The organism is Nonomuraea sp. NPDC049504, from assembly GCF_040676845.1.
In the GTDB taxonomy this organism is placed as follows: domain Bacteria; phylum Actinomycetota; class Actinomycetes; order Streptosporangiales; family Streptosporangiaceae; genus Nonomuraea; species Nonomuraea salmonea.
The window spans coordinates 1-57,043 of the sequence record NZ_JBFAPT010000038.1; the positions used below are offsets into that span (position 1 = coordinate 1).

Consider the following 57,043-nt stretch of genomic DNA (forward strand, 5'->3'; position numbering starts at 1 on the left):
TTTTGGGGCGTGCTAAAAACCATCTCGTGCCGTTCGTTGTTATCTTTCGTTTAGTGTTGGGGGTTGACGCGGGGGTTGGCCCGGGGGCCCGGGCGCCCGGCGGGACATCCGCCGGGCGCCTCTCGCACGCCCTGGCCTGGTCCCCACCGCAGCAGGCCGGTCGTGCGCTGACCACACAAGGCCAAGCGGTGGTTACCAGTGATGTATGTGGGTGCCCTGACCCTGGACATCCTGCTCGGCGACGTCAGGTCGCTGAAGCAGAAGCGCTCTGTCGTCCGTCCGCTCATCGCCGAGCTGCAGCGCCGTTACCCCAGCATCGCGGTGGCTGAGACCGGTCATCTCGACCTGCACCGCAGAGCGGAGGTCGGCGTTGCGGTGGTTTCCGCTTCCGCGGGTAACTGCAAGGAGCTGCTGGACGCCTGCGAACGCATGGTGGCCTTCCGCCCCGAGATCGAGCTGTTGTCGGCCCGGCAGCGGCTCTACACCGACGAAGATTGAACGACTGCACGGCCAGGTCGTGCGTGAGGGGGAGCGAACATGGTGGATGCCGCACGAGCGCGCAAGCTCGCCGACCGCATCCAGCAGATCGTCGCCGAGATGCTGGAGCGTCGGATCAAGGATCCGCGTCTGGGCTTCGTGACCGTGACCGACACGCGCGTCACCGCCGACCTGCGCGACGCGACGGTGTTCTACACGGTGTTCGGCTCCGACGCCGAGCGGGCCGACAGCGCCGCGGCTCTTGAGAGCGCCAAGGGCATCATCCGCTCCGAGGTGGGCCGCCAGACCGGGGTCCGGTTCGCGCCGACGCTGACGTTCAAGCACGACCCGCTGCCCGACAGCGCGCGTCACCTCGACGACCTGATCAGCGCCGCCCGCGCGCGGGACGCCGAGGTGGCCAAGCAGGCCCAGACCGCCTCCTACGCCGGCGAGGCCGACCCCTACCGCAAGCCCGACGACGAGGACTTCGACACCGACGCCGAGACGGGCGCTGAGGCCGGCTCGCAGAGCCTGAGCGGCAGGGACGACCAGGCGTGACGCCCGACGTGCGCGACAGGGCAGAGCGTCCGCCTCGCGTCGAGCGGCGTCCTTGCGAGGACTGTCCCATCCCCGAGGAGTCGTGGGACCGCGCGCTGCGGCTGATCGGGCAGGCCGACGAGGTCGCGCTGGCCTGCCACGTGACGCCCGACGGCGACGCGCTCGGCTCGATGCTGGCGGTCGCGTTCGTGCTGCGCTCGATGGGCAAGCGGGTGGTCGCCTCGTTCGGCGACCGCCACTTCGCGGTGCCGCGGCTGCTGCGCTTCCTGCCCGGCCAGGAGATGCTGGTGCCGCCGGACGACTACCCGGCCGCGCCCGACCTGATGATCGTTTTCGACTGCTCGACGTTCGAGCGGGTCGGGCTGCTCGGCGCCAACGCCGCCTCGGCGCGCGAGGTGATCGTGGTCGACCACCACCCGTCCAACTCGGGGTTCGGCTCGCTCGACCTCATCGACGCCAAGGCCGCGGCCACCGCGATGCTCGCCGAGCAGCTCGTCTACCGGCTCGGCGGGCGGCTCGACCGCGACATCGCCACCTGCCTGTACGCCGGCCTCGTCACCGACACCGGCTCCTTCCGCTACTCCTCGACCACGCCCGCCGTGCACCAGATGGCGGCCAGGCTGGTCGCCACCGGGCTGCGGGTGGACGAGATCGCCCGCGAGCTGTGGGACCGTTCCCCGTTCGGCTACCTCAAGGTGCTGGGCAACGCGCTGGAGCGGGTGGCGCTGGAGGACGGCATGGTCTGGACGTACGTGACCCGGGTCGACCGGGCCGCGTACGGGCTGCCGTACTCCGAGCTCGAAGGCATCATCGACATCGTCCGCCGCACCGACGAGGCGCAGGTCGCCGTCGTGCTCAAGGAGGACGACTACGGCGACTGGCAGGTGTCCACCCGGTCCAAGGGCACCGTCGACGTCGCGGCGGTGTGCGCGGCGCTCGGCGGCGGCGGCCATCACAACGCGGCCGGGTTCACCTCCTACGACACCGTCGAGGAGACCATGACGAAGTTCCGTCGCGAGCTGCGGAAGGTTACCTGAATGGCCGAGAGCGGTCTGATCATCGTCGACAAGCCGGGTGAGTGGACCTCCCACGACGTGGTGGCCAAGATGCGGCGCATCGCCGGCACCCGCAGGGTGGGGCACGCGGGCACGCTCGACCCGATGGCGACGGGCGTGCTGGTGATCGGTGTGGAGAAGGCGACCAGGCTGCTCGGTCACCTGATGCTGACCGAGAAGGAATACCGCGCCACGATCCGGCTCGGCGTGAGCACCAACACCGACGACGCCGAGGGCGAGGTCACCGCCACCGCGTCGGCCGCCGGGGTGGGCGAGGGCGAGATCCGCAAGGGCGTCGAAGCGCTCACCGGCGCCATCATGCAGGTTCCGCCGCAGGTCAGCGCCATCAAGGTGAACGGCCAGCGGGCCTACAAGAAGGCCCGGGCGGGCGAGGAGGTCGAGCTGGCGGCCAGGCCCGTCACGGTGAGCTCGTTCGAGGTGCTCGACATCCGGGCGGCCGGTGACGTCATCGACGTCGACGCCGGCGTGGTCTGTTCGAGCGGCACCTACATCCGCTCGCTGGCCCGCGACCTCGGCGCCGCGCTCGGCGGGGTCGGCGGGCACCTGACGGCGCTGCGGCGCACCCGCGTGGGGCCGTACGACCTGTCGCTCGCCAAGACCATCGAGCAGCTCACCGAGGAGTGCGTGGTGCTGCCCATCGGCGAGGCGGTCGCCGCGGCCTTCCCGCGTCGCGACGTCACCGCCGAGGAGGCCCGCGTCGTCGCCCACGGCGGGCGGCTGCCGGCCGCCGGGCTCGGCCCCGGCCCGATCGGCGTGTTCGGGCCTGAGGGTGAGCTGCTGGCGCTGGTGGAGGAGCAGGGCCGCACCGCGCGGCCCCTGGCGGTCTTCGCCGGCTGACCCGCGTCAGCCCGGCTTGCGGGCCACGATGATGTCGCGGACGATCGCCTGGTCCACCCAGTGCTCGAAGTCGGGGTAGTCCATCACCTCGAGGCCCGCCCCGGTCAGGATGCGGGCCAGCTCGTCGCTCTTGCCGCCGTAGGTGTTCCAGGCGATGCCCATCGCGCCGCCGGGCCGCAGCAGCTCCGCCCAGACCGGCACCGCCCGGCCCAGCAGCTCCAGCGGGCTGCGCGACAGGCCCGCGCCGCCCTTGCTGCCGTGCTGCACGCCGTAGGGGGCGTCGGTGGCCAGCACGTCGAACGAGCGCGGCCTGAAGAACTCGCGGCTCTTGAGCGTGTCGGCGTTGACCACGGTCAGGCGCTGCACGTCGCCGGCCTTGAACGCCTCCTTCGACAGCCCGAAGGCGACGTTGAGCCGCCGCCCGACGAGAGCACGGTCGCGGCGCACCGGCACGGTCTCGGCGGTGTGCTTGAGCCGCTTGTTGCGCAGCCACGTCTTGATGAAACCGGCGTAGGCCTCGAAGTCCTTGCCGTCGACGTCGAGGCCGTAGGCGTCGTAGCCGTACATGAGGGCCTGGTTGAGCGTGGTGCCGCGGCCGCACATCGGGTCGAACACCGCGAGGCCGTCGCCCAGCCCCCTGTCGCTCGCCAGCGCCGTGACGTTGAGCAGCAGCTTCGTGAAGTGCTCGTTGGTCTTGCCGGCGTATTTCTGGATGGTGAGCAGGTCGCTGCTGAGCCGGTCGCGCGGCCGCATGGCGAGCGGCCTGAGCAGGTCGCCCTCGACGCCGAAGACGGCGTAGACGGACGACAGGTCGGACAGCAGCCGCACGTCGCCGTCGGACAGCGGCTCGGCGGTGTCGAACGTCACGTAGGGGACGCCGCCGATGCGGGTCTCCTCGCTGGCCAGCACCTCGCCCTCAAGGGCGCGCGCGCTGAAGACGGCCAGCTCGTTGCGGGTGAGGCGGACGGAGCTCTCTCCGTAGACCCGGTTGAAGGCAGGCAGGATCAGGAGCGCGTAGCGAGGCATGATGCCCGATGATAGCCGCCTCGATTGGAGGGAATGCCGCGCCGCGTGGCACGCTTGTACGGGTTGTTCCGGGGACGAGTGAATGGGGCCTGGCGTGCAGGGTTCGGAAAGGTCTGTGGTGACCGTCGGCGTGTACGACGGGGTCCACCTCGGGCACCAGCGGGTGGTCGGGCGGGCCGTCGCCGTCGCCCGGGAGCGGGGCCTGCGCAGCGTGGCGGTCACGTTCGAGCCGCATCCCGACGAGGTCGTCCGCCCCGGCTCGCATCCCCACCGGCTGACCAGCGCGCGGCGGCGGGCCGAGCTGCTGGCCGGGCTGGGCGTGGACACCATCGACACCGTGGAGTTCTCCTTCGGGCTGTCGCAGTGGACGCCCGCCGAGTTCGCCCAGAAGGTGCTCGCCGAGCGGCTGCGGGCGGCGGTCGTGGTGGTGGGCGCCGACTTCACCTTCGGCCAGGACGCCGCCGGTGACGTCGAGACCCTGCGCACGCTGGGCGACAAATACGACTTCGAGGTCGAGGCCGTGCCCCGGCTCGACGACATCTCCTCGACCACCGTCCGCGAGCGGCTCACCGCCGGCGACGTGGCGGGCGCGGCGGCCGGGCTGGGCCGCCCCCACCGGGTCGAGGGCGTCGTCGTACGCGGCTACCAGCGCGGCCGCCAGCTCGGCTTCCCCACGGCCAACGTCGAGACCCCGCAGTACACCGCGATCCCGGCCGACGGCGTCTACGCGGGCTGGCTGCAGTGCGTCCCGGTGGCCAACCTGCCCACGCTCTACGAAGGCGAGCGCTGGCCCGCGGCCATCTCGGTCGGCACCAACCCGACGTTCGAGGGCGTGCCGCGCACGGTGGAGGCGTACGCGCTGGACCGCGACGACCTCGAGCTGTACGGCGCGCACGTCGCGGTGGAGTTCGCCGCGCGGCTGCGCGGAAACACCCGCTTCGACTCGATCGAGGCGCTCATCGCCCAGATCCACGCCGACGTGGAGGACACGCGACGCCTGACGAGCTAGCCGGTCTCGGCTCGGACACGACCGCCCCGTGCACTGGACGCGGGGTGGTAACCTTGCATGTCGGCTCTATACCGGCGGCGCTGCGCGCTGCCCATGACGGCCTTCACGCGGCGACTGTAGGCACGCACGGTCGTTCGCACTTCCATCTCATTCGCGCGTGTCCGTAGATCGAAGGAGAGCCGTGTCCCTCGACACCGCTGCCAAGAAGTCCATCATCGACGAGTACGCGACGACCGAGGGCGACACCGGGTCGCCCGAGGTGCAGATCGCGCTGCTCAGCAAGCGCATCAGCGAGCTGACCGAGCACCTCAAGACGCACAAGCACGACCACCACAGCCGTCGTGGTCTGCTGCTGCTCGTGGGTCGCCGGCGCCGCCTGCTGAAGTACCTGCAGAAGGTCGACATCCAGCGCTACCGTTCGCTCATCGAGCGGCTCGGTCTGCGCCGATAACATGACGAGGGAGCGGCCTGCGCGCCGCTCCCTTCTCATATGGGGTAGGACCCATCGCAGGGCGCGTGGCGGCGTGAAAACCGCCCCGCGCCTGGCGTACAACTGAAGATCCGAGACACACAGCCCCCGCGTCCGCTCAGCACCATGCGACCCGCGACGCCTGCGGGCCGGTCCTCGGTAGTGGCTTCCGGTAAGAACGCACTTGACCGGGCGCTTCGATCGAAGACCGGCGCTGCACCTAACGAGGGTGCCGGTGAGAAAAGGGCGCGGGTGACCGACCACAAGGAGGTCCCCCGTGGAGGGTGTCCACACTGCTGAAGCCGTCATAGACAACGGCTCGTTCGGTACGCGTACGATCCGGTTCGAGACCGGTCGGCTCGCGCGCCAGGCGGCGGGTTCCGCCGTCGCCTATCTCGACAACGACACGATGGTGCTCTCGGCGACGACCGCGTCCAAGACGGCGAAGGAGCAGTTCGACTTCTTCCCGCTGACGGTCGACGTCGAAGAGCGCATGTACGCCGCGGGCCGCATCCCCGGCTCGTTCTTCCGCCGCGAGGGCCGTCCCTCCGAGGACGCGATCCTCACCTGCCGGCTGATCGACCGGCCGCTGCGCCCGTCGTTCGTCAAGGGCCTGCGCAACGAGGTCCAGGTCGTCGCCACCGTCATGGCGCTCAACCCCGACCACCTCTACGACGTGGTCGCCATCAACGCCGCGTCGCTGTCCACCCAGCTCGCCGGGCTGCCCTTCTCGGGCCCCATCGGCGGCGTCCGGGTGGCGCTGATCGACGGCCAGTGGGTGGCCTTCCCGACCCACCACGAGCTTGAGCGGGCCACGTTCGACATGGTCGTGGCCGGGCGGGTGCTCGACGACGGCGACGTCGCGATCATGATGGTCGAGGCGGAGTCCACGAAGGACACGCTCAAGCTCGTCGCCGACGGCGCGGTCGCCCCGACCGAGGAGACCGTCGCGCAGGGCCTCGAGGCGGCCAAGCCGTTCATCAAGGTGCTGTGCGAGGCGCAGTCCCGCATCGCGCAGGTCGCCGCCAAGGAGACCGCCGAATACCCGATCTTCCTCGACTACCAGGACGACGTCTACACCGCCGTCGAGGCCGCGATCAAGACCGAGCTTGCCGCCGCGCTGACCATCGCCGGCAAGCAGGAGCGCGAGAACGAGCTGGAGAAGGTCAAGGCGCTGGCCGCCGAGAAGCTCCTGCCCGAGTTCGAGGGCCGCGAGAAGGAGATCTCCGCCGCGTTCCGCTCGGTGATGAAGAAGCTCATGCGCGAGCGCGTCGTCAAGGAGGGCGTGCGCATCGACGGCCGCGGCACGAAGGACATCCGCGCGCTGTCGGCCGAGGTCCACGTGGTGCCCCGGGTGCACGGCTCGGCGCTGTTCGAGCGCGGCGAGACCCAGATCCTCGGCATCACGACGCTCAACATGCTGCGCATGGAGCAGGTCATCGACACGCTCAACCCCGAGCGGACCAAGCGCTACATGCACAACTACAACTTCCCGCCCTACTCCACCGGTGAGACCGGCCGGGTGGGCTCGCCCAAGCGCCGCGAGATCGGTCACGGCGCGCTGGCCGAGCGGGCACTGATCCCGGTGCTGCCCACGCGTGAGGAGTTCCCCTACGCGATCAGGCAGGTGTCGGAGGCGCTCGGCTCCAACGGCTCGACCTCGATGGGCTCGGTCTGCGCCTCCACCATGGCGCTGCTCGACGCCGGTGTGCCGCTCAAGGAGATGGTCGCCGGCATCGCGATGGGCCTGATCGGCGAGGGCGACACCTACGTCACGCTGACCGACATCCTGGGCGCCGAGGACGCCATGGGCGACATGGACTTCAAGGTCGCCGGCACCAAGGACGTCATCACCGCCCTGCAGCTCGACACCAAGCTCGACGGCATCCCCGCGAGCGTCCTCGCCGGCGCGCTCAAGCAGGCCAAGGGCGCCCGCCTGGCGATCCTCGACGTGATGCAGGAGGCGATCGACTCCCCGGCGGAGATGAACCCGACCGCGCCGCGCATCATCACCATCAAGGTCCCGGTCGACAAGATCGGCGAGGTCATCGGCCCGAAGGGCAAGATGATCAACCAGATCCAGGACGACACCGGCGCCGAGATCACCATCGAGGACGACGGCACGATCTACATCGGCGCCACCGACGGGCCGTCCGCCGAGGCCGCCCGTTCGGCGATCAACGCCATCGCCAACCCGCACATGCCCGAGGTGGGCGAGCGCTATCTGGGCACGGTCGTCAAGATCGCCGCCTTCGGCGCGTTCATCTCGCTCATGCCGGGCAAGGACGGCCTGCTCCACGTCTCCCAGATCCGCAAGCTGCACGGCGGCAAGCGCATCGAGAACGTCGAGGACGTCATGGCCGTCGGCGAGAAGATCCAGGTCGAGATCGCCGAAATCGACGGCCGCGGCAAGCTCTCGCTGGTGCCGGTCGAGGTCATCGAGAAGGAGGCCGCCGAGAAGGAGGCCAAGGCCGCCGACGGCGGTGCTCCCGAGCAGTCCGAGGCGCCCGCCGCCCCGGACGCCGACGACAAGTCCGAGCGCCCGCGCCGCACCCGCACCCGCGTGCGCAGCTCCCGCGGCTCCTCCGAGGGAGACGACCGGAACTCGTGACCACGACCACGCTGCACCCCGGCAAGGACGGAGCCGGGGTGGTAAGGCGCACCGTCCTCCCGGGTGGGCTGCGCGTGGTGACCGAGACCATGCCGACCGTGCGGAGCGTCGCGGTCGGCATGTGGGTCGGCATCGGCTCGCGCGACGAGGCTCCCGAGCACATGGGGGCCACCCACTTCCTTGAGCACCTGCTGTTCAAGGGCACTCCGACGCGCGACGCCATGGAGATCTCCGCCTCCATCGAGGGCATCGGCGGTGAGATCAACGCCTTCACCGCCAAGGAGTACACCTGCTACTACGCGCGGGTCCTCGACGAGGACCTGCCGGTCGCGGTCGACGTGCTCGCCGACGTGGTGACCAGCTCGCTGGTGACCGAGGACGACGTCGAGTCCGAGCGTGGCGTGATCCTCGAAGAGATCGCCATGCACGACGACGACCCCTCCGACGTGGTGCACGAGCAGTTCGCCGCCACCCTCTACGGCGACTCGCCGATCGGCCGGCCCATCCTGGGCACGGTCGACTCCATCAACGCGCTCGGGCGCGAGCGCATCGCCGAGTACTACCACCGCTTCTACCTGCCGCGCCGCACCGTCGTGTCGGTGGCGGGCAACGTCAGGCACGAAGAGGTCGTCGAGCTGGTCGCCAGGGCGTACGAGCGGGCGGGGGCGCTGAGCGGCCCCGCCGAGTTCGAGCCGCCGCGCACCAGCGGCCCCGGCGCCGCGACGCGGTCCGGCGTCGCGGTGCTCGACCGGCCCACCGAGCAGGCCAACCTCGTGCTCGGCACGACGGGCCTGTCCCGCACCGACGACCGCAGGTTCGCCCTCGGCGTGCTCAACGCGGCGCTCGGCGGCGGCATGTCGTCGCGGCTCTTCCAGGAGATCAGGGAGAAGCGCGGCCTGGCCTACTCCGCCTACAGCTACACCTCGGCCTACGCCGACACCGGCCAGTTCGGCATCTACGTGGGCTGTCTGCCCTCGAAGATCGACGACGTGCTGAAGATCTGCCGCGACGAGGTGTCCAGGGTGGTGGCCGAAGGGCTCACCGCCGACGAGATCATGCGCGGCAAGGGCCAGATGCGCGGCGGGCTCGTGCTCGGCCTGGAGGACACCGGCTCGCGCATGTCCCGCATCGGCAAGAACGAGCTGGTCTACGACGAGCTCATGTCGGTGGACGAGGTGCTCGCGCGCATCGAGTCCGTCACCCCCGACGAGATCACCGAGATCGCCGCCGACGTGCTCAACCGGCCGCTCACGCTGGCCGTCATCGGCCCGTACGGCGACAAGGACTTCAGCGACGCGATCCGCTGAGACGCGCGCCGCCGCCCCCCGGTCCGGCATCGGCGGGGCGGCGGCACGATAGGCTCGCCCTGTGATCAGGGTAGGTGTGCTGGGCGCCCAGGGACGTGTGGGCGTCGAGGTGTGCAAGGCGGTCGAGGCGGCAGCCGACATGGAGCTGGTGGCCGCGCTCGACAAGGACGACTCCATCGAGGGGCTCGCCGGCGCCGAGGTGGTGGTCGACTTCACCCATCCCGACGTGGTGATGGGCAACCTCGAATGGGCGATCGGCCACGGCGTCCACCCGGTGGTGGGCACCACCGGTTTCGACGAGGGACGGCTCGAGACCGTGCGGGGCTGGCTCGCCGCCAACCCCGGCACCAACTGCCTCATCGCCCCCAACTTCGGCATCGCGGCCGTGCTCATGATGCACTTCGCGCAGCAGGCCGCCCGCTACTTCGAGTCGGCCGAGATCGTCGAGCTGCACCACCCCAACAAGGCCGACGCGCCGTCCGGCACGGCCCGGCGCACTGCTGAGCTGATCTCCGAGGCCCGTGCCAAGGCCGGGCTCGGGTCGATGCCCGACGCCACCAGCACCGCGCTCGACGGCGCCCGCGGGGCCGACGTCGGTGGCGTCCACGTCCACGCCGTGCGCCTGTCGGGGCTCATCGCCCACCAGGAGGTGCTGCTCGGCGGCGACGGCGAGACGCTGACCATCCGCCACGACACGATGAGCCGCGCCGCGTTCACCCCCGGCGTGCTGCTCGGCGTGCGGCGGGTGCGCGAGCTGCCCGGCCTCACGGTGGGCCTGGAGCGCCTGCTCGACCTCTAGCCAGGTGCACACGACGTGCCCACGCCTCGCACACGCGGACGTGGGCACGTCGTGAGGAGAGGGTCCCAGCTCCGCACAGCCGGGCCTACGATCTTCAACCCTAATATGAGCGGCGACCTACGCTCCTGACATGAGATCGTGTCGCCATGGTGCGATGGGCCGAGGCGGATGAGCTGGCCGGATTGGTGCCGATCGAGCTGGCCGCCGACCGGCTGTTCGAGCAGGTGGGCATCGTGTTCCCGCCGGGCACGACGATGATCGAAGAGGTCGCCGACCCGCACGCGGTGCTGGTCGAGGGAGCGCCGCCCGACGGGTTCGCGCTCATCGGCGAGGTCGACGGGTGCGTGCATCTCGACCAGCTCGCCGTACGTCCCGAGCGCATGCGCCAGGGCATCGGCGGGCGGCTCGTCGCGGCGGTGATCGACCACGCGCGCGCCTGCGGGGCGCCCGGCGTGACGCTGACGACGTTCAGGGACGTGCCGTGGAACGGCCCCTGGTACGCCCGCCACGGCTTCTCCGTGCTGCCCGAGAGCGCGTGGGGGCCCGAGCTGCGGGCGCTGGTCGCGCATGAGCGGGAGCTGGGCATCGAACTCGCGCCCCGCGTCGTGATGCGGCACTTGTCGTGATGCGGTGCTTGTTGTCATTCGGCACGCGTCGTGAGGCGCCGTGCCGTCTGGTCAGCCTGAGGTCTTCTGTGGGGGTTCTTCGAAGCGGGAGCGGAGGGGCGGCTCGCCGCTCACCTTCTCCACGATCGAGGCGGCGATCTGGTGCACCTTGACGTTGCGGTCCTGCGAGATCTGCCGTAACAGCTCGAACGCCTGCCGCGGGGTGCACCGGCGCTGCGCCATGACGATGCCGAGCGCCTGGTCGATCACTCCGCGCGTGGTCAGCGCCTCCTTGAGCTGCCCGGCCACCTCCCGCATGCGCGCCACGTCGAGCGCCGCACGGAACAGCACCCCCACGTGCGCCGCCGTCACCCGCATCGCCGTCCACGTCTCGTCGGCGAACCCGCCGGGACGGCTCGCGTAGAGCGTCAGCACGCCGAGCAGCACACCCGCCGACTCCAGCGGTTCGCAGTGCACCCCACGCACCTGCCCGGCCGCCGCCGAGAAGCGCGGCCAGCGCGACTCGGCCCGCAGATCGTCGGACGTCACGGGACCGCCGTCCCTGATCACGTCGAGCACCGGCCCCTGCCCCGTGGCCCGCTGCAGGCCGTCCAGCAGCTCGGCGACACTGTCGGAGCAGGCGACCGTGGGGATCTCGCCGTCGCGGCACAGCACGATGCTCAGCATGGGGGAGTCGGGCATCGCCCGCCCCGCGATGGCGACGCACTCGGCGAGTGCCTGCTCGAACTCCGCGATGTCGGTGGGCACGCCGGCCCGTTCGGCCATGATCCCTCGCACTCGTCGGCGGCGCTCGGTGACCTAGGCTAGCTCACGAGAGGTAGGCGTCCACCTCGGCGAGGTAGGAGTCCTTGAGGTGGCGGGGCAGCCAGGTGATCTCGAACGCGTTGCGCTGCAGCCCGGCCAGCTCCTCACGGGTGAGCTGGAGCGCGTCGTGCAGGGCCAGGAGGTTCTCCGTCACGTACGCGGCGAAGTACGCCGGATCGTCGGAGTTGATCGTCACGCGCACCCCGAGGTCCATCAGCTTGCGGATGCCCTCGGCCTTCATCGAGTCCGTCACGTAGCCGTTGGAGACCGGGCAGCACGTCAACCCCGTGCCCCTGGCCAGCACCTTCTCGACCAGCCGCTGGTCCTCCAGGATGTTGACGCCGTGGTCGATGCGGTCGACGCCGATGTCCTCGATCGCCTGCCTGATGTGCTCGGCGGCGTCGTCCTGGTCGACGTCGCAGTGCATGGTCAGCAGGTAGCCCTCCTGCCTGGCCCGCTCGTAGACGGCCGCGAACTTGCGCGGCGGGTTGCCCTTCTCGTCGGAGTCGAGGCCCACGCCGGCGATCCACTCCTTGTACGGCAGCGACTCCAGCAGCGTCGCCATCGCGTACTCGGCCTGGAAGTCGCGCAGGAAGCACATGATGAGCTGGGCCCGCAGCCCGAGCTGTGCGTACGCGTCGAGCAGCGCCCTGCGCAGCCCCCTGATCACCACGTCGAACGGCACACCGCGCGAGGTGTGCGCCTGCGGGTCGAAGAAGATCTCCGCGTAGCGGACGTTCTGGCTCGCCGCCTTGCGCAGGTAGGCCATGGCCAGGTCGTAGAAGTCGGGCTCGGTGCGCAGCACCCGCATGCCCTCGTAGTAGATCGTCAGGAACGACGGCAGGCTGTCGAAGGTGTAGGCCGCCCGCATCTCCTCGACCGACGCGTACGGCAGCTCCAGGCCGTTACGCCTGGCCAGCTCGAACTTCAGCTCGGGCTCCAGCGTGCCCTCGATGTGCAGGTGCAGCTCGCACTTCGGCAGACCGGCGATGAAATCCTTCACGGTCCCACCCTAGAAGACGCCTCAGAAGACGAGGGCCAGCCCCACCGCGAAGAGGGCGCCGTACGCCATCTGCAGTTTGCCCGTCTGCTGTAGCACCGTGATGAGCGCGGGGCCCACCGCCTTGCCCAACACCGCCCTGACCGGCAGCACCGCCAGCGGCGCGCTCAGCAGCACCAGCGCCGCCCACGGCGTGAACGGCACCATCGTCAGCGCCACGAAGTAGGGGACGACCTGGCAGGCGACGTAGAGCGCACGGGTGCGCTCGGCGCCCAGCCGTACGGCGAGCGTGCGCTTGCCCGACTCGCCGTCGGTGCCGACGTCGCGCAGGTTGTTGACCACCAGCATCGAGCACGACAGCAGGCCCACCGGGATCGACGCGATCAGCGCCGCCCAGCTCAGCTGCTCTGTCTGCACGTACGCCGTGCCGACCACCGGCACGATGCCGAAGAACACGAACACGGCCAGCTCGCCGAGCCCGCGGTAGCCGTACGGGCGCTTGCCACCGGTGTAGAACCAGGCGGCCGCGATCGCCGCCGCGCCCACCAGCAGCACCCACCATGCCTGCGTCACTAGCACCAGCACGAGCCCCAGCACCGCCGCCACGGCGAAACAGCCGAGCGCCGCCGCCAGCACCTGCCTCGGCGGCGCCACCCGCGAGCCGACCAGCCGCATCGGGCCGACGCGCTGGTCGTCGGTGCCGCGGATGCCGTCGCTGTAGTCGTTGGCGTAGTTGACGCCGATCTGCAGGGCCAGCGCCACGAGCAGCGCCAGGACGGCCCGCCACCACACGAAGCCGCCCTCGCCGATCGCCACGCCGGTGCCCACCATGACGGGCACGATGGCGTTGGGGAGCGTGCGGGGACGGGCGCCGGCGATCCACTGGCCGGGGGTTGCCATCTTTGTCCTCAAACCTCTAGCTGATGTCGGTCCTGAGCCTGACCATCCTGATCGGGCGGCCCATGTCGAGGACGCGCTCTGCCATGTCCTCGCCCCAACCGGCCGACTCCAGGAAGCCGAGCACAGCGTAGTTGTCGGCGAACGCCCAGGTGACGATCTGCCGGAAGCCATCTTCGCGCAGGTAGTCGACGGTGGCGTTGAGCAGGCGGCTGCCGTGACCGCGGCGTACGAAGTCGGGATCGACCAGCAGTGTCAGCATCTCGGCCGTCACGCTGGGATCGAGGTCGGGATCCTCGGCCGGCGCATGGGAGGCCAGACCCACCACGCGCTCACCACCACGAGGAGTGACCAGAGCGGCGCTGCCCCCCGCGCCGAGGGCGGGGAAGCCCTCGGTGTCGAGGATGGTCTCCACCGCGACCAGCACCCGGTGCATGGGGCTGGGCGGGGCGACGATCGCCTCGTCCCACTGGCGCAGCCACATCTTCTCCGCCGCCGCGCCGGTCATCTGCTCGAGTGGACCTTCGGGGAGGAAATCCCGATAGCCGTAGCGCCAGGCGCGGATCTGAGTATTCGCAACCTGGAGCACATCCTCGCGCCGGGCCGCCCGGACGCCTACGTCTGCCATCTCGGCCCGCTCCTTCGCCTGCCGTTCATGCCACAAGGCACGAGTTACACCGTATCGGTGTTTGACCCTTGAGGACGACGCGAACCCCGCTTCCTCGCCCGGTAAGCGCGTGTCTTGGTGCGGTTGCCGCAAACCCGCATGGAACACCACGAGCGGGAACGGTTCTTCGACGAGTCGATGAACGCCCACTGACAGGTTCCCTCCGCGCACACCTTGAGCCGGTCCCACGACGCCGTCACGGCCGCCGCGGCGATCCGCGCCAGCCCGCCCGAAACACCGTCCGCCACCGGCGCCAGACCAGGACCCTCCTCCGGAGTCACCACCACCCGCAGGGGGAGCCCCGGCAGGTCGGCCGCCTCGCGCCTGAGCGCCGCCCGCAGGCTCTCACGCAACTCGTGCGCGGTCCGCAGGTCGTCGTCGGTCGCCCGGTCGTGGGGGCCGGCCAGGTCGCGCTCGCGCAGCCACAGGGCCAGCTCCGCCGGGGAGGACAGCTCGTCCGTCTGGGTTTCGACGTCGAAGGTGTTCACGAAGTCGCGTACGAGCTCCGTGGAGAACGGCATGCCGTCACTCTACTGCGCGCGCCTGCCCCCATGATCACCAGGTCTGGCGCGGCGTCCTTGCCACGCGTGACGCCTCAGTCGCAGGATGGGAGAGGAGGTGTCACAACCATGGCCGACCTCACGATCCCGGAAGGCGGCTTCTGGCCGGCTCCGGACATCCCGCAGCCCAACATCTACCCGATGGAGTGGCGGGTCGAGACCGAGAAGCTCGCCGCCATCTACGAGAAGTCCAAGCGCGTCGTCTGGAACCCCGCAGACCTGCCCTGGGACGCCCTCGACCCCGCCGCGTTCACCCGCGAGCAGCGGCTGGGCATCATGTACTGGTTCGCCGTGCTCGCCAACTTCGACGCCTCAGGGCCCGCCGTCTTCGCCCGCGCCACCGTCCAGGCGTTCGAGAAGCACGAGGAGGACCCGGTCAGGAAGTGCTTCTTCTCGATCACCCGCGACGAGATGAACCACGAGGAGTGCTGCCAGCGCACCATCGCCCGCCTGTGGCCCGGCGGTCCCCTCGACTGGACGCCGTCCGACGACCTCGAAGCCGCCGCCCACAACAACATCGGCTGGCTCTACCACAACGGCGGCCGCTACTGGAACGGCTACACCGCCGCCGTCGGCCGATATTCGCTGCCGGTGCTGTTCACCAGCTTCATGATGGGCGAGATGGCCGCCTCGACGCTCTTCCGCGGCATGGCCTCCGGCACCCGGCATCCCGTCTTCGGCGAGATGTTCCAGCGCATCGGGCGCGACGAGTCCCGCCACCTCCAGATCTGCATGACCATCCTGGAGAACGAGTGGCCCGGCCTCACCGACGACACCCGGGATCTGATCACCCGGCAGCTCAGAGCCGGGTTCGTGTTCCTCAGCATGATCCTCTGGGAGCCGCCCGAGGGGTTCTGGGAGCTGCCGCCGTACTTCCTGGCCAACCACCGCGTCCTCATCGACCATGCCAGGCAGGCGGGGCTGGGGGTGCTGTCGTACGAGGAGCAGGCCGAGAACTGGCGCCTGGCCATGGCCCGCGTCCGCGCCATCGTCGAACGCTGGGGCATCGCCTTTCCCGCCATCCCCGAACTCGACCTTGAGGGTGTGCAGGTGGACGTCGTCGATCCTGAGGACATCATCCCCGTCTTCTAGCATCGGCGTCATGTGGCCACGGAAGGACGGACTGCGGGTCCTTGAGCTTGGTACGCCCGGCGAACTTCGTACCCGGTTGACCGACCTCGTGCTCTCCGGTCACAAGACCGCGACCGCCGGGCTCCTGACCCTCGACTACGAGGCTGAGGGGGAGGAGATCGAGCACGTCGGCGAACGCCTCGCCCTCGTCGGCGACTCGGGGGAGCGCGTGGGGGAGATCGAGATCACCCGGGTCGAGGTGGTGCCGTTCGCTGAGGTGAGCTGGGAGTTCGCGAACGCCGAAGGCGAAGGCTACGCGTCTGTGGCTGAGTGGGGGGAGTCGCATGTGGGGTTCTGGCGGGCGTACGGGGTGGAGGTCACCGACTCGACCCCCGTGGTCTGCCTCTGGTTCCGCCTCCTCTGACCAGCCCTCCAGCCCTCACCGCACCCACCCGGAAGCCCCTTAGACCTCACCACCGTCCACACCCAGCCACATCAGTTCCCTCACCACACCCCGCCCTACGGCTCACCGACCTCTTCCCGGGCGTCTCGCGCTGCCGTGCTGGCGTCCCGTGCTGCCGCCTGGCCCTGAGGCTCAGTGCTGCCGCGTGTCCCAACGGATGTCCTCTTCCCAACGGATGCCCGCTCCGGCCTTGCCCCGCGCCGCTCCAACCTTGCCCCCGCCGCTCCGGCCTTGCCCGGGCCCGCCGTCTTGTGCTGCTGCCCCGCCCTTCGGGCCCGCCCTGCCGCCCGACGCTGAGGCCCCGCGCCGTTCCGGCCTTGCCGCGCCGCTTCGGCCTTGCCGCGCCGCTTCGGCCTTGCCGCGCGGCCACGGCCCTGCCCGGGCCCGCCGCCCCCTGTGTGCTGCTGCCCGGCCCTTGGGACCCGCGCTGCCGCCCCACCTCGGCCGTCGCCCAGCCCGGCTCTGCCCCGGCCCGGCTCTGCCCGCGCTGCCGCTCCCAACCCGCTACTCCCAACCCGCCGCTCCCAACCCGCCGCCCCCAACCCGCCGCTCCGGGCCCACCGCCCCCGGCCACCGCCCCGCGCTGCCGTTCAGTGCTTTCGGACGCCCCCGCAGGGCGTCTCCTCTCTCCACCTGCCCCGCACGATGCATGTTGCTGTGCTTTGTGCGGGCCCCATAGTGCGCCTGGCTCAGCCCCTAGGCTGCGTCAGCCCTGCTCAGGTGAGCCGTGCGAGCTTGGCGCCGCAACAGCCCGGCTCGCCGGCGGCATCACCAACCCTTGACGCGGTGCTCCGGTGGTCGCGTCCCTGACCGTCCCTGACCGTCAGTTGCCGGTCGTCGTCGACGGCCATTGCTCCTCCGGGGAGACGTAAGTCCCACGGTGCGGAACGCTGTACACCCACCCCTCGTCGCGCAGCAGCGCAATAGCCCGCCGCACGGTCTCACGAGCGGCCTCGTACGACCGCACCAACGTGACCTCGCTGGGAATCTGCTGCCTGGCGGCCAGATCACCGGCCTTGATCCGCTCCCGAATCTCCCCGGCTATATGCCGATAAAGCGGCTTATCCCGCCCCACAGGCTGAAGTTCACCCGGAACGCTGACAAACGTCCCCTGACCTTGCCGGGTATGGACCAGCCCTTGATTACGTAGCACGCGAATGGCCCTGCGTGCAGTCGTACGCGCGACGTTGAACTCCCGCTGGATCCCCGCCTCGCTGATAACCACATCTCCAGGCGACAGTTCGGCGATGATGCGCGACCTGATGACCTCGCTGATCTGGAGATAAAGATACCTGGCGCCCTCGCGATTCAGCACGGCCCAAGAATATCCAACGGCGAGGCAGCGGGAAGGCCAATCAAGAACCAGAACGTATGGGCCATTTCTCAGGGGTAGTCACGTAGCTGCCCCGATATGGCACAGTGACCACCCAGCCGTGTTCTCGAAGATACGCCACAGCCTGCCGTGCGGTGACCTTCGCCACCCCATATCGCCGCATCAATACCCGCTCCCCGGGAATAGCCCGGTTGGGCGCAATATCCCCGCGCTCGATACGCTCGACAATATCCGCAGCGATCCTACGGTAAATCGGCATATGTACGAACGCCCGAGGCGTACCAGGCCGCCCAACGAACGTCCCTTCCCCACTGACCGTGAACACCAGCCCCCGCGCCCGCAACTCCCGCGCCACCCGCCGAGCGGTGGTCTGGGCGATGAGGTAATCCTTCTGGAGTGCGGCCTCGCTGGGCACAGGCTCGCCGGCCTTGAGCTCGCCGCGCTCGATCCGATCGCGAAGCAGGTCAGCAACCTGCACGTAGAGGGGAACACGACCCCCGCGATCCAGCACGCCGGGGATTCTACAATCGTCCTCAACCGGAACTTCCGCCCACCAAGGACCGAACCGGACACCGCTCGTCGCTAAGACGACGCCCCCTGCCTCGGCCAGTGGTTCGGCTGCCCGCCCCTCTGCCTCAGTCGGCGGTTCGACTGCCTGCGCCTCTGCCTCGGCCGGCGGTTCAGGCCGCGTGAGCCCGCCTCGGTCAGCGGTTCGACTACCCGACACTCTTGCCCTAGTCCGCGATGAGTCTCCCCGCACCCCATGCAAGACGGGCGGTTGCGGCGCGCCTGGTTGACGCCCAACGGCGGCCGTCCAGATGCCGACGTCCGAGGGGGCAGATGCTGCCGAGGTAGCAATCGCACAGTAGCGCGGCCACCGCACAAACCCCTGCGTAAGCAACGATTCACGGTGAGGGAGAATGACGGTGGCCGCGATCACTAGTGTGACTGTTGGATCGCACCGGCGCAGGAAATCCGCGAACCTGAAAGAAAAACATCTGGCGAGCGCCGAACCGCGTGGCAGGTATCGGAAGAATACCGCCGACCGCGCCGATGGGGCATTCGCGGACATTGATATCTGGCAGTCGGTGGACGGAGCGGCACTTATATCCACCAGCCAGGCACATGCGTACATATCAGATTACGCACGGGCAGTGCAGAATGGCGGAAAAATGGTGACGGCCATCGCGATCCTCTGAAGACGCAGTTCGGAGGACATCGAGCGCGATGGCCGCGGACAACAGTCTGCCCTCTGAACGGCCTCCGGTGAAGAGCTTCCTGACCGGTGGCTCCGACTTTCTGTTGCGGACCTTGTGGAGAGGGCCGATGGACGCAGTGTCACCGGACGGGGTCGCCACCCGCCCGGTGACAAGGGTGCAGTGGGTGCCTGGTACGCGCCATGGCCCAGCACTGTGCACCGGAGACCGCTGACTATGACACGCCCACAGCAGCCGTCGCCCACGCACCCCGCGTGTCCGCGCATGATCCCGGGCAACGCGCCTGCCCAGACCTCACTTACGAGGATCGGGCTTCACCCGGGATCACACGCAGGACCATGGACATGGCCCCGTGCGACTTCAAGGGGGCATGGCGCCATGTCCACGGCGAGTATCGGCCGGCTGACGTCCATAACGGCCTACCCGCGCGATTAGATTCTCATGGTCATCCCTTGGAAAACTGCCGTTCGACGCTATACGCGGGATCATGCCGTTTGTGGAAACCTGCCTCCATCGTCCGATGGGAATTTGATTTATAGCGGAATGCGCCTCCAAGCCGCACCCGAGATGATCACGTGGTCGAGAAGCCGCAATCCGACCGTGTCCGCCGCCTCGAGCAGCCTGGCCGTGGCCTCCAGATCTTCCGGACTCGGATCGAGTGACCCGCCCGGATGGTTGTGAGCGAGCCCGAACACCGCGCCGCCCGCCGTCAGCACCTCCCTGATCACCTCGCGTATGGGCATGACCGTGTGATCGCTGCCGCCCTCGGTCAGCACCGCCCGCTTGAGCACCCGCCCACCGGTGTCGCACGCCACCATGACCAGCCGCTCCTGGGTGCGGTCGTGGAGCAGCGGCGCGCAGGCGTGGGCGAGGTCGGACGTGCTGGTGATGCGTTCGCGCTCGGGCCACGCCTCCGCTCGGCGTACGAGATGAAAGGCCGCCGTCACCCGCGCCGCCTTGGCCGGCCCGATCCCGGGCAACGTGATTAACCGGTGCGGATCCGAACGGCTGAGCCCATCGAGATCCCCACAGTGCTCGATCACCTGGCTGGCCAGGTCGAGCGCGCTGGCTCCCCGAAACCCGGAACCGAGCAGCACGGCCAGCAACTCACGATCGGCCAGCGCGGCGGCCCCACTGGCCATGAGCCGTTCGCGCGGCCGATCACCCTTGGACAGGTCTTTGACTCGCATCGACAACCTCCGCCCCCGTTCTATCAACACCCACCGACAATCCCTGACCTGCACAAACACCCCAATCCCGACCATCGGCAGCTTCCCACCCCACCCACCGAAACCCCGTCCTCCAGGCCGTCGTGGACACCCCTGCCTGCGGCGCATCCCACTGATCTGGCCCTCAGGGAACGCAAGATCGAAAGGACTCGGCGTCGCTTGAGAACGCGCAGCAAAGAGTCGTGGCTCGCATAGGCCGGGACGCGCCGAGGGCGCGCGGCCCAAGGGGCTTGGAGCCTGATGGCAGGGTGACCGGGCGCTGGCGTGCGAGGACCTCCGGGGTGCGAGGACTGCGGAGGGTGGGGGCGCGCGGACGTGAGGGGATGTGAGGGGACGCGGGGACCGAGCGCCTGCCGACGGCGGGCGCACACCGCGCGCCGCGCATCACGCGTCGCAGGTCGCACACCGCACACCGCACGTCGCAGGTGGCAGGTGGCAGGTGGCAGGTGGCAGGTGGCAGGTTGCACGTCGCACGTCGCACGTCGCACGTCGCACGTCGCACGTCGCACGTCGCACGTCGCACGTCGCACGTCGCACGGTGCGCGACGCACGTCGCAGTCGCGCGTCGTGCACCGAGCGCCTTCGCGTCGCTGCTGCAGTCGGCGCCGTACAGGTGGTCGGCCCCGGTCGACCTCAATGTCTCGGTCATGGTCTTCACCGTGGACCGCAACAAGTCGGGGTCCCCGGTCCCGATTTGCTGCGCCAGTCGGAGGTCAGGCGGCACACTGTTGTCGCGGCCATCACGTGGTTCCCTTCGATCTTTAATTGCGCCTTCGGAGGATCACGCGATGGCCGTCACCATTTCCCCGGCGCCGTGCCTGTGAGCAGGTCAAACTCCCGCGCTCCTCCGTGGGCGTAACCTTCTCGCGCTGCGCCGGCCCCCTTGCGCCGTACACCGTTGCGGCTGTGCATCCTCGCGTGCTTTCGGCGCTCTGCTCGCCCGCTTCCGTGTGCGGTGGTGCCCGTCCCGCGCCGTGCGTGTCTGGTCGTGCGGGGTTGTGTCCGCCCGCCCGCGCCGAGGTCCAGATGCCCATGCTGAACCACAGGTACTTCCTCGTTACAGGGTCAGCGGCAGGCCCCGCATCGGTCATCCCCGCGAGACTGCGCACCTCGCGTCGCGTAGCTCACGACTGCCTCCGCGGTCCATCTGTCCCGAGTCAGCCGCGACGCCGCTCGAAGTCAGACGTCCGCCAGGAGGGATGGGCCGCGCTTCGGTTCAGAGGGCAGCAGCGAAAGTGGCGTTGCCGGGGAGATAGGTGTCCCGGCTGAGGACACGTAACGAAGAGCTGGGCTCTGCATGAAGGAGCCCGGCTGGTCAGGGCGGCTCGGAGCAGGGACCGGCGTGGCCGCCAAGTTTCTTGAAAGTGCGGTCGGCGGCGGTGTCAACGACGGGCGGAGCATGGCTAGTGCTGTGACCGGAAACGATCACCGGGTTGGGTGAGGGTGTCAGGCCGCTTGGACCAGGGGTCGGCCGCCCCAGCGGATGCCTTTCTCGCTGCGGATGCGGGCGCGTTCTCGGCGTTGTGCGGCCAGCACGTCGGGGTGACGGGCGTGGGCGTTGCGCCAGCGCAGGTAGGCGTGCAGGGCCCGGGTCTGGACGGTGTGGTTGCGGTGGTGGGAGTTGGCCAGGGTGAACTGGCGCAACGGTCCGAAGTGCGCCTCGATCGGGTTGGCCCAGGAGGCGTAGGTCGGTGTGAACAGCAGCCTGACCTTGTGCTTGTTCGCCCAGCTGCGGATGCGCCAGTTCTTGTGCGCCGACAGGTTGTCCAGGATGACGTAGATCGGGGCTCCGTCAGGCCGGGCGGCGCGGATGGACTTCAGAGCGGCCCAGGTGTGGTTGATGCCCTTGCGCCGGTGGTTGACGCCCCAGAGCAGGTCATCGCCGACGGAGTAGCAGCCGTGGAAGTAGGTGACGCCCTGGGTGCGGCGGTAGGTGGCCGGCAGCCGGTCCGGCTCGCCCTGCGGTGCCCAGCCCGTCCCGGCGGTGGGGCGGATGCCGAGCGGCCCGAACTCGTCGAAGGCGAAGGTCCGCTCGGGCCGCTGGGTCAGGGCGTAGTCGATGTCGTCCAGCTTGGCGTCGAAATCCGGGTCGGGTGATTCCTTCCAGGTCTTGGTGCGCTGGAAGGTGATCCCGCGGCGGGCCAGCAGCGTGCGTAACGCCTCGCGGCCGATGGTGATGGTGCGGCCGGGCAGGCGGTGCAGGTAGTCGAGCAGTTTGCGGATGGACCAGCGGGTGAAGGGCTGGCCGAGCTTGTTCGGTCGGGTGGTGGCCGTCGCCGCGACGAAGTCTTCGTCGTCAGGACTCAGCAGGCGGGGACGGCCTCCCGCCCACTGAGGGTCCAGGCAGGCCAGCCCGATCTCATTGAAGCGGTGGATCACATCGCGCACGGTGTCCTCGTCCGCCTGAACCAACCGCGCAATGACCGGCACGGTGTTGCCGCCGGCCGAGGCCAGCAGGATCATCGCCCGCCGATAACGCACCGTACTCATCGTGCCGCGCCGCACAATCCGCTGCAGCTTCTGCCCTTCTAGGGAGTGTCTGACAATTCGGTGTTGCGGAGCCAGAGTATGAGTGAGGCGATCGTGATCCCCGCCAGGTAGCGGCTGGCCAGTTTGTCGAAGCGGGTGGCCACCGCGCGCCATTGCTTGAGCTTGCCGATGCAGCGTTCGACCAGGTTGCGCTGCTTGTAGGTGAGCGCGTCGAAGGCGTAGGGGCGGCCGCCGCGGCTGCCTCTACGTTTGCGGTTGGCGAGCTGATCGCGCCGTTCAGGGATGACCGCCGTGATGCCGCGCCGCCGCAGATCCAGACGGATCTTGCGGGTGGAATACCCCTTGTCACCGATCAGGACGTCCGGGCGGGTGCGCGGCCGGCCGCCGGCAGGGCGAGGCAGCCGGAACTTGGCCAGTACAGCGTCGAACGCGGTGCAGTCGACGATGTTGCCGCCGGTCAGGTGCAGGACCAGCGGCAGCCCGCGGGCTTCGACGAGCAGATGCAGTTTGGTGGTCAGTCCGCCGCGGGATCGTCCGAGCGCCTGCCGGTTTTGCGATTGCTTCGTATCGATCGTCCCGCCGTCGTCCCCCTTTTACGAGCTCCGGCCGCGTGCTGGTGAGCGCGGGCGATGGTGGAGTCGATGCTGACGGTGAACTCGACCTGCCCGATCGCGTCGTCCCTGACCTGCATCTCCTCCAGAAGCCGAGCCCAGGTGCCGTCCTCCTCCCAGCGCTTGAACCGCTCGTAGCAGGTCTGCCAGGGTCCGTACCGCTCGGGAATGTCTCGCCACGGCGCGCCGGTCCGCAGCCGCCACAAGATCCCGTCCACCACCTGCCGATGATTCCGCCAGGGACGTCCCCGGCCATCCACCGCTGGCAGCAACGGCTCGATGCGTGCCCACGCCTTGTCGGTCAGCTCACCACGTCGCACCATGACCGACATTCAACCCTGCACGTAGATCATTTGTCAGACACTCCCTAGGTCCGTGAGCCTGCGAACCTTGACCGGTTGCGTCACCTGGCCTCCTGCCGTTGATCGACGGTGATCGGCACCATCCAACCGGCAGGAGCGTCTCAGGCGCCAACCCGGTGATCGTTTCCGGTCACAGCACTAGCGAGGCGCACGCTCGAGAAAAGGTCCGCAAGGGCCTATGCGTGCGCGTGGAGGTCGTGGCCATGCGAGGTCATTGCCCGGCCAGGGGCCGGTGCGGCGGGGTATTCGGCCCGACCGGAGACGAAGAGTCTCTCGGTGTCGCCTGAGGCAGGACCTTGGAGCCGCTGCGCGCAGTGCGTCCCGGTCTGTTCCCGAAGAGGGTACGGAGGGTTGCGCGGCAGGGTGTTCCAGAAGCCGCTTGGGTGGCGGCATGGGGAGTATCGCGTGGATGAGTACCGAGGTGGGGAGCTCCGGGCGAGAGAGAAGGTGCTCGCCCGGAGCTCACCGTTCTAGACGGGCATGCTGTACATGACCCGGAATCGGTCGCCCGGGATGACGATGTCGCTCGTCTCCACCGGCCGGTCGCCCGCCCAATGCGTACGCTCCACGTGCAGCACGTGCACGCCGGCCGCCAGGTCGAGAACGTCGCTCTCCACCGGCCGCGGGATGCGGGTGTGCACGCTTTCGACGATCTCCGTGATCTTTATGCCGTGCGCGTACATCCGCGTGACGAATCCCCGCCGGTCCTCGTCGCTGTGGGAGGCGAACTCCCGCATCTCGTACGACGTGGCGAGCTGGAGCGGCCGGCCGTCGCCGCGGAAGACATAGCGGGTCCTGCTCAGCGTCGCCGTCTCGGGCAACCGGAGCCGCCGGGCGATGTCGGGGCCGGCTTCGGTGAGCTCGCTGTGCCAGTCCCACGTCACGCGTCTGCCCTGCGATTGCAGGTCGGCCGCGAAGGGGGCCGGATGATCGAGGAAACGCCATCGATGCAGCGCGGTCAGGTCGGGACGTTCTCGGACGTAATGTCCCGAGCCAACGCGGCCGATGATGAGGCCCTCGCCCGCGAGGACGCGCAACGCATGACGGGCGGCGGTCTCGCCGACCTGATATTTGCGGGTCAGCTGCGCCCGCGAAGGAATGGGCGCGCCGGGGGGAAGGGTGCCGTCGGTGATCTGTCGCCGAATGTCTTCGACGACACGCAGGTAGACCGGATCTGAGGTGGCCACTAGTCCATCCCTGGGGGTTCGTGTGAGGCGTTGCCCCATGTTGCCGTATTCGGCAGGTAACCGACCGTCATCGAAGGACGCTGGAGCCCCAACTTTGCGATGGCGGAAAATTATCGGAGAAACCCTGTAACGCCGGTGTAAGGCCGGCCGATTCTCCGATAGAGGTCGTCGATGTGTGTACCCCCGAGCACATATCGGCGACCTCTTCCATGTCGGCCTTGCCTGACCGCCGCCTACCTTAGTGACGTACGGCCAGGTGAGACCACCTTTTCTTGGTTCGAAGCCAAGGTCTTCTTGACCCTCGGCTCAGCCCCGCCGCATCGGCCGTCCGCCATGTCGAGGCCTGTCCCAGTACGTCCGCGCCTCCTTGTCCCCTTCCGTACGCGAGGGGATGCGTATGCCTAAGTGATCACTCCCTTGAGCGGTCATGCCCAAGAGGATTGCTTCGCGTGGTGCTGCACCGGCTCGGGATGCGGGGTCCCGAGTAGCGAGGCACACGCCGGTTTCAGCTGGAGCGCACCCATAAGGGGCTGGCTTCATGTCGATGCGGGCTGGTTCGACCGTTTCGCAAGGGCGGAGCGCACAAGCGATCGGGATCGTGGGTGAGTGCCACGGTGGCGTAGGTGGTCTGGGTGCCAGGTAACCTGCGTTGAGGGAGTGCGGTCGGCCACGGCGATGCGTCGCAACGGTCGGCTGAGTTGTCCGGTGTCGTGCGCTGAGGCGTACAGATGCTGGCGAAAGGGGGCAAAACACGGCTCTGGGCAGGCGAAGCGGGGTGGCGACGTCCAATGGATTTCTGAATCCGGGTAGCGTTCGCACTATGGCATCGCCAACTGGAACCACCGACGCGCCCTTCGGCCGTATGCTGACTGCGATGGTCACGCCGTTCACCCCCGACGGTGAGGTCGATTACGCGGCTGTGCGACGTCTTGCCACCTATCTGGTGGACGAGCAGCGAAACGACGGTTTGATCGTCAACGGGACGACCGGTGAGTCGCCCACCACCTCCGACGAGGAGAAGCAACGCATCGTCAGCGCTGTGCTGGACGCGGTCGGCGACCGCGCGACCGTGGTCGCGGGGGCGGGGACCAACGACACTCGTCACAGCGTCGAGCTCGCCAAGCAGGCGGCCCGCGCCGGCGCCCACGGCCTGCTCGTGGTGACGCCGTATTACAACAAGCCGCCGCAAGAGGGGCTGTACCAGCACTTCACCGCCGTCGCCGACGCGACCGACCTGCCGGTGATGCTGTACGACATTCCGGGACGCAGTGGCGTACCGATCAAACTTGAGACTTTGCTGCGCCTGGCGCAGCACCCGCGCATCGTGGCTGTGAAGGACGCCAAGGGCGACCTGTTCGCCGCCAGCCAGGTGATGATCTCGACCGACCTGAAGTTCTACTCCGGCGACGACCTGCTCAACCTGGCCTGGCTCTCCCTGGGGGCGGCCGGCTTCGTGAGTGTCGTCGGTCATGTGGTCGGGGCCGAGCTGGCCCGCATGATCGAGCTGCACAAGAGCGGCGACGTCGCGCAGGCCCTGGCCCTGCACAACCAGGTGACTCCCGTCGTGGACGGGATCATGCTGCGTGCGGGCGGCGCGATCATGGCAAAGGCGGCACTGAGCTTGGTGGGGATGCCGGCCGGTCCGGTACGGCTGCCGCTCGTGGACGCCACGGAGAAGCAAATCGCCGAGCTGCGTGCTTGCCTGGTGGCCGGCGGGGTGAAGTTGACAGATACCTAGGAACGGGGAGGAACCGGGAGTTTTGAGAACAAGATCTGACCATGGGGGCCGGGCATGAGCCATCCGCATCCTGAGCTTGGCCCCCCGCCGGCGCTGCCTGAGGGCGGCCTGCGCATCGTCGCGCTCGGCGGGTTGGGGGAGATCGGCAGGAACATGGCCGTCTTCGAGTATGAGGGCCGCCTGCTGATCGTCGACTGCGGGGTGTTGTTCCCCGAGCCCGACCAGCCGGGTGTCGACCTCATCCTGCCCGACTTCGAATACATCAGGGACCGGCTCGACGACGTCGAAGCCGTGGTGCTGACGCACGCCCACGAGGACCACATCGGGGCGGTGCCGTACCTGCTGCGCGAGCGGCGCGACATTCCGCTCATCGGGTCCAAGCTCACCCTCGCGCTGATCGAGGCCAAGCTGACGGAGCATCGCATCCAGCCCGTCAAACGCGAGGTCGTCGAAGGTGAGCGGCACGTGTTCGGGCCCTTCGACTGCGAGTTCCTCGCGGTCAACCACTCCATCCCCGACGCTCTGGCCGTCGCCATCAGGACTCCCGCCGGCATCGTCCTGCACACCGGCGACTTCCGCATGGACCAGTTGCCGAGCGACGGTCGCCTCACCGACCTCGGCGGCTTCGCCAGACTCGGCTCCGAGGGCGTCGACCTGCTGATGTCGGACTCCACCAACGCCGAGGTGCCGGGGTTCGTCACCAGCGAACGGGAGATCGCGCCCGTCATCGACGAGGTGATCCGCACCTCCGAGCAGCGCGTCATCGTCGCCAGCTTCGCCTCGCACGTGCACCGCATCCAGCAGGTCATGGACGCCGCCGCCAAGCACGGCCGCAAGGTGGCGCTGGTTGGACGGTCGATGGTGCGCAACATGGGCGTGGCCCGCGACCTCGGCTATCTCAAGGTGCCGCCGGAGCTGATCGTCGACTCCCGCGACATCGAGGAATGGCCGCCCCAGGACGTGGTGCTGATCTGCACCGGCTCCCAGGGCGAGCCGATGGCGGCACTGTCGCGGATGGCCAACCGCGATCACCCCATCCGCATCGCCGCGGGTGACACCGTGCTGCTGGCCTCGTCGCTGGTGCCCGGCAACGAGACCGCGGTCAACAAGGTCATCAACGGCCTGACCAGGTGGGGCGCCCGCGTCGTGCACAAGGGCAACGCCAAGGTACACGTCTCCGGTCACGCGGCCGCGGGCGAGTTGCTGTACGTGCTCAACCTGACGCGTCCCTCCAACTTCATGCCCGTGCACGGCGAGTGGCGTCACCTGCGGGCGCACGCCAAGCTGGCCGAGCTCACCGGCGTGCCCGAGGACCACATCGTGATCGCCGAGGACGGCGTCGTGGTGGACCTGGTCGACGGGCGGGCGCGGATCGCGGGCGCCGTTCACGCCGGATACGTCTACGTCGACGGCTCGTCCGTGGGTGAGATCACCGACACGTCCCTGAAGGATCGCAGGATCCTCGGCGACGAGGGGTTCATCTCCGTGGTCGTCGTGGTCGACTCCAACACCGGCAAGCTCACCGCGGGGCCGGAGATCCACGCGCGTGGGTCGGGCATCGACCCGGTGCAGTTCGACGGGTTCATCCCGCAGATCCAGCGGGCCCTGGAGGAGAAGGCCGCGGACGGCGTGATCGACACGCAGGAGATCCGCCGGGTCGTGCGGCGTACGGTGGGTCGCTGGGTGAGCGACACCTACCGCCGTCGGCCGATGATCATCCCGGTGGTGCTCGAGGTGTGAGCCTCCGGACGGTACGGCAGGTGTCTTCGCCTGCCGTACCCGCCCGGGGGCCGGGCGGCTTGCGCGCCGCCTGGTGGTTGCGCATGTCAGACGTCCCTTCGGCGTACCAGTACGGTGGCGGCGAGAAGCGGGACGGCCGCGTAGCCGATCATGACGGCGGCTGCTCCCAGCGGGGACAGCAATGAGCCGTAGACCGAGGAGGCGTTGCTGTCGCCGATGAGCTGGCGGGGCAACGCGCCGATCATCAGTGACCCGAGGGTCTCGCTCCAGGGCTCGGGGAGGTTGCCGATGATGATCGGCAACACGTAGACGAGACCTGCGACGACGGCGATCGCGGCCGCCGGTGAGCGCAGGAGCGCCCCCAATCCGAGGCCGAGCAGCGCGAACACGGGCACCGTCAAGGTGAGCGCGATCAGGAGCGGTAGCCGGTCGCCGAAGGCGGAGGCGTAAGCGCCGGCGAATCGGTCGCCGATCGCACTCCTGACCGCCGCGTACGTGCCGAAGACCGCCACTGCTCCGATGACCAGGGACAGGACCGTGACGGTCGCCGCCTTGGCTGCCAGCAGGGGCCAGCGGCGGGGCACGATCGCGAAACTCGTTCTGATCAGGCCCGTCGTGTACTCGGACGTCATGGCCAGCACGCCGAGGACGCCCATCGCCAGCTGAGGGACGATCACAAACACCTCTTCCAGGTACGCGATCCTGGCGATGGCCTGCCGCCCGGGTGAGGCGGCGTCGTACGTGCCCGCGACCGTGACGGCGAGCGCGAGGCCCAGGAGGATGGTGCTGAGGGCCAGTCCGACGGTCAGATAGGTCGAGCGGACCGACCGCATTTTCAGGTATTCAGAGGTCAGAACGCTCATTTCGCATCCACTCCGTCGTCAGGGTGAGCAGGGTCTGCTGAGTTATCAGGGAACAGGGAGCGCGTCGGTCGTAAGCGGGGCAGGGCGTCTGCGGGTTCTTACGCACAGGTATGCGCGGGGCGGACATGCGCGGGCGTATGTCGGGTCGTCGCGTGCGGGCGTGCGTTGGGTGATCACGTGCGGGCGTGTGTCGAACGTCACGTGCGGGTGCGCGTCGAGTTGTCGTATGTGGGTGTGCGTTGGGCCGCATGGTCACAGGGCCGGGTATACGCCGGGCATCACAGGGTTAGGCGAGGGCGGGTTGTCAGGGCCGAGGCGAGGACTGGTGGTGACACGAGCGGTCGTTCGGTGGGCCACCGGTCATGCGTCTCTCCATTTGAGAGCGGAGTAGCCGACGGCGAGGGCGATGGTCGGGTATGCGACGAGTAAGGCCAGCGCGGCCCAGGGTGGCAGGAAGCCGTCTCCTAACTGCGAGGACACACGCTGACCGCCGATCTGGGGCGCGAGGTTCGGCAGGAGGACCGAGGCCATGCGGGCGTTCCACGGAGACGGCAGGTAGGTGACCACCCCCGGCACGATGAACAGCAGCGCGACCAGCGACGCGATGGCGCCCGCCGTGGAGCGGATGGCGGCGCCGAGGCCGAGCCCCACCAGTGCCAGGGCGGTCACCGACAGGCCAGAGGCGAGCACAGTGGTCCAGCTCTCGGCGAACGAAACCTCGTTGAATCCGAGATGGCGGCCGTTCGCGATCAGTCGGCTCATGGCGAAGGTGACCAGGAGTACGGCGTTGGCCGTCACCAAGGTCGCCAGCCCCACCACCGCGGCCTTGGCCAGGAGTAAGGCACCGCGCTTGGGGGCCGTGACGAGACTGGTGCGGATCAGGCCGGTGGCGTACTCGGAAGTGATCGCCAGCACGCCCAGCACGGCCAGGCTGATCTGCAGGAGCGGCAGGATGCCCTGCTCTGGAGCGGCGGCGCTCAGCGTGCCGCGGACGCCGGCCAGGTCGCGCACGTAGAGCGTCCAGCCGATGCCCAGGACCACCATGAGGGCTGCCGCGCCAAGCGCGTAGTAGGTCGAGCGAACCGAGCGGAGCTTCAGCCACTCCGAAGCGAGGACCGACTTCATCGGGTAGCTCCGTATTGCACGCTGCCGGCCGTCAGGGCGAGGTAGGCGTCTTCGAGCGAGGGGTGGCGGGCCGTCAGCTCGGCGACCGTGGCCTGGGCGATGAGCCTGCCCCGGCCCACGATGACGATGCGCTCGGCGGTGAGGGCCATCTCGCTCATGAGGTGGCTGGAGAGCAGGATCGTGCGGCCTTCGGCGGCCAGCGCGCGCATGAGGTCGCGGATCCAGCGCACGCCGTCGGGGTCGAGACCGTTGACCGGCTCGTCGAACATCAGCACCCCGGGGTCGCCGAGCAGCGCGGCGGCGATGCCGAGGCGCTGTTTCATGCCCAGAGAGAAACCGCCCACGCGTTTGCGAGCCACGCCCGCGAGGCCGACCTGCTCGAGCACCTCGGAGACGCGCGCGGAGCCGATGTCGTTGGTGAGGGCGAGGCTGAGCAGGTGGTTGTAGGCGCTGCGGCCGCCGTGGACCGCTCCCGCGTCGAGGAGCGCGCCGACCTCGTGCATCGGTCTGCGCAGCGACGTATATCGGCGGCCGTTGACCAGGGCCTGGCCGGAGGTCGGCGCGTCGAGCCCGAGGATCAGGCGCATCGTGGTCGACTTGCCCGCGCCGTTGGGGCCGAGGAAGCCGGTGACGTGACCGGGCTCGACCGTGAAGGACAGGTCGTCGACGGCGAGGATGGAGCCGTAGCGCTTCGTCAGGTGCTGAAGTTCGATCACGGCGTAAAGAATGCTGGGCGGCGGCGGGCCGGCGCGTCGGACCACGGTTCGAACTTCAAGGTCAGACCCTGGGTTGACGTGCCACGCCGCCGCAGCGGCTACGGTTCAACGCGTGAACGACACGCATCCCTTCTTCGCCAGGCGCCTCAGCCGGCGCCAGCTGGTCGTGCTCGACTTGGTCGCGGGGCTGTGCCTGGCGTTCCTGCTCTTCACGGTCATGGTCAACGCCGTCACGATGCCGCCATGGATGCGGCTGGCCCTTCCGCTCGGGCTGGGGCTGCCGCTCGCCGTGCGCAGGGTGTGGCCCATGCCCGTCTTCTGCCTCACGCTGGTGCTCGCCCTCTATGCCGCGCTGGTCGGCGCCGTGGGACTTGCCTATCTGGCGCCCGCGTACGCGCTGTACATCGTCGCCCTGTCTGACCGGCTCGGCGCGGTGGTGCCGACGTCGGCCATCGCGGCGGTGAGCCTGGTCACCGTCCTGGGGCTGACGGTGGCCGGCACGTCGCGAGTCGGGGCGCCCGACTGGGTGGTCCATCTCGACCAGCCGCTGCTGGGCATCGGGGCGCTGGGCGGGGCATGGACGATCGGCAGGGCGGTGCAGGAGCGCAGGTCGTACGCGGCGCGTGAGGCCGAGCGGCTGGCGGCGCAGGCCGTCACGGAGGAGCGGTTAAGGCTCGCTCGTGAGCTGCATGACGTGGTCACGCACAGCGTGGGACTGATCGCCATCAAGGCGGGGGTCGCCAATCACGTTCTGGCGTCCAGACCGCAGGAGGCGCACGATGCCTTGCGGGTGATCGAGACGGCCAGCCGGAGCGCGCTCGTGGAGATGCGTCACCTGCTGGGCGTGCTGAGATCGTCGGACGCTCCCGACCGCGCGCCCGCGCCCGGACCGGCCGGCATAGAGCGGCTGGTGGAGCAGGCACGGCTGGCGGGGGTGGACGTGGACCTCGACCTCCACTTCGCATCGGATGCTGCTGCCGGTGGTTCGGCGGCCAGCGGCTCGGCGACCGCCGACGCCGGGGCCAGCGGTTCTGGGGGCGGCGGATCTGCGGTCCGTGGTTCTGCGGTCGGTGGCCCGGTAGCTGGTGGTTTGTCGACTTCGTCGGGTGCTGGCTCCTCAGCCGGTGGTTCGCCGGGGGGCAACTCGGTGGTCGACGGTCATGTGGCCGGCGGTCGTGTGCTCGGAGGTCGTGCGGTCGGGGGCTTTGCAGTTCGTGGTTCTACTGACGGTGGGTCGTGGGCCGGTGGTGCGGCGGCGGGCAGTTCGATGGTTGATGGTCATGTGGCCGGAGGTCGTGCGGTTGGCGGTTCTGCAGCTGGTGGTTCTGCGGACGGTGGGTCGTCGGCTGGTCGTGTGGGGGATTGGGCGCGGCTGCCTGAGGGCGTGGGGCTGTCGGTCTACCGCATCGTGCAGGAGGCGCTCACGAACGTGGTCAAGCACGCCGCACCTGCTCGGTGCCGGGTGTCCGTGGTGGCGGATGAGAAGGAGGTGCGGATCGAGGTGCTTGATGACGGCCCGAGGAGACGCACCTCGCCGTCCGATGGCTCGGGGCATGGCCTGATCGGCATGCGAGAGCGGGTCAGTATGTACGGCGGTACGTTCGAGGCGGGGAGCCGTCGTGGGCGGGGGTTCCGGGTTTTCGCGACATTGCCTTATGGGGAGGTTTTGTGATTCGCGTGGTCGTCGCCGATGATCAGGCGCTTATTCGGGGGAGCTTTACCGTACTGGTCGATTCTGAGCCTGATCTTACGGTGGTGGGTGAGGCGGCGACTGGAGCGGAAGCCGTTGCCGTCACGCTGGAGCAACGGCCTGATGTGGTGTTGATGGATGTACGGATGCCGGAAATGGACGGTATCGAAGCCACGCGTCGCATCAAAGACGTTTCCCGAGTGCTCGTCGTGACCATGTTCGACCTTGACGCTTATGTGTATGACGCGCTCCGAGCGGGGGCCAGCGGATTCCTCCTGAAGGACACGCCGCCTGCGGATCTGCTCGCCGCCGTCCGCGTGGTCGCCCAGGGAGAAGCGCTGCTGGCGCCTGCGGTGACGAGACGGTTGATCGAGGAGTTCACGCGGGCTCCCGTTCTGCCGAGGGTGAAAGGACTGAACGGCGTAACCGAGCGGGAAAAGGAAGTGTTAATGTTGATCGCGAGGGGCTTGTCGAATAACGAGATAGCTGCCCATCTGCAAGTGAGTCTGGCGACAGTGAAGACGCACATCACCCGGTTGCTGGCCAAGTTGGAGGCCCGGGATCGGGCGCAGCTCGTTATCGCGGCATATGAAAGTGGGCTGGTTGCGGCCGCCGGGTGATGTGTGAGCAGGGTGTTGATGATGATAGCCTTGGTTTTCGATCAGGTCTCAGTTTGATGCATTCATGATGCTTTTGCTTGCCAGGCCAAGTGCGCTCCGCCGAACGGGCCCTGCCTTTTCGCGACTGCGTCGAGAAGCCAGCGTGCTGATTCTTCCGCTTGTTTGATCAACTCGGTGGGATAGTTCAAGAGAAGCTGATGCTCGGCGAATTCGTCTTCGTCGTCGAGAATGAGACGTCCGTTCCTCAGCCTGATGACGTCCAGGTCGAGGTCGAGCATGGTGACCTCGTCGTCTCTCCACTCCGGGACCGTGGTGACGTCGATGTAGAGGTCGCTCTTGTGGGGCGGGATGTGAAATGAGGCAGTCCACCAGGCGTTTCGGGGGAACAGCATGGTGACCGGGGTCTTCCAGGTGACGGGCGGGGCATCGCCTTTACGGGCTAACGTCCCGCCGGGCACGTCCACCCAGACGCCGTGCTCGTCCTCACCGAGCACGCGGCCGGGATGGTTCCAGTGCAGTGCGCCCCCGTACTTTCTGAAGACGATTAGCACATCGTTCATGCGGTCATACGTATCCGGAGCCAGTGCGGCTCACACGGAATCTCAGGTGTTGGGGCCGTAGCAAGCACGACGGGGGTTCCAAGGAACGCGACGGTGTCAGAGGTGGGCCAATCCTTCGGACCGGCGGCGCTGTACCGACCCCAAACGGTGTGCGAGGAGGTGGGCGGGGATGACGGACCTTTGCTCGGCAGAAGCTGTGGGATGCAGGAAAGTACGCGAGGAGGCGTGGCTGCTCCTCGCCGAGGCCGTGCGCTGGCGGAAGGTTGCACAGTCCGAATCGTGGCTCGAGGGTGACGCCGGGGACAGTGCGGCGGTACGGGATCGGCCCGGGTGTGAGAACGCGGTGGTGAGGGTGGGCCGGTTGACGGTGAGGGTGGGGTTTGCATCTCGCGGGACCGGCATCCCGCAGGGGCTGCATTCCGCGTAAGGCCGCATCGGGGGGTTGGCGTTCGTGTGAGGTTGCGTCGCGGGGACCGGTATTCGCGTGGGGTTGCATCTCGCGTGGGGCTGCATTCCGCATGGGGGTCCCCTCGTGGGGCGGAGTTCAAGGTGCGGCGGTGAGAGGGCGAGAGGCAGCGGTGAGGGTGGCGTTCGGGGCGGCGAGTGCTGTGCGTGGGGCGGTGCTTAGGTCGGGGTGGTGAGGGCGTGAGGGTGCGAGCCGGGGCGTGGAGGTGTGGGGTCGTGGAGTGGGCTGGGAGGCCGGAGCGGTTCGGGAACGTGCGGCCGGCCTCCCTTCCCACCCGGCACAGACCTCGTGGATTAGGACAGGAGGGTGAGGGCCTGCGCTAGGGCTGACAGACGCTGGGGGGAGGCTAGGCCGGCGTGGTACAGGTGGTATTCCGTGGCTCCTGCCTTGCTGTACGTCCTCAGCTGGTCGGCCAATACCTCTGGGTCGGCGGGGCGTGGGGGGAGGGCCAATACGTAGGCGCCTACTCGTTGGGGGTCGTTCGTCAGAGTCTTGAGGTGAGTCAGGCGGGTGGCGTCCGTGGATGGGTCGCCCCAGCAGTTGGCTACCAGGACGTCGGCGTTCGGTTCGCCTGCGGGGAGAGGGGCGAAGGCGCCTGTCGACCAGGGGTCGGGGTTGGCATGGAGGGTGATGGGGACGTGGGGGGCGGTTTCCTTCGCCACTGTGATCAGGCGTTGGCGGAGGGTGGTGGTCAGGGTGGTGCGGGCTTGGCGTACCTCGTCTGCCAGGTCGCCTAGGGCTTGTTCGGCTGAGAGGGGAGGGGTGGTGGTGCGAGCTGTGCTTGGTGTTGTCTGCGTGGCGGTGGCTTCGGAGTGGTGGCTGGGTGCTGTGGTCCGGTCTATTGCGGAGCGGACCACTGACCTTGTCTGGTCGGGGTATCGGGTGGCGCAGTTCTTGCAGAAGCACAGGGAGAGGAGGTCGATGTCCGCCGGGGTCCAGTCGGCGCCGGAGGTCTTTTCGTGGACGGTTTGGTGGCCGAAGCCCATGGGGCCGCAGGCCTCCAGGATCAGGCCGTCCGGTTCTCCCAGCTTCAGGGTTTCTCTGACCAGGCTCTCGCAGTATTCGATGACGTCCTCGTGCGATGGGCACAGGGCGTACGGGTACGCGTCGCCGAAGGCGTTGCGGACGACCAGGTCGGGGTTGGCGGCGCCGAGGTGGGAGTTATGGGTGAGGACCGTCCAGGCGTGCACCTGGAGGCCGACTGCCTTGAGGGCGTCCCTGGCCTGGAGGTAGGCGTCGGCCGGGGTCCAGGTGGGGGCGGCGGGTACCAGGCGGGACCAGGAGGCGGGGCGGATCGGGAGGTAGAAGGCCGGGTACGGCACGTCCAGCACGCGGTGGGCCGGATGGTACGGCGTGGCCGCTCGTGTCGAGTGGTAGCTGGCGGCCAGTGCGACCGCCTCGACGCCCAGGTCGGCCAGACGGCTGGGGGCCGACGGGTCACCGACCACGTCCCAGGGGTACAGGTAGGCGACGTTCACCACAGGGTCTCCTTGCTGGAAGTGTCTTCGTTACGGATGGGGGATAGGTCGATGGATTTGTCGATGGCAGCCATAGGAAAGGGGTTAGGGGTGTTCCTTGCCAAGCGGAACGGAGGAACGGTGGGGTTCAGTCCGGTCCTTGCCGGTAGCGGTCTGTGGGTGACGGTCCTCGCAGATAAAGGTCGGTGGGGTCCGTTCGCGCGCATTTGAGTCGGTGGTTCGTTCCGCGCGAATGGGAGTCGGTCCGAGCCGTCCCTCGGCATTGGAGTCCGTAGGTGAGGAACCGTAGGTGCCGGTCCGTGGGCCACGGTTCGTAGGGCACGGTCCGTGGGGGCACGGTTCGTGGGGGCACGGTCCATGGGGGACGGTTCGTGGATGGGGGTGCTTCCCAATCTGATCGCAGGCCAGCCAGGCGCGCTTTCCCCCTGTGGGGCAAGGGTGGAGAGCGCTTCGGCCTCGGTCTGAGGTGGGAGAGGGAGCTTTCGGCCGGGGACCGAAGGTGGTGAGGGGTTTCGCTCTCAGGTTGAGGGCAGGACAGAAGGCTTCTGCCCTCAACCTGAGGGGTTTCTGCCCCCCGCCTGGGGTGGGCGAGAGGACCTCTGCCCGCAGCCTGAGGCTGGGGGTGAGGGAGAAGGCTTCCGTCCCGAGCCTCAGGGTGGGTGTAGGGGCTTGCGGCTTCAACCTGAGGTGGGTGGAAGGGTCTTCTGGCCTGGCGTGGGGTAGATGAGGGAGCTTGCCCTGTCCGACCAGAGGTGGGCGGAGAAATTTTGCGGCTCTGGCGGGAGGCAGGTGGGGCAGCTTGTTGTGCCTGACCGGCTGGGGGCGCAGGAGGCTTCCGCCGCTGACTGGGGGTGGGCACTGAAGACTTCCGTCTCCGGTCAGAGGTGGGCACTGAAGACTTCCCGTCTCTGGTCAGAGGTGGGTGCGGAGGGTTCCCGTCTCCGGTCAGAGGTGGGCGCGGGAGGCTTCCGTCCCTGGCCAGAGGTGGGTGCGGAGGGTTTCCGTCTTTGGCCGGAGGTGGGGGGAGCGGGGTTCTGTCTTTGAGCAGAAGCGGGGTGAAGAGGGGCGTGTTGGCCAAGGGCGGGTTACCAGCGGGGGCGGGTGGCGGTGAAGGACGGGGTGAAGCGTTGCATGTACGACGTGTCGTCCCGTGCCGTGATTCCGCACTTCTTGTACTGCTCGTTCATCGTCGACAGCGCGTCGCGGTCGAGTTCTACGCCGAGGCCCGGAGCGGTGGGGACGGGGACGGCGCCGTTCTCGAAGCGGAGGGCGCCGGGCTTGACCACGTCCTGGCCGTCCTGCCAAGGCGTGTGCGTGTCGCAGGCGAACGTCAGGTTCGGGGTGGCGGCGGCCAGGTGGGTCATGGCGGCCAGGCTGATCCCGAGGTGGGAGTTGGAGTGCATCGACATCGACAGGCCGAAGGCGTCGCACATCGCGGCCACCTGCGACGAGCGTACGAGGCCGCCCCAATAGTGGTGATCGAGGAGGAGTACGCCGATCGAGCGGGCGGCCATGGCGGGCGGGAAGTGTTCGGGGGTGACCACGCACATGTTGGTGGCGAGGGGCATGGGGACGGCGGCGGCGACCTCGCCCATGCCGTCGATGCCCGGCGTCGGGTCCTCCAGGTACTGGAGCGTGCCCTCGAGTTCGCGCCCACGCGGATCGAGGTCGCCACCGACCAGGCGGCGTTCGGGTCGAGGCGGAGGGGCACGCCGGGGAACGCGTCGTGCAGGGCACGGATCGCGGAGATCTCCTGGTCGGGCGGATAGACGCCGCCCTTGAGCTTGATGGACGCGAAGCCGTACTCGTCGATGAGCAGTTTCGCCTGCTGCACGATGCCCGCTTCGTCCAGGGCGGCGCCGAAGCGGTCCGGCTCCTCGCCGGGGTGGCCGGCCCACTTGTAGAAGAGGTACGCGCTGTACGGGACGGCGTCCCTGACCTTGCCGCCCAGCAGGTCGCTCACCGGCACGCCGGCCGCCTTGCCGCGGATGTCGAGGCAGGCCACCTCGAAGGGGGAGAAGACGCGGTCGATGCTCTTCTCCTTGGTGGCGGCACCGGTCAGGCCATGGAGGTCGGTCACCGTGCCGCCGACGGTCGCGGCGATCCTCGCGTACATCTCGTTGAGCGCGTGGACGTCGAGGCCGACCAAAGCATTGGCGCAGTCGCGTACCTTGGCGAGATGGTGCAGGTCACCGTAGGTCTCGCCCAGCCCGCTCAGACCTTCGTCGGTGACGACCTCGACAATGGTACGCAGGGCCCACGGCTCGTGGACTCCGGCGGCGTTGAGAAGAGGCGGATCCCTGAAGGCGACGGGAGTTACGTGGACCTGCCTGATGATCATGCGCTCGCCGTTCATGTATGTGAACAATGGCCAGATTTGTGGACAAGTTGCCGCAACTGTAAGAATCAGGTGGAAGAAGTGTCAAGCATCCGAAGGGCCTTTCGATGATCTACGGACACGACCCCAGGACCGGCGCAACCGTGGGCGCCGCCCTGCCCGAGACCGACAGCGCCGGTGTCGACAGGATCGTTTCCGCGGCGGCCGCTGCCGGGGCGGCGTGGCGGGCGACGCCGGCGGCCGAGCGGGCCGTCGCGCTGGAAGCCGTCGCCGACGCGCTCTCCGCCCACGTGGACGAGCTGTGGCAGCTCGCCGACCAGGAGACCGCGCTCGGTGAGGGACGCCTGCGCGGCGAGGTCGCGCGTGCCGCGGGGCAGTTCAGGCTGTTCGCCGAGGTCATCAGGGACGGCGGCTACCTTGAGGCGATCATCGACCACGCTGACGCCTCGCTGACGCCGCCCAGGCCCGACGTACGCCGGATGAAGCACGCGCTGCCGGGTGTGGTGGCGGTGTTCGCGGCCAGCAACTTCCCGTTCGCGTTCTCGGTGGCCGGTGGCGACACCGCCTCGGCGCTGGCGGCCGGGTGCCCCGTGGTCGTCAAGGCGCATCCCGGGCACCCCAACACGTCCGAGCGGGTCGCCAAGATCATCAGCGAGGCGCTGCCGAACCCCGACCTGCTCGGCCTGGTCCAGGGCATGCAGGCCGGTGCCGACCTTGTCCAGCACCCCGCGGTCGTCGCGGCCGGGTTCACCGGGTCGGTGGCCGGCGGCAAGGCCATTCAGAAGCTGATCGACGAGCGGGAGACGCCCATCCCGTTCTACGGCGAGCTCGGCAGCGTCAACCCCGTGGTCGTGCTGCCGTCGGCGCCGGTCAAGGAGGTGGCGGCGGGGTTCGCCGCGTCGCTGACGCTCGGGGTCGGGCAGTTCTGCACCAACCCCGGCCTGCTGTTCGTGCCCGAGGATGACGAGCTGCGCAAGGCGATCGTGGAGGCCGTCGAGGGTACGGCAGGCGGTCCCATGCTGGCCGAGCGCATCCGTGACGGTTACCTCGGCGGCGTCGAGCGGCTGGGTGAGCTGCAGCTGCTGGCCGAGGGCAAGCCGGGCGAGGGCAGCTGGGCGGTCACGCCGAAGGCGTTCACCGCCGACCTCGACACGTTCGCGGCCAAGCTGCCGGAGATCGGGGAGGAGTGCTTCGGGCCCGCCGCCATCGTGGTCACCTACCGCGACGTCGCCGACCTGCGGCCGGTGCTCGAGCGGCTCGAAGGGTCGCTGACCGCCAGCGTGCACGGGGTGGCGCCGGAGGAGGCGTCCGAGGTCGTCGAGGTGCTGGGCAGGAAGGCCGGGCGGCTCATCTGGAACGGGTGGCCGACCGGGGTCGCGGTGTGCTGGGCCATGCACCACGGCGGGCCTTGGCCGTCCGCCACCACGACCTCCACGTCGGTCGGGGCCACCGCGATCGAGCGGTGGGTGGCGCCGACGGCGTACCAGGACTGGCCGGAGGCGCTGCTGCCTGAGGAGCTCAAGGACGCGAACCCGCTGTCCATCCCGCGCCGGGTGGACGGCCGCCTCCAGGTGTGAGCCTTCGGACGAGGTGAGCCGGCAGGAGGGCTCGCCGAACCGGGCGATGGGGTGATTCCCCACCTCGCCCGGTCCGGCGGGCCCTTCGTCGTTCCGGCCTCGTTGGGCTGGTGGCCGCACACGGAGGATGAAGGGCCCGGACGAAGGGATGAAGGGCCCCGGACGCGGGGGATGGATGAAGGGCCCGGATGTGAGGGGGAGGAAGCCCGCGTGCGCGACCGGCCGAGGGGCGGCAGGGAGGCGCGCCGCGGAGAGAGCCGCGGAGAGATATGAGCGCCCCGGTGAGCTATCGGGTGTCGGGGGGCCATGGGGAGGGGGGCCATGGGGAGGGGCGGCATGGGGAGAGGCGGCATGGGGAGAGGCGGCGCAATCGGGGGTATGTGCGCGGGGTGCTCGTGGGCGCAAAGGGGAGCGGCCTGAGTGGGTGGTTGGGCGTGAGGAAGAGGACGCTCCAGCGCGCTCGGGCGGTGATCGGGCGCGACCGGGCGCGGCCGGGCCCGATCGGCGCGTCCGAGCGCGGCTGAGCGGCTGAGCGGCTGAGCGTCCGAACGTCCGAGCGTCCGAGCGGCTGAGCGTCCGAGCGGCCGAGTGGCCGAGGGCGGGGACGGGTTAGGGGCCGGTCAGGGAAAGGCCCGTATTGAGGATCTCCTCGAGTTTTTCCAGGTGCTCTCGGTCGGGGTCCACCAAGGGGGCTCGGACGCCGCCCACCTCCAGCCCCCGCATCCGTACGCCCGCCTTGACCAGAGAGACGGCGTAGCCGGGGGCGAGGTCCCTGAGCTGGACGAGGGGGAGGTAGAAGTCGGTCAGCAGGCGTTGGACCAGGACCTCGTCGCCGCCGTTGACGGCCTTGTGGAAGGCGAGGGCGATCTCGGGGGCGAAGGCGAAGACGGCGCTGGAGTACAGGGTGACGCCGAGGCCGCGGTAGGCGGGCACGGTCAGTTCGGCGGTGGGGAGGCCGTTGAAGAAGGTGAAGGGCTCCGAGGTGGCCTGGCGGACGGTCAGGATGATGCGTTGCAGCAGGTCGAAGTCGCCTAGGCCGTCCTTGAAGCCGATCACCTGGGGCACGTCGGCGGCGAGCGTGGCGACGGCGGACGGGGTGAAGCGGGCGGTGCCGCGCTGGTAGACGATGACGGGCAGGTCGGTGACGGAGGCGACGTCGCGGACGTACCGGATGAGGCCGGAGGTGGGGCCGGTGACCAGGTAGGGCGGCATGAGCAGCAGGCCGTCGGCGCCCTGGGAGGCGGCGGCCCGGGCGAGCGCGCGGGCGGTGGGGAGCGGGCCGCCGGCTCCGGCGAAGACGGGGACGCGGCCGGCGGTGGCGGTGACGGCGGTGGAGACGACCCGGGTGTATTCGGCGGGGTCGAGGGCGTTGAACTCGCCGGTGCCGCACGCGGCGAACACTCCTCCGGCTCCGGCGGCGACCCCGGCGGCGACGTGGCGGGCGAGGACGGGTTCGGCCAGGCCGCCGTCCTGGCCGAAGGGGGTCACGGGGAAGAAGAGAACGCCGTCTAACCGCATCAACGGTCCTTCCTGGGGACTAGCGGATGCCCTCCCTGCGCAGGGTGGCAGCCAGCTTGCGGGTGTGTTTGATGATTGATTCGGTGATGCGCTCGACCTCGGCGGGCGGCAGCCCGGCGGGCATCGAGCAGCTGATCGCGTCGGTGGCCGGGATGCGGTAGTCGACCGCGACGGCCACGCAGGCCACGCCGGGTGTGCCCTGCTCGCGTTCGTAGGACCAGCCGCGGGTGCGGACCTGGTCGAGTTCGCCGGTGAGTTTGGTCAGGTCGGTGATGGTGTGCTCGGTGAGCGCGACGAGCGGGGCCGGGAGCAGGGCGACCACCTCGTCGTCGGTGAGCTGGGCGAGCAGCACCTGGCCGAGCGCGGTGACGTGGGCGGGCAGCCGCCGCCCGACGCGGGGGATGACGTGGTCGGCCTCGCGGGACTCGCGGGTGGCGAGGTAGAGGACGTGGGCGCCGTCGCGCCGGGCGAAGTGTACGGTCTGCCCGATCTCGTCACGCAGGTCCTCCAGGCAGTCCTGGGCGAACGGCAGCGCCGGGTCCTTGTCGAGGTAGGCCGTGCCGGTCAGCAGCGCGTGGGGGCCGATCCCGAAGGCGGACCTGGCCGAGTCGGTCTCGACCCAGTTGAGCTCGACGAGCGTGCGCATGAGCGCGTGCAGGCTGCTGCGCGGGAACCCGGTGCGCTGCTGCAGCTCGGAGAGCGTGAGGTGGTCGTGCGACTCGGCGAGCGTCTCCAGGATGCGTACGGTCCGCTCCGCGGACTTGACCAGCGGGGGCTGCTCCATGCTCATCCCATCTCGTATCCTTCGGCGGCTTCGGACATCCAGGATATTGGATAGCGTCCAGATACATGGACGCCTAACCCTTGACCGCGCCGCTCGTCAGACCGCGCATGAACTGCCGCTGGAAGGCCAGGAAGGCGATGATCGACGGCAGCAGCGCCAGCAGCGAGGCCGCCAGCAGCACGCCGATTCCGACCTCCTCGTCGGAGCGGAGCGAGCGTAGCGCGATGGGCAGGGTCCACATGTCCGACTCGGGGGCCACGATCAGCGGGAGCAGGTACTGGTCCCAGATCATGGTGAAGCCGAAGACGCCGATCACGCCGAGCGCCGGGCGGCACAGCGGCACGATGATGGTCGCGAAGATGCGCAGCTCGCCGGCCCCGTCGATGCGCGCGGCCTCCTCCAGCTCCACCGGCACCTCCTTCATGAACTCGGTCATGACGAGGATGGAGAAGCCCCAGGCGCCGACGGGCAGGATCATGCCCGCGTACGTGCCGATGAGGTTGACGTTCAGCAGCGGCATGTCGGCGAGGACGAGGGAGAGCGGGATCGCGATGATCTCCTCGGGGAGCATCATCGTGGTGAGCATGAGCAGCATCACGAACGTCATGCCACGGAACTTCTTGCGGGCCAGCGCGTACGCCGCGAAGACGCTCACCAGCACCTGCAGCAGCAGCCCGAAGCCGACGACGATGAAGGAGTTCAGCAGGTAGAGGTAGACGTTCTTGTCCTTGGCCTGGATGAAGTTCTCCAGCGTGAACTCGTCCGGCCACAAAGAGAAGGAGGTCGGGTCGAGGGTCTTGCTGAATGAGCTCATCAGCAGCCCGACCAGCGGCCCGGTGAAGACGATCACCATCGCGGCGTAGATGAGGACCTTGCCGACGCGGGCGACCGGGCCCCGCCGCGCCTCCAGGCCCAGCGCGCTGTCGAACTTCATGTCGCCTGCCTCCTGCGCAGCATCTGCACGATCACGGTGAGCGCCAGCGTGGCGAGGAACAGCACGATCCCGCCCGCCGAGGCGACGCCCAGCTCGTTCTTCTGGAAGCCGAGCTTGTAGATCAACGTCATGAGCACCTCGGACGAGCCGTTGGGGCCGCCGTTGGTGAGCACGTAGACCTCGACGAAGACCCGCAGCCCGCGGATGGCGGCCAGGGTGAACAGGATCCAGAACACCGGCCGCAGCGCCGGCAGCGTGATGTGGCGCAGCCGCCTCCAGGTGGAGGCGCCGTCCACGGCGGCCGCCTCGTACAGCGCGCGGTCCACGCCGACCAGCCCGGCCAGGAAGATCATCATGTCGTACGGCGTCCCGCGCCAGATGCTCATCAGCATGATCGACCAGAGCGAGGAGTCCTCGCTGGCCAGCCAGGGCTGCGGGTCGATGCCCGTCCAGCCGATGATGACGTTGAGCATCCCGCTGTCGGCCGGGTGGAACATGATGCGCCACACTTCGGCCACGGCCGCCATCGTGGTGACGACCGGCAGGAAGGCCGCGGTCCTGACGAACCACAGGTAGCGGGCGGGCCCCTCGATGAGCAGCGCCAGGCCGAGGCCGAGCACGATCGAGCCGACCGTGGTGCCGAGGGCGAGCACGACGCTGTGCCAGATGGCCGAGGCGAACTCGTCGTCGCTGACGATGGTCTGGTAGTTCTGCAGGCCGACCCACTCGTCACCGAGGAAGGTCTGCACCTTGAACAGGCTCTTCCACAGCCCCACGAACATGGGGATGAACTTGAAGTACAGGAAGAGCAGCAGCGCGGGCGCCAGGAACAGCCAGGCGATCAGCGGCCCCCGCCACCGCACCGCTCGGGGTGGGTGGCCGGGGGACGCGGTCCGGCCGCGCGCCGGGGTGAGTGTCGAGGTCATGAGGCTTTCTGGCTCTGCAGTTCCTGGGTGAGCTTGTTGTTGAGCTCATCCATGGCCGTCTTGACGTCGGCTGAGCAGTCGGCCCACACGGCGTTGATGGAGTCGGCCGAGGTCTGGCGGATCGGCGCCCAGTTGGGCACCGGCGGGGCGTAGACCGCGTGCTCGTAGGACTCCTGGAACACCTTCCAGCGCGGGTCCTGTCGCTCGGCGGCCATGTCCACGGTGGTGTTGACCGGCAGGCGGACGATGGCGCCGTTGGCGTCCTTGTTCATGCCGATGCGCTGGCCCTCGGGGGAGACGGCGAACTCGGCGAACTTCTTCTGCCCCTCCTGGTTCTCGGAGCCGGCCATCATGTAGACGTTCTCGCCCTCGCCGAGGGTGCCGGGGCCGCCCGACGGGCCCTTGGGCACGGGGAGCACCTCGATCTTGTCGGTGCCGACGCTGTTGACGAACCGGGCCAGCACGTACGGGCCGACCAGGTAGATCCCGCCCTGGCCCTTCTCGAACACCTCGTGGGTGACGGTCGTGTCGTTGCTGACGGCGCCGGGGTTGACGGTCTTGGTCTTGCAGAACTGGTCCTGCAGGAACTGGACGGCCTCCACGGTCTTGGGGTCGTTGACGGTGGCGGTGTACTTGCCGTTCCCCGCGGGGGCGAGGAAGTCGCCGCCGTTGGCGTAGATGAGGGAGGAGGCGTACCAGGAGGCGTAGCCGCGTTTGGTGCCGGCGGGGGCGACGAAGCCGGCGGTGTCCTTCTCGCCGTTGCCGTCGGGGTCCTGCTCGGTGAACGCGACGGCGAGTTTGGAGAGGTCCTCCCACGTGGCGGGCGGCTCCATGCCGACTTTCTCGCGCCAGTCCTTACGGACGATCAACGCGAACGACTGGGCGGAGAATGGCGCGGCGTAATACTTGCCGTCGCTGCCGGCGGCGGCCTTCCACGCGGTTTCCGCGAGCTGGTCGGCGCCCGCCAGGGTGGCTTTGTCGACGGGCTGGAGCCAGCCCTGTGACACCATGGTGCCGAGTTGGGCGGTGTCGTTGATGACGATGTCGGGCAGTTGCCGCTGTGCCGCCTGCTGGTTCAGTTTGGTTTCGAAGTCGTCGAAAAGCGCGACGACTTTCGTCGGCACCCCGCTGGCCTTGGTAAATGCGTCGGCCAGCTTCTTGGCGGTCTTGGCGGAGTCGGAATCGGGCGGCTGCCTGATCCAGATCTCCAAAGTGTTGTCCTCCGAACCTGACGATCCCCCGGAACCGCAGCCTGTCAGTCCTACGGCGAGGGTCGCGGCGAGCGCGACCCCCAGCAAACGACGTGACATCAGACCGCCTCCTGTTCACATACGTGGACATGAGTCGTGGACATGAATGTGTGCCTGTGAACGTAACTAGTGACGCGGCTCACGGTCAACATTCAAGGATGTGAATTTCGGCCAGAATCGTGTACATCATGGATGCATGCGCATTCTCATGACGGGAGCCGCGGGAAAGGTCGGGACGTTGCTCAGGCCCCGGCTCGCCCGCGAAGGCCGCACGCTGCGGCTTTCCGACATTCAACCGATCGAGCCGGGGCCCGGCGAGGAATGGGTGACGGCCGACCTCGCCGACCCCGACGCCGTGGCCGAGGCCATGAAGGGCGTCGACGCCGTGCTGCACCTCGGCGGCCAGAGCAGGGAGCACCCCTGGGCCGACATCCTGCGCGCCAACATCGAGGGGACGCAAGTGCTGATGGAGGCGGCGTACAGGGAGGGGGTCGAGCACCTCGTCCTCATGGGCAGCCACCACGCCGCCGGCTACCACACCCGGCCGGCCGACGGCGCCGACCTGCCCGACTACGCCTTCCCCCGCCCCGACACCTTCTACGGCGTGAGCAAGGTGGTCATGGAGGCGCTCGGCAGCCTCTACCACGACCGTTTCGGCATGAACGTCACCGTCATCCGCCTCGGCACCTGCAACGAGGGCCCCGTGGACACCCGCGGCCTGGCGACCTGGATCTCCGCCGACGACCTGACCAGGCTCGTCGAGGCGGGCCTGACCGCCGACGGCTACCACGTCGTCTGGGGCGTCTCCGACAGCCCGCGCCGTTGGTGGTCGCTGGAGGAAGCCAAGGCCATCGGGTACGTCTCGCACGACTCCTCCGAGCCGTTCGCCGCCGCGCTCATCGCCGAGCAGGGCGAGCCCGACCTGAACGAGCCCCTGCACCACCGCGCCGGCGGTATCTTCACGCTGAACGAACTCGGCGGGAAGTGGTGAAGCCGGCCGGGTGAGCCGCCGCCCGCCGTAGCAACCGGTTGCAGAAACCTTGACGCCGTTATCCGAGACGGCCAGGGTTTACTGTGGCAACCGTTTGCAAGGGAGGACGGCGATGGCGGCGACGATCAAGGACGTGGCCCGTGCCTGCGGCGTTCACGTGTCGACTGTGTCGCGCACCTTCTCCGCGCCGCACCTGGTCAACCCCGCCACCAGGAGCCGCGTGCTGGCCGCGGCCGACGACCTCGGCTACCGGCCCAACCGGGCGGCCAGGGCGCTCACCACCGGGCGCACGTACAACATGGGCCTCATCGTGGCCGACATCGCCAACCCGTTCTTCCCGCCGCTCATCAAGGCCGCCCAGTCGCAGGCCAGGGGCCGCGACTACCACGTGTTCGTGGCCGACACCGACGAGGACCCGCGCGTGGAGGAGGAGCTGATCAGGACGTTCGCCAAACAGGTGGACGGCGTCCTGCTGTGCAGCCCCCGCCTGTCGAACAAGATGATCGAGCGCCTGGCCGAGGACGTGCCGTTCGTGGTGGTCAACCGGCGCATCAAGGGCATGCCGTCCGTGCTCATGAACGTCGCCCAGGGCGCCAAGCTCGCGCTGGAGCACCTGGCCGGGCTCGGCCACCGCAGGATCGCGCTCGTCTCCGGCCCGATCGGCTCGTGGACCAGCAACGAGATGCAGGGTGTGGCCGCCGAGACCCCAGGGCTCGACCTGATCTTCTTCGGCCCCAACCAGCCGACCGAGGCAGGCGGGCTGTCGGTGGCCCCCGAGGTGGCCGCCTGCGGCGCCACCGCCGTGCTCGCCTACAACGACCTCGTGGCCCTCGGGCTCATCGAGGGGCTGTCGGCGATGGAGATAGGGGTACCAGACCAGATAAGTGTGATCGGGTTCGACGACATCCTGCCGGGGCGGCTCAACCGGCCCAAGCTGACCACGGTCGCCATGCCGGCCGTGCAGGCGGGCAGAATGGCGGTTGATCTGCTGCTGCAGTCGGGGGGCGAGGGCGCGACGGTGACCCTCGACACCGCCCTCATAGTCCGCGAGTCCACGGGAAGGGCACAGATATGATCTTCGGAACGCTGCCGTCTGGCCGGCAGGTCGAGCAGATAGAGCTGTCGTCGGGTCGGCTGCGCGCCGAGGTGCTCACGTACGGCGCCATCGTGCGCAGGCTGGAGGTATCGGGGGTCAACGTCGTGCTCGGGCTCGACACGCTCGACGACTACCGCACCCGCAGCCGCTACTTCGGCGCCGTCGTCGGCCGCTACGGCAACCGCATCGCCGGCGCCCGCTTCACCCTCGACGGGGTCGAGTTCACCCTCCCCGCCAACGACGGGCCCAACTGCCTGCACGGCGGCACCGAGGGCTTCGACGCCAAGGTGTGGACGGTCGCCGAGCGCAGCGACTCGTCGGTGACGCTGACGCTCGTCAGTCCCGACGGCGACCAGGGCTTCCCCGGCACGCTGAGCGCGTCGGTGACGTACACGCTGGAGGACGACGCGCTGCGCATCGACTACGCCACCGAGACCGACGCGCCGACCGTGGTCAACCTGACCAACCACTCCTACTTCAACCTCAAGGGCGAGGGCGACGTGCTCGACCACGTGGTCCGCATGGAGTCGGAGCACTACCTGCCGGTCGACGACGACAAGATCCCCACGGGCGAATTGGCGCCGGTCAAGGGCACGGTGTTCGACTTCACCGAGCCGCACGCCGTCGGCGAGCGCTTCGAGGGCGCCTACGACCACTGCTTCGTGCTCGACGGCGGGGTCACGGTGACCGGCGGCGACCTGACCATGGAGGTCACCACCACCGAGCCGGGCGTGCAGTTCTACGCGGGCGGCATGCTCGACGGGGCCGCCACGCCGTACGGGCCGTTCGCCGGGCTGTGCCTGGAGACCCAGCACTTCCCCGACTCGCCGAACCAGCAGCAGTTCCCCTCCACGGTGCTGCGGCCGGGCGAGCGCCGCACCTCCACCACCACCTACCGGTTCCGCTGAGTCACCTGACCGCCTGACGCAGGGCGGCGGAGGCCTTGATCACCAGCAGGGCCACGTCGTCCTGCGACGGCTCGGGGGCGAACGTCTCGACCGCGTGCCGCACCCGCTCGGCCACCGCGTGCGCGCTCAGCCCTGTGCAGCCCGACAGCAGCGCGGCCAGGCCGTCGCCGTCGTCGAGCAGCCGGTCGCCGTTGCGCCGCTCGGTCACCCCGTCGGTGACACAGAGCAGCACGTCCTCAGGCGCCAGCTCGAACGTCTCCACGTGGAAGCGGGCGTCGGCCTCGATGCCGAGCAGCAGTTGCGGGGTCGCCATCGCGCGTACCTCGCCGCCGGGGCGCAGCCGCAGCGGCGGCGGGTGGCCGGCCGAGGCGATCGTGCACAGTGCGCCGCCCTGGGGGAGCGGGGTCAGCTCGCCGCACAGCAGGCTGAGGAACCTGCCCTCGTCGCCCTCCTCCAGCAGCGCGTGGTTGAGCCGGTCGAGGATGTCGGCGACCGTGTAGTGCTCCTTGGCGAGCAGGCGTACGGCGTGCCTGGCCAGGCCGGTCACCGCGGCCGCCTCCGGGCCGCTGCCGCACACGTCGCCCAGCGCGAAGCACCAGTGGTCGGCCACCGTGAACAGGTCGTAGAAGTCGCCGCCGACGTCGGCGCCCTCCTCGGCCGGCTCGTAGACGACCGCGGACTCCAGGCCCGGCATGGGGGCCACCCGCATGGGCAGCAGGCTGCGCTGCAGCACGCGGGAGGTGGTGGCCTGGCGGGCGTACAGCATGGCGGTGTGCAGGTTGAGCGAGACCAGCCGGCACAGGTCCGCCAGCAGGTCGGCCAGCTCGAGGGGCAGCGTCGGCTCGGTGCGGCCGATCACCAGCGCGCCGTACGACCTGCCCTGCGTCAGCAGCGGGAAGGCCAGCACGTTCTCCGGGCCGATCGGCCAGTCGACCTGGTCGAGCGCCGAGCGGGGGATGGCGGGCAGCGACTTGCGCAGGTCGGCGTTGTTGCGCTCGTCGCTGTGCCAGACGTGCGCGAGCCTGGTCATGCCGGTCAGGTCGGTGAGATAGACGGCCGCCCACGTCGCGATCTTGGGCACCACGAGCTGCGCGGTCAGCGCCGCGATCAGCTCCTCGTCGTGCACGCCCGCCAGCAGCTCGCCCGCCTCGGCCAGGAACGACAGCCGCCCCCTGTGCGCGCGGTCCTGCTCGGCCAGCCGCCCCCGCTGCACGGGGACGGCCACCTGACCGGCGATGTGCTGCAGGCTGATCGTCAGCTCCTGGTCGAAGTGGCCGGGCCTCGCCGCGGTGACCACGAGGTAGCCGATCACCGCGCCGCCGACCAGCAGCGGCGCGCACGCCATCGATCTGGCCCGCAGCTGGTCGGCCAGTTCGACGTCGCCGGCCAGCAGGTCCTCCGTCATCACCGGCGTCCTGCGCTCGGGCCCGAACACGCCCGTGGCCAGCACCCCGACCAGCCCCGCCGTCGCGCCCGCGCCCGCCGCCACCCCGAACCGGTCGCCGCCCTCGGCCGACAGCAGCACGTACGCCGCGTCGCCCCCGCTGGAGACCTGGACGATCTGCGCGATCGTGTCCAGCAGCTCGGTGAACGGCATGTCGTGGTCGAGCAGCTCCTTGATCCGCCGGCCCGCCTCCCTGCGCATCGGCGCCGACGGCGGCGTCAGCACGCCCCGGTGCTCGGCGGGCACCACCATCCAGATCGACCTGCGCTCACCCGCGTGCCCCCTGCTGCGCAGCTGGGAGACGTAGACGGGGACGAGCCCGCCGTCGCGGTGACGCATGCGCGCCTCGCCCCGCCACCGGCACAGCGCCAGCGTGTCGATCAGCGACAGCGCGTAGGGGCCGTGGCCCTGCCAGGCCACCAGGTCTTTGAGCGAGCGGCCGACGACCTGCTCGGCCTGCCAGCCGAGCAGCTTCTCCGCCTCGGTGTTCCACGACTCCACGACGCCGTCGAGGTCGGCCACCAGCACGCCCACGTGCAGCGTCTCCAGCGGCACGACAGGGAGCATGCCGAGCCGGCCCGGCGGCTCGTGCGGCTCGAAGCCGTCGCCGATCTCCATGCGCACCCAGACCCGTTTGGCGCGCTTGGTGTAGGTGACGCCCCACGCGTCGGCCAGCATCCCGGCCAGCGCGAGGCCGCGGCCCGAGGTCGCGTCGGCGGAGGGCGGTTCGCCGGCGGGCGGGATCGTGCGGGCGGGATGGTGGTCCTCGACCTCGATCTCGAGTTTGGCCGGGGTCGCGTCGACGTCCAGGCGGCAGGTCAGCTCGACGCCGGTGCCCGCGTGCAGCACGGCGTTCGTGACGAGCTCGCTGGTCAGCAGGACGGCGTCCTCGGCGAGGTGGCTCAGGCGCCACTCGCCGAGCACCTGGCGGACGAACTTGCGTGCGTGCGCCGGTGCTTGCGGAGTGCCGTCGAAGGCCGTACTCGACACTCTGGTCGTGTCCACTCTGCGTCCTAGAACATCACTCGATGTGGCAGTTCGGTCACTCTCAGAGTGGCAGACTGATGCCGTTGATACCTCCAGTTGTGAAAAGGCCGCCATGGTCGCGCGGTCGGGCTCCCCCCACACCGCTGGATCGCTCCACCCGAAGGACCTCCGTCCCCTGCTCACGGCCCTACAGGGGCTGCGCGACGGCAATTTCCGTACGCGGCTCGACTGGCCCGACGACCCGTTCGAGGCCCGGCGGGCGCTCATCGTGGACGACGACATCCGCAACGGCTACGCCCTGACCCACGTGCTCGGCCGGCTCGGCATGGACGGTCGACTACCGACGAGGCGCTGGCGGACTTCGCGCGGCGGCCGGTGCCGGTGGAGACGCGCCTCGAAGGGCTGGCCGGTGCGGCGGGGGAGGACGAGGGGCTGCGGGAGACGGTCAAGGGCCTGGCCGATCGGGTGGTGGCGATGCGGCCGGCGTTCGAGGCGGTCTCGATCGTGCGGGGGCGCGACTGAGCGTGCCCGCGCGTCACAGTTCGGGTGGCCACATGTCAGGACACCGGCGAGCCTACGCGCGTACCGAGGTGTCTCCGTCGTACCTTTGGCATCATGGCCACCCGTACGCCGAAAAGCGCATCGAAGGGGCCGGCGAAGCGGTCGACCTCGTCTCGCTCGACCCCCGCCAAGCGCGGGACGACGCAGGCGGGACGGCCCAGGACGAAGGCATCCGCGTCCGGCCGTAGATCCCCGGTGACCCACCCCGACCCGATCACCTGGGTACTCACCATGATCGGGAAGTTGATCGTGGGGCTGTGGATGCTGTTCGCCAACGGCATCGGCGGCGCCGCGCGGGCGGTGGGCAAGAACGCCCGCGAGCTCGACCCGGCGCACCGGCGCGACGGCGTGGGGCTCACGGTGCTGGCGGGCGCGATCGTGCTCGCGGCGATGACCTGGCGCGCCTCCGACGGCGCGGTGTCGGGGGCGGTCGACGCGGCCGTACGCGGCGTGTTCGGCTCGCTGGCCTGGGTGCTGCCGCTGCTGCTCGGCCTGCTGGCCTGGCGTTACCTGCGTCACCCCGACCACTCCGCCGACACCGGCCGCATGGTGATCGGCTGGGCCGCGCTGCTGGTCGGCGTGCTCGGCGTCATTCACGTCTCCAACGGCACCCCCTATCCGGCCGGCCAGGGCCAGGGCATGGACAAGGTGGCGCAGGCCGGCGGCATGGTCGGGTTCCTGGTCTCGGCGCCGCCGATGAGCATCCTGCCGTCGTGGGTGACGATCCCGCTGCTGCTGCTCCTGTCCGGGTTCGGGGTGCTGGTGATCACCGCCACGCCCGTCCACCGCATCCCCGAGCGGCTGGCCGAGCTCAAGCACCTGCTGTTCGAGCGGCACGCCGAGCCGGAGACGCCGAAGTCGCCGTCCAGGAAGCGGGTCAAGACGAAGAAGGGCGAAGCCGGCGAGGGCGGCGACATCGTCAAGCCGTACGACACGCCGGTGCTCGCCGAGAAGGACAAGCGGACCGACCACTCGCCGGAGATCGTGCCCGGGCTGACCGACGAGGAGGAGACGCCTGTTCCCGAGGCTGAGAGGCGTCCTGAGCCGCCGCAGCCCACCCCCGCGCCCCGCAAGGTCGAGCAGCTCGTGCTGTCGCCGCAGGCGGGCCCCTACAGCCTGCCTGACCTGGCCCACCTCAAGCCGGGCACCGCGCCCAAGCCGCAGACCAAGGCCAACACGACCGTGGTCAACGCGCTGACCAGCGTGCTGGAGCAGTTCGGCATCGACGCGCAGGTCATCGGGTTCACCCGGGGGCCGACGGTGACGCGTTACGAGATCGAGCTGGGGCCCGCGGTCAAGGTGGAGAAGGTCACGGCGCTCACGAAGAACATCGCGTACGCCGTCAAGTCCGCCGATGTCCGGATTTTGTCGCCCATCCCCGGCAAGTCGGCCATCGGGGTCGAGATCCCGAACGCCGACAAGGACCTCGTGGCACTCGGCGACGTGCTGCGCTCGCAGGTGGCGCAGGCCGACCACCACCCCATGATCGTCGGCCTGGGCAAGGACGTCGAGGGCCGCACCATCGTGGCGAACCTCGCCAAGATGCCCCACCTGCTCATCGCCGGCGCCACCGGCGCCGGTAAGTCGGTCTGCGTCAACGGCCTGATCACCAGCATCCTCATGCGCGCCACCCCCGACGAGGTGCGCATGGTGCTCGTCGACCCCAAGAGGGTCGAGCTCAGCGTGTACGAGGGCATCCCCCACCTCATCACCCCCATCATCACCAACCCGAAGAAGGCCGCCGAGGCCCTCGAATGGGTCGTGGGCGAGATGGACCGGCGCTACGACGACCTGGCGGCCTCGGGCTTCCGGCACGTGGACGAGTTCAACAAGGCCGTGCGGGCGGGCAAGCTGCAGCCGCCGCCCGGCAGTGAGCGCGTCTACCAGCCGTACCCGTACCTGCTGGTCATCGTGGACGAGCTGGCCGACCTCATGATGGTGGCGCCGCGCGACGTCGAGGACTCGATCGTGCGCATCACGCAGCTCGCCCGCGCGGCCGGCATCCACCTGGTCATCGCCACCCAGCGGCCGTCGGTCGACGTGGTCACCGGCCTCATCAAGGCCAACGTGCCGTCGCGGCTGGCGTTCGCGGTCTCCTCGCTGACCGACTCGCGGGTCATCCTCGACCAGCCGGGCGCCGACAAGCTGGTCGGCCAGGGCGACGCGCTCTTCCTGCCGATGGGCGCGAGCAAGCCGATCCGCATCCAGAACGCGTTCGTCTCGGAGAAGGAGATCTCCGAGATCGTCGGGCACTGCAAGGAGCAGATGCAGGTCGAATACCGCGACGACGTCGCGGCGGCGCCGGTCAAGAAGGAGATCGACGAGGACATCGGCGACGACCTCGACCTGCTCATCCAGGCGGCCGAGCTGATCGTGACCACCCAGTTCGGCTCGACCTCGATGCTGCAGCGCAAGCTGCGGGTCGGCTTCGCCAAGGCGGGACGCCTGATGGACCTGCTGGAGAGCCGCGACGTGGTCGGCCCGAGCGAGGGCTCGAAGGCCCGCGAGGTGCTCGTGAAGCCCGACGACCTCCCGGGTTTGCTGGCAAGTCTGCGTGGCGAATGACCCCAATGCGTGCTTGCCTGGCGATAACTGATTGAATATCTCCTACCACGAAGAGTAGTCGGTGTGGTGGGGGGCGTTCGCTGTGCAGGAGCAGAGCATCGGGGCCATGCTGGCGGCAGCCAGGCAGTCGGCAGGGCTGACGGTCGCGCAGGTCGCTGCGGCGACCAGGATTCGCGAGGCGATCATCCATTGCATGGAGCGGGACGAATACGGCGACTGTGGAGGTGCCTTCTACGCCAGAGGGCACGTCAGGGCGATCGCCAAGGCCGTGGGGCTCGACCCCGAGGCCACCGTCCATCTCTATGACCAGCAGCACGGCGGGGCTCCGCAGCCCATGCCGGCGTCGTCGGTCTTCCAGGCCGACCGCAAGATCAACCTGCCGGAGCGGCGGGGGCCCAACTGGACGATGGCCCTGGGGGTGGCCCTGGCCATCGTGGTGGTCTTCGGCATGATGCGGGTGCTGGGAGGTGGCGGCGACCAGGTCCGTACGGGCGACGTGCGCGCCGCCTCGGCCCGGCCCAGCGTCCCGCCGAACACGCCCATCACCGAGGCGCCCAAGCCGAGCCCGTCTGCGGTGGCGGCCAAGAACATCGTCACGGTCCGTATCAAGGCCAAGCGGTCGTCGTACGTCAACCTGCACGACGCGAAGGGGCGCAAGCTCTTCGCCGGCACGCTCAAGGCGGGCAAGACCTCGACCTGGCGCGCGCCCGACAAGGTCAACGTGCTGCTGGCCGACGCCGGAGCCGTGACGCTGCACGTCAACGGCAAGCGGGTGAAGGGTCTCGGCGGCCGGGGAGACGTGGTGCGGCGCTCGTTCGGGCCGCAGAAACCGCAGTCGCGATAGGCAGGTGAGGGGCCGCGATGCGGCCGGCGGGGGGAGCCCGTGCATCGGGTGGTGGCCAACTCCCGATACCGTAGTGTTCACCATGTCATCCCGCCGAACCGCATCGCTGATCACTCTGGGCTGCGCGCGCAACGAGGTCGACTCCGAGGAGCTGGCCGCGCGACTCGAGGCTGCCGGCTGGCAGCTCGACGACGACGACCCCGAGGTCGTCGTCGTCAACACGTGTGGCTTCATCGACTCAGCCAAGAAAGACTCGATCGACACGCTCCTGGCCGCCGCCGACTCCGGCGCCAAGGTGGTCGCCGCGGGCTGCATGGCCGAGCGCTACGGCAACGAGCTGGCCGACGCACTGCCCGAGGCGAGCGCCGTCATCTCGTTCGACGACTACGCCGAGATCGGCGGCAGGCTCGACGACGTCGTCGCCGGCCGCCCGCTGAAGCCGCACACCCCGCGCGACCGCCGCACGCTGCTGCCCATCACGCCGGTCGAGCGGGCCGCTGCCGCGCCCGCGACCGCCATCCCCGGCCACGGCGACCTGCCGACGGGCCTCGCGCCCGCCAGCGGGCCGCGCGTGCTGCGCAAGCGGCTCGACGAGAGCCCGGTGGCCTCGCTCAAGCTCGCCTCCGGCTGCGACCGGCGCTGCACGTTCTGCGCCATCCCCGCCTTCCGCGGCTCCTACGTCTCCCGCAGGCCCGACGAGCTGCTCGCCGAGGCCGACTGGCTGGCCCACCGGGGCGTGCGCGAGCTCGTCCTGGTCAGCGAGAACTCCACCTCCTACGGCAAGGACCTCGGCGACCTCAGATCGCTGGAGAAGCTGCTGCCGCAGCTCGCCGCCGTCGAGGGCGTCGAGCGGGTGCGGGTCAGCTACCTCCAGCCGGCCGAGCTGCGTCCCGGCCTGATCGACGTGATCACCGGCACCGACGGCGTCGCCCCCTACTTCGACCTGTCCTTCCAGCACGCCAGCGGCACCGTGCTGCGCCGGATGCGCCGCTTCGGCGACCCCGAGCGCTTCCTGGGCCTGCTGGAGGGCATCCGCGAGCGGGCGCCCGAGGCGGGCGTGCGCTCCAACTTCATCGTGGGCTTCCCCGGCGAGACCGAGGAGGAGTTCGCCGACCTGGTCACCTTCCTCGAGGCCGCCAGGCTCGACGTGATCGGCGTGTTCGGTTATTCCGACGAAGACGGCACCGAGGCGGCCACCCTGCCGGGCAAGCTGCCCCAGGAGGTCGTCGACGAGCGCGTGCGCGTGCTCACCGAGCTGGCCGAGGAGCTGACCGCCCAGCGCGCGGAGGAGCGCATCGGCACCGAGCTCGACGTGCTGATCGAGGACGACCTGGGCGACGGCGGCTACGAGGGCAGGGCCGCCCACCAGGGGCCCGAGGTCGACGGCTCGGTCACGGTCCAGGGCATCGGCCTGGTCAAGGGGCAGATCGTACGCGCGGTCGCGGTCGACGCCGAGGGCGTCGATCTCATCGCGCGCATCAAGGCCGGTCCATGAAAAGGGACGAGCGCCGGGTCGTCAGCCCGTGGAACATCGCCAACGTCCTCACGGTCCTCCGGTTGGCGCTCGTCCCTTTCTTCGTCGTCTGTCTCTTCGTGCCCGGCACGGGCTGGCGGGTGGCCGCGCTGGCCGTCTTCGCGGTGGCCTCGATCACCGACCATCTCGACGGGGAGCTGGCCAGGCGCTACGGCCTGATCACCGACTTCGGCAAGATCGCCGACCCGATCGCCGACAAGGCGCTCACCGGGGCCGCGCTGGTCTGCCTGTCGATCCTGCAGGAGCTGCCCTGGTGGGTCACGATCGTGATCCTCGGCAGAGAGCTGGGCATCACCGCGCTCAGGTTCGTGCTGCTGCGCCACGCGGTCATCCCGGCCAGCTACGGCGGCAAGGTCAAGACCGTGCTGCAGATCGCGGCCATCGTCCTCTACCTGCTGCCGTTCGTGCCAGGTCCCGTACGGTGGGCGGTGATGGGCGCGGCGGTCGTGGTCACCGTGGGCACGGGCGTCGACTACGTCGTCCGCGCCATCCGGTTGCGCAAGGTGGCGAGGCGAGCACGCGAGGGGCGGTGATCCATGGCAGACGTGGCCGAGATGCTCGACCTGCTGGTCGGCGCGGACGCGACGGTGGCGGTGGCCGAGTCGCTGACCGGGGGGCTCATCGGGGCGGCGATCACCTCGGTGCCCGGGGCGTCGAAGGCGTTCCGCGGCGGGGTGATCTCCTACGCCACCGATCTCAAGCACGAGCTGCTGGGGGTGCCGGCGGAGCTGCTGCGGCGTGAGGGCGCGGTGCACCCCGAGGTGGCCGCGGGCATGGCGGCGGGGGTGGCGCGGCTGTGCGGGGCCACGTACGGGCTGGCCGTGACGGGGGTGGCCGGGCCCGAGCCGCAGGACGGCAGGCCCGTGGGCACGGTCCACATCGGCGTCGCGGGGCCGGGAGGCCGGAAATGGGCGCGGGAATTGAGACTTCGGGGGTCGCGTGAACGTATCAGGGTAGAGACGGTGGACGAGGCAGTCGATCTCCTGTCAGGTGTGCTGAAGGCGAACATAGGGGAACATTCCGGGTGATTACCTTGTTACGTCCCGAGCGAACATGCGATGTGCGGTCTGACGCGGTGTCGGTCGATACGGGTACGGTGGAGCT

50 protein-coding genes and 2 pseudogenes are annotated in these 57,043 nt (G+C 69.3%); 27 read left to right on the forward strand and 25 right to left on the reverse strand.

Annotation, left to right across the window (positions count from 1 at the left end; all coding sequences use genetic code 11):
* Nucleotides 1-201 precede the first annotated feature (201 nt).
* Genes AB0K28_RS45270 through truB form a run of 4 tightly spaced genes read left to right on the forward strand, consistent with a single transcriptional unit; the run spans nt 202 to nt 2,948 of the window.
* Nucleotides 202-498 carry a DUF503 domain-containing protein gene (locus AB0K28_RS45270; RefSeq protein WP_345398649.1) on the forward strand — a complete coding sequence of 99 codons (297 nt, stop codon included), beginning with the start codon at nt 202-204 and terminating at the stop codon, nt 496-498.
* A gap of 39 nt (nt 499-537) precedes the next feature.
* Complete coding sequence (gene rbfA / locus AB0K28_RS45275) at nt 538-1,035, forward strand: 30S ribosome-binding factor RbfA (protein ID WP_364383058.1); 498 nt, start codon at nt 538-540, stop codon at nt 1,033-1,035.
* Entirely contained in the window at nt 1,032-2,072 is a 1,041-nt protein-coding gene (locus AB0K28_RS45280) for a DHH family phosphoesterase (protein ID WP_345398655.1), read from the forward strand. Before rbfA ends, AB0K28_RS45280 begins: the two co-directional genes overlap by 4 nt.
* Entirely contained in the window at nt 2,073-2,948 is an 876-nt protein-coding gene (gene truB / locus AB0K28_RS45285) for a tRNA pseudouridine(55) synthase TruB (RefSeq protein ID WP_364383063.1), read from the forward strand. It begins immediately after the preceding gene.
* A 6-nt stretch (nt 2,949-2,954) separates the two neighbouring features.
* Here truB and AB0K28_RS45290 read toward each other — a convergent pair whose 3' ends face one another.
* On the reverse strand, nt 2,955-3,974 hold the full coding sequence (locus tag AB0K28_RS45290; protein WP_364383066.1) for an SAM-dependent methyltransferase: 1,020 nt from the start codon (nt 3,972-3,974) through the stop codon (nt 2,955-2,957).
* Nucleotides 3,975-4,056: 82 nt separating this feature from the next.
* Here AB0K28_RS45290 and AB0K28_RS45295 point away from each other — a divergent pair, with 82 nt between their 5' ends.
* The 6 genes from AB0K28_RS45295 to AB0K28_RS45320 all read left to right on the forward strand — a co-directional run bounded on the left by AB0K28_RS45295 (nt 4,057) and on the right by AB0K28_RS45320 (nt 10,795).
* The gene (locus tag AB0K28_RS45295; protein ID WP_364383069.1) at nt 4,057-4,983 is read left to right on the forward strand and encodes a bifunctional riboflavin kinase/FAD synthetase; all 927 of its coding nucleotides are present in this window, start codon (nt 4,057-4,059) and stop codon (nt 4,981-4,983) included.
* Between the two features lie 181 nt (nt 4,984-5,164).
* Entirely contained in the window at nt 5,165-5,434 is a 270-nt protein-coding gene (gene rpsO / locus AB0K28_RS45300) for a 30S ribosomal protein S15 (protein WP_345398667.1), read from the forward strand.
* 295 nt (nt 5,435-5,729) lie between these two features.
* Nucleotides 5,730-8,063: a polyribonucleotide nucleotidyltransferase gene (locus tag AB0K28_RS45305; protein ID WP_345398670.1), complete on the forward strand. Its 2,334-nt coding sequence runs from the start codon at nt 5,730-5,732 to the stop codon at nt 8,061-8,063.
* A complete protein-coding gene (locus AB0K28_RS45310; RefSeq protein WP_364383073.1) occupies nt 8,060-9,370 on the forward strand; it encodes a pitrilysin family protein in 1,311 nt (436 codons plus the stop codon). The genes AB0K28_RS45305 and AB0K28_RS45310 overlap by 4 nt, the downstream gene beginning before the upstream one ends.
* A gap of 61 nt (nt 9,371-9,431) precedes the next feature.
* Nucleotides 9,432-10,169 (forward strand): 4-hydroxy-tetrahydrodipicolinate reductase, encoded by a 738-nt coding sequence (gene dapB, locus AB0K28_RS45315; RefSeq protein WP_364383076.1) that lies wholly within the window; start codon nt 9,432-9,434, stop codon nt 10,167-10,169.
* Nucleotides 10,170-10,315: 146 nt separating this feature from the next.
* Nucleotides 10,316-10,795: a GNAT family N-acetyltransferase gene (locus AB0K28_RS45320; protein WP_364383079.1), complete on the forward strand. Its 480-nt coding sequence runs from the start codon at nt 10,316-10,318 to the stop codon at nt 10,793-10,795.
* 51 nt (nt 10,796-10,846) lie between these two features.
* On the opposite strand, the gene AB0K28_RS45325 is transcribed toward AB0K28_RS45320, so the two are convergent.
* From AB0K28_RS45325 to AB0K28_RS45345, 5 genes are read right to left on the reverse strand one after another with little or no spacing between them, the layout of a single operon-like run.
* On the reverse strand, nt 10,847-11,560 hold the full coding sequence (locus tag AB0K28_RS45325; RefSeq protein ID WP_364383082.1) for a GAF and ANTAR domain-containing protein: 714 nt from the start codon (nt 11,558-11,560) through the stop codon (nt 10,847-10,849).
* A 43-nt stretch (nt 11,561-11,603) separates the two neighbouring features.
* Nucleotides 11,604-12,602 (reverse strand): adenosine deaminase, encoded by a 999-nt coding sequence (locus AB0K28_RS45330; RefSeq protein ID WP_345398686.1) that lies wholly within the window; start codon nt 12,600-12,602, stop codon nt 11,604-11,606.
* A gap of 21 nt (nt 12,603-12,623) precedes the next feature.
* A complete protein-coding gene (locus AB0K28_RS45335; RefSeq protein ID WP_345398689.1) occupies nt 12,624-13,499 on the reverse strand; it encodes a 1,4-dihydroxy-2-naphthoate polyprenyltransferase in 876 nt (291 codons plus the stop codon).
* Nucleotides 13,500-13,515: 16 nt separating this feature from the next.
* Nucleotides 13,516-14,124 (reverse strand): GNAT family N-acetyltransferase, encoded by a 609-nt coding sequence (locus tag AB0K28_RS45340; RefSeq protein WP_345398692.1) that lies wholly within the window; start codon nt 14,122-14,124, stop codon nt 13,516-13,518.
* Between the two features lie 44 nt (nt 14,125-14,168).
* Nucleotides 14,169-14,684, reverse strand: a complete 516-nt coding sequence (locus tag AB0K28_RS45345) for a CGNR zinc finger domain-containing protein (RefSeq protein WP_364383087.1) — start codon at nt 14,682-14,684, stop codon at nt 14,169-14,171.
* Nucleotides 14,685-14,792: 108 nt separating this feature from the next.
* On the opposite strand from AB0K28_RS45345, the gene AB0K28_RS45350 reads away from it, so the two are divergent.
* Complete coding sequence (locus tag AB0K28_RS45350; protein WP_364383090.1) at nt 14,793-15,815, forward strand: hypothetical protein; 1,023 nt, start codon at nt 14,793-14,795, stop codon at nt 15,813-15,815.
* 10 nt (nt 15,816-15,825) lie between these two features.
* Nucleotides 15,826-16,218, forward strand: a complete 393-nt coding sequence (locus AB0K28_RS45355; RefSeq protein WP_364383093.1) for an ASCH domain-containing protein — start codon at nt 15,826-15,828, stop codon at nt 16,216-16,218.
* A gap of 862 nt (nt 16,219-17,080) precedes the next feature.
* Here the strand turns inward: AB0K28_RS45355 and AB0K28_RS45360 are convergent.
* Nucleotides 17,081-17,572: a winged helix-turn-helix domain-containing protein gene (locus AB0K28_RS45360; protein WP_364383096.1), complete on the reverse strand. Its 492-nt coding sequence runs from the start codon at nt 17,570-17,572 to the stop codon at nt 17,081-17,083.
* 40 nt (nt 17,573-17,612) lie between these two features.
* Nucleotides 17,613-18,101, reverse strand: a complete 489-nt coding sequence (locus tag AB0K28_RS45365; protein WP_364383099.1) for a GntR family transcriptional regulator — start codon at nt 18,099-18,101, stop codon at nt 17,613-17,615.
* A gap of 415 nt (nt 18,102-18,516) precedes the next feature.
* Here AB0K28_RS45365 and AB0K28_RS45370 point away from each other — a divergent pair, with 415 nt between their 5' ends.
* Nucleotides 18,517-18,789: a hypothetical protein gene (locus AB0K28_RS45370; protein WP_364383102.1), complete on the forward strand. Its 273-nt coding sequence runs from the start codon at nt 18,517-18,519 to the stop codon at nt 18,787-18,789.
* A gap of 551 nt (nt 18,790-19,340) precedes the next feature.
* Here AB0K28_RS45370 and radC read toward each other — a convergent pair.
* The 5 genes and pseudogenes from radC to AB0K28_RS45395 all read right to left on the reverse strand — a co-directional run.
* Complete coding sequence (gene radC, locus AB0K28_RS45375; RefSeq protein WP_345398716.1) at nt 19,341-19,997, reverse strand: DNA repair protein RadC; 657 nt, start codon at nt 19,995-19,997, stop codon at nt 19,341-19,343.
* Between the two features lie 1,485 nt (nt 19,998-21,482).
* On the reverse strand, nt 21,483-22,601 hold the full coding sequence (locus AB0K28_RS45380) for an IS630 family transposase (RefSeq protein ID WP_364383210.1): 1,119 nt from the start codon (nt 22,599-22,601) through the stop codon (nt 21,483-21,485).
* A protein-coding gene (locus AB0K28_RS45385) for an IS5 family transposase (RefSeq protein WP_364383105.1) occupies nt 22,565-23,469 on the reverse strand; the annotation gives its coding sequence in 2 pieces (ribosomal slippage) (nt 22,565-23,094 and nt 23,094-23,469; 906 coding nt in all). The genes AB0K28_RS45380 and AB0K28_RS45385 overlap by 37 nt, the downstream gene beginning before the upstream one ends.
* Nucleotides 23,470-23,969: 500 nt before the next feature.
* Nucleotides 23,970-24,383: a UTRA domain-containing protein gene (locus tag AB0K28_RS45390; protein ID WP_345398719.1), complete on the reverse strand. Its 414-nt coding sequence runs from the start codon at nt 24,381-24,383 to the stop codon at nt 23,970-23,972.
* A 153-nt stretch (nt 24,384-24,536) separates the two neighbouring features.
* A pseudogene (locus tag AB0K28_RS45395) lies at nt 24,537-24,725 on the reverse strand (GntR family transcriptional regulator); the annotation flags it as partial.
* Nucleotides 24,726-25,506: 781 nt separating this feature from the next.
* On the opposite strand from AB0K28_RS45395, the gene dapA reads away from it, so the two are divergent.
* Together dapA and AB0K28_RS45405 are read left to right on the forward strand one after the other, a co-directional pair.
* Nucleotides 25,507-26,424 (forward strand): 4-hydroxy-tetrahydrodipicolinate synthase, encoded by a 918-nt coding sequence (dapA, locus tag AB0K28_RS45400; protein WP_364383108.1) that lies wholly within the window; start codon nt 25,507-25,509, stop codon nt 26,422-26,424.
* 54 nt (nt 26,425-26,478) lie between these two features.
* A complete protein-coding gene (locus AB0K28_RS45405; RefSeq protein WP_345398725.1) occupies nt 26,479-28,164 on the forward strand; it encodes a ribonuclease J in 1,686 nt (561 codons plus the stop codon).
* 86 nt (nt 28,165-28,250) lie between these two features.
* Here AB0K28_RS45405 and AB0K28_RS45410 read toward each other — a convergent pair whose 3' ends face one another.
* From AB0K28_RS45410 to AB0K28_RS45420, 3 genes are all read right to left on the reverse strand, one after another.
* Nucleotides 28,251-29,027, reverse strand: a complete 777-nt coding sequence (locus AB0K28_RS45410; protein ID WP_364383111.1) for an ABC transporter permease subunit — start codon at nt 29,025-29,027, stop codon at nt 28,251-28,253.
* 360 nt (nt 29,028-29,387) lie between these two features.
* Nucleotides 29,388-30,152 carry an ABC transporter permease gene (locus AB0K28_RS45415; protein WP_364383114.1) on the reverse strand — a complete coding sequence of 255 codons (765 nt, stop codon included), beginning with the start codon at nt 30,150-30,152 and terminating at the stop codon, nt 29,388-29,390.
* A complete protein-coding gene (locus AB0K28_RS45420; RefSeq protein ID WP_345398734.1) occupies nt 30,149-30,868 on the reverse strand; it encodes an ATP-binding cassette domain-containing protein in 720 nt (239 codons plus the stop codon). Before AB0K28_RS45420 ends, AB0K28_RS45415 begins: the two co-directional genes overlap by 4 nt.
* A gap of 112 nt (nt 30,869-30,980) precedes the next feature.
* On the opposite strand from AB0K28_RS45420, the gene AB0K28_RS45425 reads away from it, so the two are divergent.
* Nucleotides 30,981-32,540, forward strand: coding sequence for a histidine kinase (locus AB0K28_RS45425; protein ID WP_364383118.1), 1,560 nt, complete (start codon nt 30,981-30,983; stop codon nt 32,538-32,540).
* Nucleotides 32,537-33,178, forward strand: a complete 642-nt coding sequence (locus AB0K28_RS45430) for a response regulator transcription factor (protein ID WP_364383121.1) — start codon at nt 32,537-32,539, stop codon at nt 33,176-33,178. The genes AB0K28_RS45425 and AB0K28_RS45430 overlap by 4 nt, the downstream gene beginning before the upstream one ends.
* 62 nt (nt 33,179-33,240) lie before the next feature.
* On the opposite strand, the gene AB0K28_RS45435 is transcribed toward AB0K28_RS45430, so the two are convergent.
* The 3 genes and pseudogenes from AB0K28_RS45435 to AB0K28_RS45445 form a co-directional block, all read right to left on the reverse strand.
* Complete coding sequence (locus AB0K28_RS45435) at nt 33,241-33,738, reverse strand: DUF402 domain-containing protein (protein WP_364383124.1); 498 nt, start codon at nt 33,736-33,738, stop codon at nt 33,241-33,243.
* 759 nt (nt 33,739-34,497) lie between these two features.
* Complete coding sequence (locus AB0K28_RS45440) at nt 34,498-35,682, reverse strand: hypothetical protein (RefSeq protein WP_364383127.1); 1,185 nt, start codon at nt 35,680-35,682, stop codon at nt 34,498-34,500.
* 1,085 nt (nt 35,683-36,767) lie between these two features.
* A pseudogene (locus AB0K28_RS45445) lies at nt 36,768-38,038 on the reverse strand (glucarate dehydratase family protein).
* Nucleotides 38,039-38,127: 89 nt separating this feature from the next.
* On the opposite strand from AB0K28_RS45445, the gene AB0K28_RS45450 reads away from it, so the two are divergent.
* On the forward strand, nt 38,128-39,597 hold the full coding sequence (locus AB0K28_RS45450; protein ID WP_364383130.1) for an aldehyde dehydrogenase (NADP(+)): 1,470 nt from the start codon (nt 38,128-38,130) through the stop codon (nt 39,595-39,597).
* Between the two features lie 609 nt (nt 39,598-40,206).
* Here the strand turns inward: AB0K28_RS45450 and AB0K28_RS45455 are convergent.
* From AB0K28_RS45455 to AB0K28_RS45475, 5 genes are all read right to left on the reverse strand, one after another.
* Entirely contained in the window at nt 40,207-41,166 is a 960-nt protein-coding gene (locus AB0K28_RS45455) for a 5-dehydro-4-deoxyglucarate dehydratase (RefSeq protein WP_364383214.1), read from the reverse strand.
* Nucleotides 41,135-41,905: an IclR family transcriptional regulator gene (locus tag AB0K28_RS45460; protein WP_364383133.1), complete on the reverse strand. Its 771-nt coding sequence runs from the start codon at nt 41,903-41,905 to the stop codon at nt 41,135-41,137. The genes AB0K28_RS45455 and AB0K28_RS45460 overlap by 32 nt, the downstream gene beginning before the upstream one ends.
* Before the next feature lie 67 nt (nt 41,906-41,972).
* A complete protein-coding gene (locus tag AB0K28_RS45465) occupies nt 41,973-42,833 on the reverse strand; it encodes a carbohydrate ABC transporter permease (RefSeq protein WP_355429370.1) in 861 nt (286 codons plus the stop codon).
* Nucleotides 42,830-43,759, reverse strand: a complete 930-nt coding sequence (locus AB0K28_RS45470) for a sugar ABC transporter permease (RefSeq protein WP_364383136.1) — start codon at nt 43,757-43,759, stop codon at nt 42,830-42,832. Before AB0K28_RS45470 ends, AB0K28_RS45465 begins: the two co-directional genes overlap by 4 nt.
* On the reverse strand, nt 43,756-44,970 hold the full coding sequence (locus tag AB0K28_RS45475; protein WP_364383139.1) for a sugar ABC transporter substrate-binding protein: 1,215 nt from the start codon (nt 44,968-44,970) through the stop codon (nt 43,756-43,758). Before AB0K28_RS45475 ends, AB0K28_RS45470 begins: the two co-directional genes overlap by 4 nt.
* Before the next feature lie 235 nt (nt 44,971-45,205).
* Here AB0K28_RS45475 and AB0K28_RS45480 point away from each other — a divergent pair, with 235 nt between their 5' ends.
* The 3 genes from AB0K28_RS45480 to AB0K28_RS45490 all read left to right on the forward strand — a co-directional run bounded on the left by AB0K28_RS45480 (nt 45,206) and on the right by AB0K28_RS45490 (nt 48,004).
* Complete coding sequence (locus AB0K28_RS45480; RefSeq protein WP_364383142.1) at nt 45,206-46,000, forward strand: NAD(P)-dependent oxidoreductase; 795 nt, start codon at nt 45,206-45,208, stop codon at nt 45,998-46,000.
* 112 nt (nt 46,001-46,112) lie between these two features.
* Entirely contained in the window at nt 46,113-47,075 is a 963-nt protein-coding gene (locus AB0K28_RS45485) for a LacI family DNA-binding transcriptional regulator (protein WP_364383145.1), read from the forward strand.
* Nucleotides 47,072-48,004, forward strand: coding sequence for an aldose epimerase family protein (locus AB0K28_RS45490; RefSeq protein WP_364383148.1), 933 nt, complete (start codon nt 47,072-47,074; stop codon nt 48,002-48,004). Before AB0K28_RS45485 ends, AB0K28_RS45490 begins: the two co-directional genes overlap by 4 nt.
* A gap of 1 nt (nt 48,005) precedes the next feature.
* Here AB0K28_RS45490 and AB0K28_RS45495 read toward each other — a convergent pair whose 3' ends face one another.
* Nucleotides 48,006-50,453: a SpoIIE family protein phosphatase gene (locus AB0K28_RS45495; RefSeq protein ID WP_364383151.1), complete on the reverse strand. Its 2,448-nt coding sequence runs from the start codon at nt 50,451-50,453 to the stop codon at nt 48,006-48,008.
* A 357-nt stretch (nt 50,454-50,810) separates the two neighbouring features.
* Between AB0K28_RS45495 and AB0K28_RS45500 the strand changes: the two genes are divergently transcribed.
* From AB0K28_RS45500 to AB0K28_RS45525, 6 genes are all read left to right on the forward strand, one after another.
* A complete protein-coding gene (locus AB0K28_RS45500) occupies nt 50,811-50,957 on the forward strand; it encodes a hypothetical protein (protein WP_364383154.1) in 147 nt (48 codons plus the stop codon).
* A 93-nt stretch (nt 50,958-51,050) separates the two neighbouring features.
* The gene (locus AB0K28_RS45505; RefSeq protein WP_364383157.1) at nt 51,051-53,561 is read left to right on the forward strand and encodes a DNA translocase FtsK 4TM domain-containing protein; all 2,511 of its coding nucleotides are present in this window, start codon (nt 51,051-51,053) and stop codon (nt 53,559-53,561) included.
* A 106-nt stretch (nt 53,562-53,667) separates the two neighbouring features.
* A complete protein-coding gene (locus AB0K28_RS45510; protein ID WP_345398794.1) occupies nt 53,668-54,405 on the forward strand; it encodes a RodZ domain-containing protein in 738 nt (245 codons plus the stop codon).
* Between the two features lie 82 nt (nt 54,406-54,487).
* Complete coding sequence (rimO, locus tag AB0K28_RS45515; RefSeq protein ID WP_345398797.1) at nt 54,488-55,900, forward strand: 30S ribosomal protein S12 methylthiotransferase RimO; 1,413 nt, start codon at nt 54,488-54,490, stop codon at nt 55,898-55,900.
* Entirely contained in the window at nt 55,897-56,472 is a 576-nt protein-coding gene (gene pgsA, locus AB0K28_RS45520) for a CDP-diacylglycerol--glycerol-3-phosphate 3-phosphatidyltransferase (RefSeq protein ID WP_345398800.1), read from the forward strand. Before rimO ends, pgsA begins: the two co-directional genes overlap by 4 nt.
* Nucleotides 56,473-56,475: 3 nt before the next feature.
* Nucleotides 56,476-56,967: a nicotinamide-nucleotide amidohydrolase family protein gene (locus AB0K28_RS45525; protein WP_364383162.1), complete on the forward strand. Its 492-nt coding sequence runs from the start codon at nt 56,476-56,478 to the stop codon at nt 56,965-56,967.
* The last annotated feature ends 76 nt before the right edge of the window (nt 56,968-57,043 follow it).

Coding starts and splice junctions, on each gene's coding strand:
- AB0K28_RS45410 (WP_364383111.1), bottom strand. CDS start 29,027: ATGAGCGTTCTGACCTCTGAATACCTGAAAATGCGGTCGGTCCGCTCG.
- AB0K28_RS45270 (WP_345398649.1), top strand. CDS start 202: ATGTATGTGGGTGCCCTGACCCTGGACATCCTGCTCGGCGACGTCAGG.
- AB0K28_RS45350 (WP_364383090.1), top strand. CDS start 14,793: ATGGCCGACCTCACGATCCCGGAAGGCGGCTTCTGGCCGGCTCCGGAC.
- pgsA (WP_345398800.1), top strand. CDS start 55,897: ATGAAAAGGGACGAGCGCCGGGTCGTCAGCCCGTGGAACATCGCCAAC.
- AB0K28_RS45290 (WP_364383066.1), bottom strand. CDS start 3,974: ATGCCTCGCTACGCGCTCCTGATCCTGCCTGCCTTCAACCGGGTCTAC.
- AB0K28_RS45320 (WP_364383079.1), top strand. CDS start 10,316: ATGGTGCGATGGGCCGAGGCGGATGAGCTGGCCGGATTGGTGCCGATC.
- AB0K28_RS45460 (WP_364383133.1), bottom strand. CDS start 41,905: ATGAGCATGGAGCAGCCCCCGCTGGTCAAGTCCGCGGAGCGGACCGTA.
- truB (WP_364383063.1), top strand. CDS start 2,073: ATGGCCGAGAGCGGTCTGATCATCGTCGACAAGCCGGGTGAGTGGACC.
- AB0K28_RS45465 (WP_355429370.1), bottom strand. CDS start 42,833: ATGAAGTTCGACAGCGCGCTGGGCCTGGAGGCGCGGCGGGGCCCGGTC.
- AB0K28_RS45405 (WP_345398725.1), top strand. CDS start 26,479: ATGAGCCATCCGCATCCTGAGCTTGGCCCCCCGCCGGCGCTGCCTGAG.
- AB0K28_RS45345 (WP_364383087.1), bottom strand. CDS start 14,684: ATGCCGTTCTCCACGGAGCTCGTACGCGACTTCGTGAACACCTTCGAC.
- AB0K28_RS45490 (WP_364383148.1), top strand. CDS start 47,072: ATGATCTTCGGAACGCTGCCGTCTGGCCGGCAGGTCGAGCAGATAGAG.
- AB0K28_RS45435 (WP_364383124.1), bottom strand. CDS start 33,738: ATGAACGATGTGCTAATCGTCTTCAGAAAGTACGGGGGCGCACTGCAC.
- AB0K28_RS45415 (WP_364383114.1), bottom strand. CDS start 30,152: ATGAAGTCGGTCCTCGCTTCGGAGTGGCTGAAGCTCCGCTCGGTTCGC.
- radC (WP_345398716.1), bottom strand. CDS start 19,997: ATGCGAGTCAAAGACCTGTCCAAGGGTGATCGGCCGCGCGAACGGCTC.
- AB0K28_RS45525 (WP_364383162.1), top strand. CDS start 56,476: ATGGCAGACGTGGCCGAGATGCTCGACCTGCTGGTCGGCGCGGACGCG.
- AB0K28_RS45335 (WP_345398689.1), bottom strand. CDS start 13,499: ATGGCAACCCCCGGCCAGTGGATCGCCGGCGCCCGTCCCCGCACGCTC.
- AB0K28_RS45480 (WP_364383142.1), top strand. CDS start 45,206: ATGCGCATTCTCATGACGGGAGCCGCGGGAAAGGTCGGGACGTTGCTC.
- AB0K28_RS45505 (WP_364383157.1), top strand. CDS start 51,051: ATGGCCACCCGTACGCCGAAAAGCGCATCGAAGGGGCCGGCGAAGCGG.
- dapA (WP_364383108.1), top strand. CDS start 25,507: ATGGCATCGCCAACTGGAACCACCGACGCGCCCTTCGGCCGTATGCTG.
- AB0K28_RS45325 (WP_364383082.1), bottom strand. CDS start 11,560: ATGGCCGAACGGGCCGGCGTGCCCACCGACATCGCGGAGTTCGAGCAG.
- AB0K28_RS45295 (WP_364383069.1), top strand. CDS start 4,057: ATGGGGCCTGGCGTGCAGGGTTCGGAAAGGTCTGTGGTGACCGTCGGC.
- AB0K28_RS45355 (WP_364383093.1), top strand. CDS start 15,826: ATGTGGCCACGGAAGGACGGACTGCGGGTCCTTGAGCTTGGTACGCCC.
- rbfA (WP_364383058.1), top strand. CDS start 538: ATGGTGGATGCCGCACGAGCGCGCAAGCTCGCCGACCGCATCCAGCAG.
- AB0K28_RS45485 (WP_364383145.1), top strand. CDS start 46,113: ATGGCGGCGACGATCAAGGACGTGGCCCGTGCCTGCGGCGTTCACGTG.
- AB0K28_RS45470 (WP_364383136.1), bottom strand. CDS start 43,759: ATGACCTCGACACTCACCCCGGCGCGCGGCCGGACCGCGTCCCCCGGC.
- rimO (WP_345398797.1), top strand. CDS start 54,488: ATGTCATCCCGCCGAACCGCATCGCTGATCACTCTGGGCTGCGCGCGC.
- AB0K28_RS45340 (WP_345398692.1), bottom strand. CDS start 14,124: ATGGCAGACGTAGGCGTCCGGGCGGCCCGGCGCGAGGATGTGCTCCAG.
- AB0K28_RS45450 (WP_364383130.1), top strand. CDS start 38,128: ATGATCTACGGACACGACCCCAGGACCGGCGCAACCGTGGGCGCCGCC.
- AB0K28_RS45510 (WP_345398794.1), top strand. CDS start 53,668: ATGCTGGCGGCAGCCAGGCAGTCGGCAGGGCTGACGGTCGCGCAGGTC.